Genomic DNA, 55848 nt, shown 5'->3' with positions numbered 1-55848 from the left:
AGCATCGATCAGCACCAGGTAGTCGGTCAATGTGCGCACGCGCAGGTTTGGAAAGCTGGCCTGCAGCAGTTTTATGGCCTGGTCTGGCGCGTCCAGCGGCAGCACTGCGCTGACACGGATGTTCTCGATCTGCGGGCGGTCGTAATAGATGAAACCGCGCCGGTGGCGAGCGAGTTCGTCCAGTATCTCGGTGAGCGGCCGGTCGGCGGCGATGAGCTGGTGACGCCGCCAAGCCTCCTCTACCTGCGTGGGCACAATGGTTTCGGGGGGGCTGACGGCATGCTCTGTAATGCGTACGCGTTGCCCGGCCTGGATCTGGATGGCGGCATCGGCATGGCCTTCGCATTGGGCTGCGGTCTGAACTGCTGTGCGCGATTCGATCATGCTGAGCACGGTAACGTCAGGATCGCGTTCGACGACAAAACGCGTGCCCAGCGCCCGCACGCAACCGTGAGTCGTACTGATGACGAATGGTCGAGAGGTGTCTTTGGCGACGCTTACCAGGACGTTGCCTTGCACGAGCTCAATGGCGCGGCGTTGCGAGTCATAGTGGAAATTGACGGCGCTGGCGCTGTCGAGCGTGATGTGGGTGCCGTCGGGCATGGTGTGGGTTTTCCATTGACCGGTGGAGGTGCGCAGGTCGGCCAATAGGTAGGTGGGTGAGGCGATGTACAGCATCAGCGCGAGGGGGACACACAAGACGAGCAGGAGCAGTAGCGAGACGGTCAGACGCTTGGTGCGCCGCCGGCGGTCGTTACGCGCCTGTACCGCGTCGAGCGCTGCGCGTGCAGGGCGGCCATTACCGGCCGTAGGCGCGCGCAGGCTCTGCATCAAGCCGATCAAGGTTTCCATCACCGCAGCTTCGGCAGCATGGCGCGGGTCTGCGCGTTTCCAGGCTTCGAATTCGTGGCGAGCGCGTTCGCGCTCAGCCGTGTCATCGCTGGTGAGCCGTACGATCCAGTGAGCGGCTTGTTCGGCCAGCGGTCCCAGAGCAGGGTCGCTTGTCTCGGGCTTTGCCATGCCGTCAGGTGCCTGGTTGGGTCATGGCAGGGCAATGGGTACGGCAATGCAGCAATGCCTGCACCAGATATTTTTGCACCATCCGTTTGGAAACTCCCTGGGCGATGGCGATGTCGGTCTGAGACTGTTCTTGCAGATAGTGTCGCAGAAAGGCTTCCCGTACCTTGGCGGGCAGTGTGTCGAGCGCCGTACTGATTTGTTCCAATGCCTGGACGGCCATCAGGATCTGGTCCGGTGATGGGTAGCCGGGCAGCGTTTGAGCCAGCGACGTCAATTCGGCCAGATAAGCCTGTTCGATGAGCTGCCGCCGGGAGCGATCCACCAGCAGGCGCCGGGCCGTTGTGACGAGATAGGCACGGGGCTCTTGAATGCCCAGCAGCGCATCGCGCGATGCCATGATGCGCACAAAGGTATCGTGGGCCATGTCGGCGGCATGGTGCGTATCGCCCAGTTTGCGGCGCAGCCACGCCTGCAGCCAGCCGTGATGGTCGGTGTATAGCGTAGCGACCTGCTGTTGGAGCGAGGATTCGTTGGCGCGCAAGACGTTGGTTCCAGCAGGGTTCTGTCAGTTTGCCGTCACGGCTCCCGGCAACACATACGCTCATCAGGCGCGGCAAGCGGGCGGTACGAGAGTGGAAACTTGATTTGGTGGATGAGAATTATTTTCATTCTATGAGATGGTTCTTGTCGCTGGCAAGTACGCCGCAGGAGCAGGTGTTGGCCGCAGGACACTGCCTCGTCGGCAAAAACCGCTAAAATTCAATACTTTCCCGTATTGGATCCGGCGCCGCCAGGCCGCCGCCTGCTTGCCCGGGTGGCGACACGGCGGTTTTTGATGCGCCGGCGTGCCTGGAATACCCAACGATGCCTATCTATGCTTACAAATGCAGCGCCTGCGGCCATGCCCAGGACGTCCTGCAGAAAATGTCTGATGCGCCGCTGTCGGTTTGCCCCGAATGCGGTCAGTCCACGTACACCAAGCAGGTGACTGCGGCCGGTTTTCAGCTCAAAGGCTCGGGCTGGTACGTGACCGACTTCCGTAACAATGGCGCCAGCGGTGGCGCCGCCACGCCCGACAGCGGTACGTCCGGCACTAGCACCACGGCCACGCCGGCTGCGCCTGCCAAGAGCGACGCCAGTCCCGCGCCAGCCGCCGCCGCATCCCCCCCCGCGCCTGCGGCAGCTTCCTGATCGCTCTGGGGCAGATGGGCATGCGCATCATCAAGAAGTATTTCATCACTGGGTTGCTGATCTGGGTGCCCCTGGCGATTACCGTCTGGGTCCTGGGTTTGCTGGTGGCGACCCTCGAGGGTTTTGTGCCCAGCTTCTTGTCTTCGCAATCCCTGTTCGGCATCAATATTCCTGGTTTCCGGTTTGCGCTGGTCATCGTGGTGGTGCTGCTGACGGGGATATTTGCCGCCAATCTGCTTGGCCGCACGCTGCTCGAACAGTGGGAATCTCTATTGGGCCGCATCCCGCTCGTGCGTTCCATCTACAATTCGGTCAAGCAGGTCAGCGACACGGTGCTGGCACCCAATGGCCAGGCGTTTCGCCAGGCAGTGTTGGTGCAGTATCCGCGAGCCGGGTCCTGGACGATTGCGTTCCTGACGGGCGTGCCTAGTGGCGAGGTGGCGAACCATCTGCCGGGCGAGCACGTCAGTGTCTATGTCCCGACGACGCCGAATCCTACGTCGGGATTCTTTCTGATGATGCCTCGCGACCATGTCATTGAGCTGCAAATGAGCGTGGACGCTGCCCTGAAATACATCGTATCCATGGGCGTGGTGGCGCCGCCGGCCCAACCGGTCGCGGCAGTTACCCCCATTCCGGCGGCTCCGGCCGTCGATTCGTAACTTTTTTACGCTGACACACAGCACCTAGGAGTCATTCCGCAATGCGTACCTGCTACACCGGCGAGGTTTGCCGTGACCATCTCGGCCAGACTGTCACCCTGTACGGCTGGGTGAACCGCCGCCGTGACCACGGTGGGGTCATCTTCATCGACCTGCGCGACCGCGCGGGGCTGGCCCAGATCGTGTTCGATCCGGACAATGCCGCCTTTGCCACCGCCGAACGCCTGCGCAACGAGTTCTGCATCCGCGTCACCGGTCTGGTGCGTCTGCGCCCCGAAGGCACAGCCAATCCCGATCTGGCCTCGGGCGAAGTCGAAGTGCTGTGTAAAGAAGTCGAGATCCTGAACGCGTCGATCACGCCGCCGTTCCAGCTCGAAGACGACAATCTGTCTGAAACCACGCGCCTGACGCATCGTGTGCTGGATCTGCGCCGCCCGCAGATGCAGCGCAATCTGATGCTGCGTTACCGTGTGTCCATCGAAGTGCGCAAGTTCCTGGATCAGTTGGGTTTCATCGACATCGAAACCCCGATGTTGACCAAGAGCACGCCCGAAGGCGCGCGCGACTATCTGGTGCCTTCGCGTGTGAACGCCGGTCACTTCTTTGCCTTGCCTCAGTCGCCGCAGCTGTTCAAGCAGATGCTGATGGTGTCGGGCTTTGATCGTTACTATCAGATCACCAAGTGCTTCCGTGACGAGGACCTGCGCGCAGACCGTCAGCCGGAATTCACCCAGATCGATTGCGAAACCTCGTTCCTGAACGAAGTCGAAATCCGCGAGATCTTTGAAAACATGATCCGTCATGTCTTCAAGGTGGTGCAAGACGTCGAGCTGCCTCAGCAGTTCCCCATGATGAGCTGGACCGACGCCATGCAGCGCTATGGTTCGGACAAGCCCGACCTGCGCGTGAACCTCGAGTTCACCGATGTGGCGGACATCATGGCTGATGTGGATTTCAAGGTATTCGCCAGCGCCGCCACGACACCTGGCAGCCGCGTAGTGGCCTTGCGTGTGCCGAATGGCGGTGAATTGTCGCGTAGCGAGATCGATGCCTACACGCAATTTGTCGCGATTTACGGCGCCAAGGGCCTGGCCTATATCAAGGTCAACGAAACCGCCAAGGGCCGTGATGGCCTGCAGTCGCCCATCGTCAAGAATCTGCACGATGCCGCATTGGCCGAGCTGATCAAGCGCACCGGCGCACAAGACGGCGATATCATTTTCTTTGGCGCCGATCGTGCCAAAGTCGTCAACGATGCGATCGGCGCCTTGCGCGTCAAGATCGGTCACAGCGATTTCGGCAAAAAGCACAACCTCGCGTCCAGCGGCTGGAAACCCCTGTGGGTGGTCGACTTCCCGATGTTCGAATACGACGAGGAAGACGGCCGCTACACTGCTGCGCATCATCCGTTCACCAGCCCCAAAGATGGCCACGAAGACTTCCTGGAATCGGATCCCAGCAAGGCATTCGCCAAAGCCTATGACATGGTGCTCAACGGTTGGGAAATCGGTGGCGGCTCGGTTCGTATTCACCGCGAAGAAGTCCAGAGCAAGGTCTTCCGTGCGCTGAAGATCGGTGCCGAAGAGGCCCGCGAGAAGTTCGGCTTCCTGTTGGATGCGCTGCAATATGGCGCGCCTCCGCACGGCGGGATCGCGTTCGGCCTGGACCGTATCGTGACCATGATGACCGGCGCCGAGTCGATTCGCGATGTTATCGCTTTCCCCAAGACCCAGCGCGCACAGTGCCTGCTGACGCAGGCGCCGTCCGAGGTTGACGAGAAGCAATTGCGCGAGTTGCACATTCGCCTGCGCAATGTTGAAGTGAAATGAAGTAATCTGCGGGCAGAGGGTGGCGCGGGCCTGGGTCAGGCCGGTTTGTCACTCACCCGCTAGCCAGGGTAAGGGCAGCTTAGGCTGCCCTTGTCCGTTGCATAAAAGGCGCCATTCGGTTTATGTCGCTTATTCGCGTTATCAGCTACAACATTCACAAGGGGCGATCGTCCCTCGGGGCTCGCGAGTCGTTGAACGACTTGCGTCTCGGCCTGTATGGGCTGCGCCCCGATCTGGTGTTTCTGCAAGAAGTGCAGGGCCGCAATGAGCAGCGTTCGATGTCGGACGCGCAGCACGAGTCATTGGCGGCAGCGTTGCGCTTGAATGTGGCCTATGGCTGCAATGCCATTCGTGATCGTACCGATCATGGCAATGCATTACTGTCGCGCTATGAGATTCTGGACCACGAGAATCTGGATATCTCCGATCATCGGCTAGAGCAGCGTGGATTGCTGCATGCGCGGGTCCGGGTCGAGGACCGCGACGTACACTGTTTCGTGGTGCACCTCGGGTTGTTCGCGGGCAGCCGCAGTCGACAGGTCCTGGCGTTGTCCGAGCGCATCGCTCGATCGGTGCCCGACGGCGATCCTATTCTGATCGCGGGGGATTTCAACGATTGGGGCGATCGTCTGGCGCCATTGTTCGTGCAGCAGTTGGGCGTCGTCGAGGTCTTTGCCAATGCGCCGCGCAGCCATGGCGGGGAACTGCCTCGCTTGCGGGATTCGGTACGGCGGCTCAGTAATGCCTTGAGAGGCGTACCCAATTCACTGGCCGTTCAAGAGCGCAGCAATCAACTGGGGATGGACGGCGCCTATTGCCCGCTACCGCCGCCGCGCACCTTTCCGGCCGTGTTTCCGTGGTTCAGGCTGGATCGCATTTATCAGCGCGGATTCGCGGTGCGCAGCGCTCGTGTCCTGCGCGGCCGCCAATGGGCGCGCCTGTCGGATCACGCCCCGTTGCTGGCGGAGCTCGAGCTGCCGTGAAGGCCGATATCGTCAGGCTGGACTGGACCGATCACAACGCCGTCGACCTGTTGCAGAATGGCGCCGATTTTTTTCCGGCGTTGTGCCAGGCGATTGATGCGGCACGCGTCAGCGTGCATCTGGAAACGTACATCTTTCTGCCAGATCGCACTGGTGAGCAGGTCCTGCATAGTCTGGAGCAGGCGGCGCGTCGCGGTGTAAAGGTCCGAGTCGTGCTGGACGGTTTTGGCAGTGCCAATACCGCGCAAGCCATGCGTGATCGTATTGTGGAGGCGGGCGGACAATGCCGTATTTATCGCCCAGAGCCTCCGTGGTATGGACGCCTGGTGCCGTCACGCAGCCGATTACGCCGTTTGCATCGCAAGCTGACGGTCGTGGACGGGGAAATAGCCTTTATCGGCGGCATCAATGTGGTGGATGATTACGACGATCTGGATCCTCATGACGGTATCAATGCGCCTCGTTTTGATTTTGCAGTGCGAGTGCGAGGCCCTCTGGTCGCGTATGCGGTGCATGCCCAGGACTTGCTGTGGGTACGGATGAATTGGGCCAGACTGCGCCGCTATCCGCGCGACTGGCCTCGTATCAAACTGGGTTTGCCATCGTGGCCCTCTGCGGTATTGGCGGGCCATCAGCGTGCCGCACTCGTGCTGCGTGACAACTTGCGCTATCGGCAGACATTTGAGCGAGCCTATTTGTATGGCATTCAGCATGCCCAGCGCGATATCCTGATCGGTAACGCCTATTTTTTTCCTGGACGCCAGTTTCGCAAAGCACTGCTGCGTGCGGCTGCACGAGGCGTCAAGGTGCGTTTGCTGCTGCAAGGCAAGATCGAATACCACATGCAGTATTACGCGACGCGATCGCTGTACGATCAGTTGTTGACGGGCGGAATAGAAATCTATGAGTACATGCCCAGCTATTTGCACGCCAAGGTCGCGGTCATTGACGGCATGGCTACAGTGGGCTCGTCAAATCTGGATCCGTTCAGCTTATTGCTGGCACGCGAGGCGAATGTCGTGGTCGATGACCTCGCCTTTGCCCACGACTTGCAACAACGTCTGGAAACAGCGATTGCACAAGGAGGGCGTTTTGTTCGCCCTCTGGACTATCAGCGGCGAGGTTGGTGGAAGCGGTGTGTCGATGCCGTGTCATACACGATGCTACGTATCGGCGTGGCCTTGACAGGGCGTTCCGGGGAATACTGATTGTCTCAAGCGGAACGCGGCGCCTGAATGCTGTGCAAAATGTGGCGAATGACTTCGTTTGCAGCCTGGGCCTGTTGGTCGTCGGAGACTGTGTACAAGATTTCCTCGAGCTTGTTTTCAGCGTCAAACAGGAGAGATCGCAGCCATTTTTCATCGAGCGCTACGACTTCTTGTTCGGACTGGCGTAGCGCCGCTTGCACTTGTTCAATAGTGGCATCTTGCGACAAGAACGAAGCGCAAGCCTGTTCTACGCGTTGGACTGCCTCTGGGTATAGCCAAGTATTCATTTTTATCCTCCTCGACGAAGAATGGTGACGATGACGTTCCCACCATTTTCGGTGACAGCCCCAACATTACCACTCCAGTAAGTGGTGCGGCTCACGCCGTTGACGATCGATGTGGTGGGATCTCCCGTGCGGATGACGTGCTCGACGATATTGGGAGAGATATTGCGGCCTGCTCCCACCGTGCCTGCAGGAGCGCCCAACCCGGACGGCAGCATGCGGTCTACCGCGTGCTGCGAATAAAGACGGTCGCCGATTTGTGCGTAGGTTCGGCCTCCTTGCGTGACTTTGGGATAGTCGTTCCACGACCCCCAAGGTAGGGAATCATGGGTAGCAGGGGCCGATTCTGCCGGCCGGGCTCCGGCTTGGCGTGCGGTTTGCGGGGTTTCAGTGCCGGGTCTGGGCATTGATCCGCTCGCTCGCCGTGGCGCCAGACGGCCGGCTCCCCGGGTCAGCATGGCGATGACCGCACCGACACCCATCGCCATGACGCCTTGCGCGAACTGCTTGGCCGCTTCGTTCAGGTCGTTGTGACTAGACGCGTCGATGGTCAAATTGAAGAATCGCGCCAGATTCTTGATACCGCTGAAAATCGCCCACCCTGCGAAAGCAAAGCCGATGGCAATCAGCGCCGCATCAGCGACAAACCCTACGCCGACGGCGTGCGAGCCTGCCCAGATCACGAGACCGCCGACAATGATTGCCAGATTCGTACCGCTGAGTTGGCCAGCCAGTTCCGTTTTGAGTGCAGCAGGCATGTACTCCAGGCTTTGATTGAGGACGTAGCTGAAGCGATCGGCCAAGGACCACTGAGAGACCGGACCGGAAAGCGTGGCCGACAGTTGTGCGGGCTGAACACTGCCGTTGATATCGTGGCTGGCAGAGTCTGGCAGGGCGACTGCGGAGATCTGGCCGACCCGCATCAGCGCCATCATTTGCTCGACAGTCTGCTGGGCAGAGTAATGTCCAGGGACCGAGCCAGAGCAGATCAACCGCCGATAAAGCGCCGACAGTTTGGCCAGCGACGCATCATTACGCAGGTGGGGATACAGCACCGCACGCAGGCGCGTGGGCTCGTTGATGACCAGCGATCTGGATATTCCCTCGAATACATACCAGGGACCGATGAGCAAAAGTTCGCCGTTATTACGCAGAGCGGCGACTTCGCCGGATCGTTCTAGTGATTTGACGTCCATAGGGCATGTCGTTGTTTTGTAATGGCCACGACTGGGCTCTGGCGAGACGATGCGACACACCGGCTTGCGACAGAGCCGTCAAATGCTAGCAATCTTTGTGTAATAAGCCGCGGAACGACAATATTTTTCGCGCTTGTTTCAAATTGACATAGACGTACGACGTGGGCGGCCTGTTCGCTGCAGATCAGGCCTCTGCCCGGCAACTGAATGCCTGGCCGTATGGAAAGCGCAGGGTCGCTTCTGGTCAGGTGCGCCGTGCGGGCCAGCGAATCAGTCCCAATGAAAGCGCTGTCCCAATCAAAATGATGGCCGCGCCAATCAAGATACGCGCGGTCAACATTTCGTCCAGGAACCAGACGCCCCACAGGACGCCGAAGACCGGCACCAGAAAGGTGACACTCACCGCACCCGTCGGCCCGACGCTGGCGATCAGGCGAAAGAACATGATGTAGGCGAATCCGGTGCAGAGAATCGCGAGTGCAACGGTGGCAGACCATGCTTGCCAAGAGACGGGCTCCGCCGGCCAGGTAGCAATGGCCAGGGGCGCCAGTATGAGCGAAGCCCCTATCATGCTGCCGGTTGCACTGGACAACGCGTCGACGTCGCTGAGAAAACGTTTGGTCCAGTTGGCGGCGATGCCATAGAACAGCGGGGCGGAAACGGCGGCCAGTACCGCGGGCCCGTCGCCGCCGGCGCCGAAATTCAGCTTGTCCCAGACGAGCACAACAATCCCCAATACGGCCACAGCCAAGCCAAACGCGCGACTCCAGGCCAGCCGGTCTTTCAGCCATAGCCAGCCGATGACGGCACCCCAGACGGGTGTGACCGCGTTGGCGACAGACATGAAGCCGGCGCCCAGAGACTGTGCGGCATAGGCATACAGGAGGAAGGGAATGGCGGAATTGAACGCGCCCACGACCAGAATGGCTTTCCAGCGCTGTGCGATCAGGGGAAATTTGCCACGCAGGGCGGCCAGAGGCAGTAGTGTCAGCGCCGCCAGACCGACGCGCAGTTCCATGAGCGGACCAGGTCCAAACTCAGGCACGGCGATACGCATGAACAGAAATGATCCGCCCCACACTGCCGCCAACAGCAGCAGGTCCAGCAAGTCGCGACGGCGCATGGCGCAAATTTCCAGTTTAGGCTTTGCGCCGTTGAGCGGCGCGGGTGAGGACGTTTTTCATTTTGACGCGATGCGCCAGATAGGCACAAGCCAAGGCCAGCAGTACGCAGATGACCAGGCCAATACGCACGCCTTGCAGGACCGAACTGCGGGCAATGGCAATGCCGACCAATGCCGTTCCTGCGGCGCTGCCGATGGCGCGAGTAGTCTGTACCAATGCGGAGGCGATGCCGACGTCGCGGCGCTCGCTGAGCATCTGCATGAACAGAGTCAGATTGGGCAGCAGAAAGCCCAAGGCACAGCCATTGACGAAGAAGGCGGCTAGGATCCAGATCGTCGAGGTGTCTTTGCCAAACGCCAGCACCATCAGCGAGCCTACCGCCAACAGACAGCCGCCAAATACCATCAGGCGCTGTGGCTCGCTCTGTTTGGGAAAGAGCTGTCCATTGATGATGCTGCCTATGGGAATGGCTGCCACCAGCGGTGTCAACAACAGGCCAGCCTCGCTCGGTGTGTAGCCCATTTCCGTTTGCAGCAGCAGGGGGCTGTAAAAAATCAGGACGAACATCACTGCACCGACGGCGAGGCCGGCAACGTTCAGCAATTGCGGCTCGGGTTGAGCAATGACGCGCAACGGGAAAATTGGCGAGGACACCCGCCGCTCGTAGGGAATCAACAGCGCAATGGCAGCCACGCCTGCCAACGCCAAAGCCAGTGCGATCATAGGGTGGGCATGCTCGCCGGGTGCAAAGGCCAGTTCCATTGCGGCTAACGGCGCACTGACGGCGATGACCAGCAAGAGGCTGCCCACCCAATCTATGCGCTGGCCGCCCGTCTGCGCCGCAAGCGGCCGGATACGTGGAAAATAGCGCGCCAGCAGGAACAGGGCGATCACTGCGGCGATCGGGGATATGAAGAACGCAGCACGCCAGCCCAACGCCTGTGTGGCAGCACCGCCGAGCAGCGGTCCGATGCCGCTGGCCATGGCAAAGGCCGCCGACACCAGCGCCAGCCAACGTACGCGTTCTTTGGCATCGGGAAATAGATCTGCTGGCGCGGCAAAGGCCGTGGCGATCATCATGCCGCCGCCTATGCCTTGCAACGTACGGAAGACGATCAACTGAGGCATGGACTGCGCCAAGCCGCAGGCGATGGAGCCCAGGGCAATAATCGCCACAGACAGCAGCATCAGCGGCTTGCGCCCGAATAAGTCTCCCAGGCGTCCGAAAATCAGAATGGACGCCGCGGTAGCGAGCAGATATCCGGTCCCCACCCAGGCGTACAACGCCATGCCATTGAGGGCCTGTGCGACGCGCGGCAGCGTCGTGCTGACAATGGTGGAGTCAAAGGCGGCCAACACGACAGTGGCCGACACGCCCATCATCGCCATCAGCAAATCGCGCTTGGAGCGGGTAGGCTCAGCAGCGGTTTCAGCAGAGGGCGTCGCAGGTGTGGTCATGCCGCCAAGGATATCATTGACAGGTCAGCGATTTAATCGTGAACCACAGATGATTCGACGAAAACGCGACAGTACATATTGGCCGGAGTGCGAGTTCGAGCCATTGGTATGCCCTACCAATGGCCAGACAGGAGTATGGCGGCCCGCATGGGGCGGGCCCGTCCTATTTGAACAACGCGTGATACCCGACAATCACGACTACCACTGCTGCCACGGCCAGCCACGACCAGCGTGAGGAGGCCAGGCCACGTTCGGGTTCTTGTACTGGTGGTGGGGGCGCGATACGCGGGACCCTGGACATGTGATCGATGAAAGCGGCAAAGAATTTTTCTACAAGCTTGCCGCCGGCTTTCATGAGTATGGGATCGCCGACCTTGCCCAGCGATCCGCCCGCCATGGCGGCCACCGTATAGGCCAGGCGCGTGCCGTCGTCTTTCTCCGATAAATTGATCTGCGCCGTCCCGATTGCCAGGCAAGCGGTCGGGCTTTTGCCTTCGAAAGCGAGCGCGCAACTGTGCGGCGGCTTCAGTTCGGAAAGCAAAACTTCTCCTTCGTAACTGGCTTCTACGCCGCCCACATTGGCATGCAAAGACAAGGCATACTCTGTCGGGGACCGGCGTTCGATTTTGACGCACCCCGGCAGGCATTTCTGCAGCACAGCAGGATCCATGAGTGCGTCCCAGGTCTGGTGCTGGGTGGACGGAATCCATTGAGCATCGGCTATGCGCATGGCGGTCTCCTTGGTCTGCTTTTGAATTCATTGTGGACCTGACTGCCGTCGTTGTCATCTATCTCGCGTTAAGTATCCGCCGCGAGGCAGAGGCACCGTCATAGCGAAAATTAATGAAATGTAGCGAAATAGTACGTTTGGATACGAGTAAATTAGGACAAAACCCAATATAAACAGCGGCTAGCATTAGGCATGGCCTGCATGCATGAAGTTTCCTGGGTGTTTTTACGCATGAGTTGTGCCACGCCGTATGTCGTCTTCTTTGTATTTCCCTGAATATCGTCCCGATATAGATGGTTTGCGCGCGCTGGCCGTGCTGTCAGTGGTGCTGTGCCACGCCGGTGTGGCTGGCTTTGGCGGAGGCTACGTCGGCATCGATGTTTTCTTTGTGATTTCCGGCTATCTGATCACTGGGCAAATCTTGTCCGGCTTGTATCAGCGCGAATTCTCCTTCTGCGATTTTTATGCACGGCGCATCAAGCGCATTGTGCCGGCCTTGTTGGCGGTGGTTGCGTTCACCTTGGCCGCGAGTTTTTATCTGTTGATGCCAGACGAGTTGGCCGAGGCCGGCAGAGCGGCCTGGCAGACGGCGTATTTTTTCTCGAATCACTATTTCTGGGGCTTGGGCAACAATCACTGGGACCAGATTGCACAGGGCACGCAACCGCTATGGCATGTCTGGTCCTTGGCCGTGGGAGTGCAGTTCATCATCGTGCTGCCAGGCTTGCTGGTGTTGCTTTTTCGTGCAGGCAGGCGCGTTGATCCGGCGGGGCCGCATCTTTTCGCCCCACCGCCAATATGGGTGGTACGCAGCGTATTGACCGGGCTGGCCTTGGTGTCGTTCGCTGTGAGCGGCGCTCTCTTGCAGGCCGACCCGTCGGCGGCGTTTTATCTGCTGCCGTCCCGCGCCTGGGAGCTGCTGTTCGGGGGCATCATTGCATCGCTGGCAGGGTCGCGCCTGAGCCGGCCGCCACTGTGGTTGGCCGAAATCTGCTCGATCATCGGCTTGGTCTGCCTGCTGTGGGGCGTGTTGACCTATACCCAGGCGACTCCGTTTCCTGCCGCGCACGCCTTAGTGCCGGTGGCGGGCGCGGGGTTGATTCTTTATGCGGGCCATTCGAGCACGCCGGCCTGGATGACACGGTTGTTGTCTTTGCGGGCGCTGGTGTTTGTGGGGCTGATGTCCTATTCGCTGTATTTGTGGCATTGGCCGTTGTGGGTCTTGTCGCGCTCGACAGTGTGGTCGGTCCACGGCTGGCCACAAATCCCGGTGGCAGGGTATCTCGCGCTTACATTCCTGGTCTCATGGGTCTCGTGGCGTGGGATCGAGCGTCCTTTCCGGACGGGGTGGTTCTCGACAGCAGGATCCAGGACGATACTCGCCGTGGCATTGGGCGTGTGTATCGCGGGCGTTGGGGCGGGATGGTGGACCATACACGCCAGCCGTACCGATCAGCAGAGTTTGCCGCCAGTGCTGACCCAATTGGATCGTGACACCAGCGTAGCGCCAGGTATCGAATGCGAAGGCAAGCCCGAGCTCGACGCGATCCGTATGGGACAGTCGGGATGTGAGCTGGGAGATCCCGCGACGGCTGCATCCCAGCCTGACTTCATTTTGCTGGGGGACTCGCATGCGCGGATGTGGGTCAGTGCATTCGATGCGTCGGCACGTGAATTGCAATTGCATGGTGTCGCCATGGCGTATGCCAATTGCGCGCCGTTGCGTGGGGCGGTTTCCCCCGCCCGCACAGATTGTGCGCAGATCACCGATACGGCGCTGGAATATGTCGCGCGCTCTCCCGTCCAGCAGGTAATTTTGGCTGGTTTTTGGACTGAGGCTGAGGCAACGGCGTTTGCGAGACCAGCGGCGGTGGCGAATGGTTCGCCGATGCCTGCACCGACGTTCAGTACCTCATTGCGTGACACCATTCGATATTTGCAGCAGGCCGGCAAGGCGGTAACGCTGATTCTGGATGTGCCGCGGCTGGCCAATGACGATGTCCCTCGCGATTCGGCGTTGCTCAGTGTCAACCAGAAAGGGGTCGATGTGTACGGGCCCAGTCTGGCCGATCATATGGCGCGCCAGGCGGCAATCGTGAGGAGCATCGAGGAGGTCTGGCCGACCGTGAAGCCCTTTGGAATTGTGGATCCGGCCGTTGAGCTGTGCGCGACAGGGCAATGCCTGGTGGCAAGTGAGGGGCGTACCTGGTATCGCAACGCGCACCAGGTGACCGATGACGCCGCCCGCGAATTGCGCGCTGTCTTCTTGCCGTTATTGCGATCCGTGTCCGCTCCGCGCTGAGGCCTCCCGCAGGGCGGGCACCATAAAGTTTACGTTTGTTGTAAATTGCCAGGATTCTGTTTTGCGGCCTGACCCGTATCCCGAGGGTTCCCGCTAGTCATTGATGACAACCCGTATTCTTATTGTTCGTACTTCGTCGCTGGGCGATCTCGTGCACATGCTGCCCGCGATCTCCGACATCGCGCGCCATGTTCCCGATGCTGTCATCGACTGGATCGCGGAGGAGGCATTTGCGGAGATACCGAGCTGGCATCCTGCCGTGCATGACGTGATCAAAGTGGCGCATCGGCGTTGGCGCAAGGCCTGGTGGTCCGAGCCGGTGAAGGCCGAGCGGCGTGCGCTGGCCCAGCGGCTGCGGTCGGTGAAGTACGACGTCGTGCTGGATATGCAGGCGCTGATGAAGTCGGCCTGGCTGGTACGCCAGACCCGTGGCGTGCGTCACGGGCTGGACTGGCGCTCGGCCCGTGAGCCTTTGGCGTCGTTGTTTTATCAGGTCCGTCACCGCGTTGAGTTCTGGCAGCCGGCTGTGACGCGGCAACGATTGTTGGCGTCTCTGGCATTTGGCTATACCTACAGTGGCCCGCCGGATTTCGGATTGCAGACGTTCGCGCAGCAGGCGCGGGCGCAGGCGCAGGCCTGCAAGGGCCAGGGTGATTGCGCCCGTCCGCATCATCATCTGAATACGGATCGTGGCTACGCCGTGATCATGCCGTCCGCCAGCCGTGACGACAAACTGTGGCCCGAGGAGGACTGGCGCGCCGTATTCACTCGCGTGCGCGAGGCGGGGTGCACATTGCGGTTGCTGGCAGGCAATCCGCAAGAGGCCGAGCGCGCCCAGGCTTTGGTGGCCGGCTTCGACGGCGTCGAGGTACTGCCCCGGATGGATTTGACGGCGATTGCCCGGCAGTTGGCCGGTGCTCGCATCATGGTGGGGCTGGACAGCGGTTTGACGCATTTATCGGCAGCGTTGGGGCGTCCCACGGTGGGGATCTATCGGGCCTCCACGCCGGTACGGACGCCTTTGATCGGCTCGAATTTCACTGCCAGTCTAGGGGACCGAGGCGCTCCGCCGTCGCGAGAGGCGGTCTTGGCCTCTGTCGATCAGGCATTGGCGGCTAGCTGATCACGATGGCACAGGGCTGACATGCGACGCGGCACCTACACTCTGGCGTTGTATGTTCTGGCTCCCTTGGTGTGGCTCTGGATGGGACGGCGTGCCCGCCGGGCCGGGGGCGACTGGGGCATTTTTTCAGGCGCAAGGTTTGGCCGGGCTGACGACCGCAGCCCGGCGCCATTTGCCCGTCCGCCCGTCTGGGTACATGCCGTCAGCCTGGGAGAGACGCGCGCGGCGCAACCGTTGGTACAGGCTCTGCTGGAGCGCGGATTGCCCATCTTGTTGACACATACGACGGCGACAGGCCGAGCCGAAGGCGCTCGTCTGTTTGCCGAGGCGATTGCCTCCGGTCAGTTGCGTCAGACATGGCTGCCCTATGATTTTCCTGGCGCTGTGCGCGGGTTTTTGCAGCGTTATGGGCCTCGTTGCGGGCTTTTGATCGAGCGTGAGGTATGGCCTAACCTGTTGGCGCAGGCGCGTCGGCAAGGGATACGCATGGCATTGATCAGTGCGCGATTTTCCGCCTCTTCGCTGCGCCAGGCGGGATGGATGGGACGGGCGTTGCGCGATGCGCTGGCAGGCCTGGATGCCGTGCTGGCACAAACCCCCGAAGACGCCCAGCGGCTGGAGCAGGCGGGCGCGCACCGGGTCAGCGTGACAGGCAATCTGAAGTTCGATCTGAGCCTGCCCGCCGCGCAGGTCGAGGAGGGCCGGGCCTGGCGTCACGCCGTGGGAAGGCCGATCGTGGCCGTGGCGAGTACGCGTGAAGGGGAAGACGCGTTGTTCGTGCAAGCGATAAAGACGCTGCGCGACGCGCGGACGAACGGCGCAGTAGCGATAGCGGACTCTGGAAAGACGGCGCCCGATACAGCGGCAACGGCACAGACGGGCGGCCTGCAGTCAGTGTTGTATCTGATAATTCCTCGGCATCCGCAACGCTTTGAAGACGTTGCACAGCAGTTGAATGCCGCTGGATTGACGTATATGCGGCGTACTCAAGCCCGAAAATACGCGCCGGAGAGCCTTGCGCCTCGAACGGTGCCGCAACAGGGGCAACTGCCGCTGACGCAGGCAGAAAGCTTGCCGCTGACCGATCTCGATGTCGATGTCATGTTGGGAGACACGCTGGGCGAGATGCCGTTTTATTTCGCCGCCTCGGATGTGGCCATCGTTGCGGGGAGCTTCGTGCCGTTGGGGGGGCACAATTTGATCGAGGCCTGCGCCGTCGGCGTGCCTGTTATCGTCGGGCCGCACACGTTCAATTTCAAACAGGCGGCAACTGATGCGATTGCCGCAGGCGCTGCGTTGCGGGCCTCCGACGTCCTTGAAGCATTGGACACGGCATCGGCGCTCTTGGGTGACGAAAACCGCCGTCTGGTCATGGGACGTGCCGCGCGCGGCTGGGCCGCTGCGCATGCCGGAGCCACGGCGCGGACCCTGCAGGCGCTGCAGACGTGGCTGTCGTCGTAGCAGCTTGCCCGAGCTATCTGGGTGTTGAGGCTGTCGTCTGCTCGCGGCCTGGTGCCGACAGTGCAGTAAACAGTGCAATGAGTGTCACGTACAGACTCACCGTGCGCATGCCCCGGAACATGAGTTCGGTGACGCCAAAGACGGCAAAACCCAGGCATACCGCGAGCCCCATGGCTGCCGCTACACGTTGAGCCTGTGGCACGTTGCGGCGCAAGCGGCACGCGAGCAGCCCTGCGGGTGCGAAATACAGAATTAGCAGAGCGATGCCGCCCGGCACGCCGTTGGTGGCCAGCGCCAGCAAGAAGTCATTATGCGGTTCGCCGAAATCCCTCGCGACAAAGGATGAGACTTGGCCCGTGGCAGCGAGTTGCCGCAGCTTGTCTGAGAAAGTGGATTCACCGTCGATCCCCGACCAAGGGGATTGTTTGATCGTATGCCACGCTGCGCCCCATAGCTGCAGACGTATACACATGGACGTATCGGCAGTCGGAGCCACGGTGACGCATTCGTGAATTTCCTGAACGCCTTGCGCCACGCGCTCACGCAATGCCGGGCTGGACGCACCGATGGCCAACGCGACCAGGCCAATGCCCAGCAGTGCTGCCAATGCCCGCATTGGGCGGTGGAGCCAGCCGGCCAATGCGATGCCGATCGCCGCGAATACGGGGATGGCCATCCAGCCGGTGCGAGTTTGTGTCAGGACGAAGCCCAGGCAGGTGATCGCCGCGACGGCGAGTTTGAGCGCGCGTTCGGCTCGCGGGTGACGAGTGAGCTGCCAACCCAGGCTATAGAGCGTCAGCACGGTCATCAGCAGCATGAGGTTGCCGTAGCCGACGGCATTGAATTGGGGCGTTGGTGGGCGCTCTAACGTCGGTCCTGCCAAATAGCACACGATAGCGGTGGAGCCAATGCCCGCAGCGAGCACACCCCAGACGAAATGGCGCAGCCGATCACGGTCGATCAATAGAAAACCAGCCAGCAGGCAAGGAAAACCCAAGGCGACTCGCAGGCCACGCTCGATGCCGGGACCTTCCAAATGACCGTTGAGCGCCTGGCTGAGCAGTACGGCCGCCAGTGGCAGGCACAAGGCGAGCATCAGCCAGCGGTAGGGATGCAACTGCTGCAGCCAGTGCGGGGCAGGCGCGGTCAAGATAAGGCAGAGGCAGACGAAAGCCAGCAGGTAGAAGAGACCGCTGCCCCAGCCCACAGTGAGTGTCAGCATAGGCAGGAGCGCTACCAAGACAGTAATCAGTAGCGAGGCACGGGGTAAAGATGAAGGCGTCATGAAAAGAAAGCGGCAGACTGGTACGGCTAGGGCAGTCTATGATTGCCCTTGGGTATGCAACGAAAGCGTGACAAAATTGTTACATAAATTGTGTAAAATATTCTAAACTTAAACTAACCCGATGGAATCTTTTTGTGGTTTTTGCCACAGAGTGTGAAGGTTGGGGGATTCGTTGTGCGGCTTAGATCTCCAAGAACGCCGAATCCGAGGCTTTGCAGTAGCCAAGAGGAGACATCTAATCCAGCGAGTATAGCTGCGACGACTGAAATGAACCGATAGATACGCATGCATTGGTGTCCGGCGCGAAGGTTCGCGAATACCAGCGGATCAATCCAGAAACACTATGTATGGGTGCCTACCTATAGAATCCGCTCGGAACCCGGCAGTTTGGGGTTTCTAACACTGCTTTGCTATGCAATATTTGTTGACGGCATTTCTTACCTCGTTGGTATTCACTGCATTACTCGTTAGGTGCCGATTCTGGCGCAATGGGTGGACTTTGGATTCCGAACTCGGCAGCGTACAAAAATTCCACGCCAAGCCTGTGCCGCGAGTGGGTGGCCTCTCGTTGGTGATCGCTATGGCTGCCACCTGTATGGTCGCCGGCTTTCGCGAGCCGGAGGTCCTGTGGGGCATGCTGTTGCTGGGCCTGTCGGCCGCGCCCGCCTTTTTGGGCGGATTCGTTGAGGACCTGACCAAGCGCGTACGGGTCTTGACCCGTTTGGCGTTGGCGATGGCATCGGGGGCGTTGGCGTATTTTCTGCTCGATGCCGCGGTGACGCGGGTGGATATCATCGGCCTGGACTGGTTGCTGCAGTTCAGCGCCATCTCGTTCGTGTTTACCATTGTGGCGATCGGCGGTGCGGCCAATGCCTTGAATATCATCGATGGGTACAACGGTTTGGCGGCGGTGGTGTCGGCGATGATTTTCGCGGGTTTCGCCTATGTCTGTTTCTATTTGGGCGATCGCATGCTGCTGATCGTGGCCCTGGGGATGTTGGGCGGCGTGATCGGATTCCTTTTCTGGAATTATCCGCGTGGTCATATCTTCTTGGGTGATGGCGGCGCCTATTTCCTGGGCTTCATGATTGGCGAGTTGTCGGTGTTGCTGCTGGCGCGCCATCCAGAGGTGTCTGCCTGGTTCCCGTTGCTGCTGTGTATCTATCCCGTATTCGAGACGCTATTTTCTATTTATCGGAAACGGTGGCTGCGCGGTAATTCACCGGGCGCGCCCGACGGCGTGCATCTGCACATGCTGATCTACAAGCGTGTCGTACGATGGGTGGTGGGGTCGCGTGAAGCGCATCATCTGACTTGGCGCAATTCGCTGACATCGCCGTATTTGTGGCTGCTGTCGTCGCTAGGAGTGATTCCTGCCGTGCTGTTCTGGCAAATGCCCGTTGTATTGATGGTGTGCGTGCTCGCATTCGCCACGGGGTACGTCATGCTGTATCGAAAATTAGTGCTTTTCCGTATTCCCAAATGGATGATTGTGAGGAAGAAAAAGCATGGACGTTGATCGGTAATCCGTACGTTGGGCAGCCGTTTTTCTGCCCTTGCGGATTGCCAAATGGAGCAAAATAGCTCCAGGCTACTATTATTCATCATTCTGTCATCGGGAATCCTGCCTTTCTTCAGAAGAAGTCGCCATTCCCTTTAAACGCTAAGGCATCTTCATGCTGATCTCTGTTGTCCTGTCTGGTGGGGCGGGTACCCGCCTCTGGCCCGTCTCTCGCGAGGGCTATCCGAAGCCATTCATGAAGCTGGCGGATGGCGAAAGTCTGCTGCTTAAAACTTATCGGCGTGCGGCGGCCGTGGGCGCCAAAGACATTCTCACGGTCACTAATCGTGATTACTACTTCATGAGCAAGGATGAGATGGCGCAGGCGCAGCTTGATGTGTCTACCCAATTCCTGCTTGAGCCCGCCGGCCGTAATACGGCACCAGCCGTGGCGATGGCCGCGCATCTGGTGGCAGAGCGTTATGGTCCCGATGCCCTCATGCTGGTGTTGCCTGCCGATCATCTCGTGCAGGATCAAGACAGTTTTGCAGATGCAGTATCTCGTGCTCAGACGTTGGCCGAACAAGGCAAACTGGTCACGTTCGGCATCATTCCTACCGGGCCGGAAACCGGTTTCGGATATATCGAAACCGGTGCCGACGTAGGTGATGGCAAGCAGGTAGTGCGTTTTGTTGAAAAGCCCTCGCTGGACAAGGCTCGAGAATATGTCGACTCGGGCCGTTTTGTCTGGAATTCAGGGATGTTCTGCTTTAAGGCCGGCGTCATCCTGCAAGAACTCGCCGCGCACGCGAGCGATGTGGACGCTGCCACGCGCGCCTGCTGGGAAGCCACGCTTGCGTCGTCCGGTGACAACCTTGCCATGGCCGAGATTCCCGCTGCGGCGTTTGCCGAGGTGCCGGATATTTCTATCGATTATGCCGTGATGGAGCGTTCGTCCAACGTGGCCGTGGTGCCCGGCGATTTCGGCTGGAGCGATATAGGTTCCTGGGTCGCCGTGCGCGATTTGACTGCCGCCGATGATGTCGGCAATCGCGCCACGGGCAATGCGGTGTTCGTCGATAGCCATAACGTGTACGTGCAAGGCGATGACCGCCTGGTGGCCACCGTAGGGGTACAGGATCTGCTGGTCATCGATACGCCCGACGCTGTGCTGGTGGCTCATCCGGACAAGGTGCAAGAGGTCAAGCAGGTCGTCAAGCAGCTCAAAACTCAAGGCCATGAAGCTTATCGGCTGCATCGCACTGTGACGCGGCCATGGGGCACCTACACGGTGCTCGAGGAGGGGCCACGTTTCAAGATCAAGCGCATCGAAGTCAAGCCCGGTGCCAGCCTGAGCCTGCAGATGCATCATCATCGCAGCGAGCATTGGATCGTGGTGTGCGGTATGGCCCGGGTTGTCAACGGCGACAAAGAACTGTTAGTCGGCGCCAACGAGTCCACCTACATCCCTGCCGGCCACAAGCATCGCCTGGAAAATCCGGGCGTGCTGGATCTGGTCATGATCGAGGTGCAAAGCGGAGAATATCTGGGCGAGGATGATATCGTGCGTTTTGCGGATATCTACGGACGCACTTGACTCCAGATATGCGCGAGGACTCTTGCAATATGAGCGGTTCCTGGTGGCTGCAGTCTTTCGCGTCCTTTCGATACGCAACCATAGTGGGAGTCAAGCGTCTGCTGTATGTTGGGTTGCGAGTGATGGGGCGCGCCATGAAGGCCGTGCCTGGTCTGTCGCGCCTGACGTCGCCCCAGGCGCAACCGCTCAATCCGACACTTCGGACCCTGCATCGTGTGATGTTCAATCCGCAAGGAACAGACATCAAGGATGCCAGTTTTTCGCGAATCGACTGCGGTGACTTCGATGTGCTGTTTTCCAATGGGCCATTGTTGGATCGTCGCGGTATAGGCAGAGTCTGCCGCGAACAAATAGGGCAGTTGTCGACGCTATCGGCAAAGTCTGTCGAAAACCCCGGATACGCGCAAGCGGGACGACGCACCGTACGTTTCTACACTTCCGTGCACTGGTGTCCCGGCACGTTGCCGCCCAATACCGTGGTGATGGTCCACGATGTGATACCTCTGCTTTTTCCCGAGGAGTTTTCAAGATCGTTGGTCAGCGAATGGCGATATCGCTTCCGGCATATCTTGCGGCAGGCCGTGCATATCGTGGCGATCAGTCGAGCTACCGCACAGGCCTGCGAGCGCGTGTTCGATATTCCACGAGAAAAGATCAGCGTCGTTTATAACGGTACGACGGTATTGCCAGTGGCTCAACGCATGGATATGTCCATGCCGGACCTGCCCTATTTCGTATTCCTTGCTTCGGACGACAAGCACAAAAACGTAGACGTAGTGCTCGAGGCCATGTCCGACCCTGCCATGCGTGGCGTGGCGCTGGCCATGATAGGAGACAACAGGACCCAGGGTTGCGTGCGGAAGGTTAAGTCACTAGGCCTGTCAGACCGAGTGTGGTTCATGGGGAAACTCAGCGATGAGAGCCTGGGTCGCGTACTGGTTGACAGCGCCGGACTGGTGTTTCCCAGTTTGTACGAGGGCTTTGGTCTGCCTCCGCTCGAAGCGGCCTGGTTAGGCGTTCCCTCTATTTGTAGCGCGCGTCCCGCCATGGATGAAACGCTGGGGAACGCCGCAGTTTTCTGCGAGCCGGATGATGCCCAGGCCTGGGCCCGCGCCATGCATAGGCTTGCATTCGACAAGCAGTACCGAGATGACGTCGGGGCCAGAGCACGGCAGCGTGTGAGCGAGTTCAATTGGTCTAATTCGGCACGTCAACTACTGAACGTACTGGGAGCGTACGCGAAGTGAGAGTGGGATACGGTACGACGAATTTGGCCCGGGGGTTGGCGGGAAGCGGGGTGGATGGCATTGGCATCTACACTCGGGAATTGGGTCGAGCGCTGTTGGATGTCGGCGATGTGGGCTTGGTGCCCGTTGGATTCGGGCACAACATAAATACCGACGTGTTTCCGCAGGCACAAAGGCCCGTGTCGATGGGGCGTTATCCTGCGCTGGCAGGCTTGGGAGTGAGCACACCGTTTGCTTTTCGGGGCGAGTCCGCATTGGCGAATCAGATCGATTTATTTCATGCGACGGATAACCTGATTCCGAAGCTTTCGCGCATTCCTGTCGTAGCGACATTGGCCGACGCCTTTCCGTTATCCCATCCTGAGTGGATTCGTATGAAAAACGCCCACTTGAAATGCTGGTTATGGAAACGCGCCGCACGCTGGGCTGACCATATCGTCACCGTGTCGGAGTATTCGAAAGGGCAGATCGTCGAGTACTTCGGGATTGCTGCGCGCCGCATTACTGTCATTCCAGAGGGTGTTGGAGAGCGATTTTTCCAGCTGATCGCGTCAGCGGACCGGAAAACGGTGTTGTCGCGATACGGCCTGCCCGAGCAGTTTTTTCTGTCTATTGGTACGCTGCAACCACGTAAGAACATTGGTAATCTGCTGGACGCGCATGCTGCCTTGCCGGCAGCTGTGCGCACCGAATTTCCCTTGGTCGTAGTAGGCAGGGAAGGTTGGGGCAGCGAAACGTTGGTGAGGCGCCTGCAGGCATCACAGGCTGTGGGGACGGTGTACTGGTTACAGTACTTGCCAGACGAGGACTTGCGCGCCTTGATGCAAAGTGCTTCGGCCATGATCTTCCCGTCTCTGGGAGAAGGTTTCGGCTTGCCCGTACTGGAGGCATTTGCTTCCCGGTTGCCCGTTGTGACATCCGACACCACCTCACTGCCTGAAGTAGCGGGTCAGGCTGCGGTGTTGGTCGACCCGCGTGATCCACACTCTATTGCTGACGGCATGCGTCGAATTGTGGACGATTCTGCGCTAGCCAATCGACTCATAACTGCCGGGCTGGCGCGTGCCCGCTTGTTTACCTGGCAAGCATGCGCCATCCGCACGCAAGCTGTCTACCGATCTGTACTGACGTGAAAATGTTCAACGATTACTCTGCTGCTATGCCTGCATCGCTGCTCGCACTATCGATTTGGTCAGGCTGTCCCTTGGAGCGAGGGCGTTCAATGGCTGTTCCGAGAGAAGGGTTCAAATGAAAACGATATTGATAACGGGTGGCGCAGGCTATCTCGGCTCGCACATGGCTGTGCGGCTACTTGAAGCGCAGCGAGATATTGTCATTTTCGACAATTTGAGCAATAGCAAGGAACAGGTCCTCGATCGTATCGAGGCCATCACCGGCAAACGCCCTGCTTTCGTCAAGGGTGATATTCGTGATCGACAAGCGTTGCGGGAACTGTTCGCCACTCACGAAATAGACTCAGTCATCCATTTTGCCGGCCTGAAGGCGGTGGGCGAGGGCGAAGCCGAGCCGCTACGTTATTACGACAATAATGTACTAGGCAGTGCCGCCCTGTTCATGGAAATGGCCAGCGCCGGGGTCAGGAAAATCATTTTCTCGTCTTCTGCCACCGTTTATGGTGACCCGGGTTACCCTGACTACCGCGAAGATACGCCTGTGGCACCGGTCAGTGTTTACGGCCGTACCAAATTGATGGTAGAGCAGATTTTGTGCGATGCGCTCAAGGCTGATCCTGCCTGGCGTGTAGCCATTTTGCGTTATTTCAATCCCGTCGGGGCGCATGAATCTGGGTTGATCGGAGAGGATCCCAGAGGCATACCCAACAACTTGATGCCATTCATGTCACAGGTGGCATCAGGTCAGCGGGAATATCTGTCGGTATTCGGAGGTGATTATCCGACCGTCGACGGCACCGGCAGGCGAGATTACATCCACGTGGAGGATCTGGTCTCAGGCCACTTGGCGGCGCTGAATGCTTTGGAAGGGCAGGCCAATCCCATTGTGGTCAATTTGGGGACTGGACAGTCGACCAGCGTATTGGAGATGGTGGCTGCGTTTGGCAAGGCGGCGGATAGGCCTATCCCTCACCGAATAGTGGCCCGTCGCCCGGGCGATTTGGCAGAGTATTATGCCAATCCAGCGAAGGCCAGGGAATTGTTGGGGTGGCAGGCCAAGCATGATATCGAGCGTATGTGCAGAGATACGTGGCGTTGGCAAACGAAAAACCCAAATGGTTATTGAATAGAGGTAGCAAACGTGAAGCCGTTCATTAAAAGAGTAGTTCGTCGGATGGCGAAGATGCCTGTCATAGGGCGTTTCGTGAACATCGGCATCGCGGTGGTTCGACTGCCGCATTTCCAGGAAGAGCAGATGCCCACTCTGCTGCAGGCGATTTCCGACGTCAATCATCGTCGGCTGGAGCACGACAATTTCATTCAATCCGTGCCTATCGCGTTGCGTCAGAATACGTTGGACTTGAATAAATTAAAAAAGACGGTGTCGGATGTTGAAAACCTGGTTGCCGAGCTAAAAGAGTCGCAAAGCGCGGCCGCCGACAAGAAGCAGACGATAGAAGAAATCAAGGAATCCGTTGGCTATCTTTTGGGCCGGATGGAGTTTGTCCGCCGTGAACTGATGTTTGAAATGCGCTATGGCGCCTCGGGTGGAGCCGCAGAAGGGGATGACCAGATCACGGCCAACACCAAGGTGCTGAATCAGGAAAAGCTCGAACAGGCGCGTGCCAGCGCTTTACGGCTGAATTTGGGTTGTGGTCATGTGCCGCTAGATGGCTATTTGAATGTCGATCGGCGGGGCTTGCCCGGTGTGGATATCGTGGCCGAGATCGATCAATTGCCTTTCGGCGATGACGAGATCGACGAGCTGTTCTCGGCGCATGTGCTGGAACATTTCCCTCAGGAACAGCTGCGACGTGAGCTATTGCCCTATTTCCACAGGCTGCTCAAGAGCGGCGGCGAGTTTCGTGCGGTGGTGCCCGATGCACAAGCCATGATTCGCGAGTACGGCAACGGCAATTATCCCTACGACGATATGCGAGAGGTTCTATACGGCGGGCAGGACTATGACGGTGATTTTCACTTCAACATGTTTACCCCTGATTCGCTGAGCGGATTGCTTGTGGAAGCAGGGTTTGGCGATGTGACTGTCATCGAGGCCGGGCGCAAGAACGGTAAATGCTACGAGTTTGAGATTTCAGCAAAAAAGTAAACCGTATTGCGTTTGTCGCAACCTTACCGAAATTACATAACATGCGGGTGAGCATGGATCAGTCCTATCCTTCTTTCACAATCGTCATCAACACGCTGAATCGGGGCGCCGTGCTCCAGAAAACACTGGAGAGCTTCCAGTGGCTGAAATACGATGGCGAGTTCGAGGTCGTTGTCGTCAACGGGCCTTCTACCGATAATTCCGAAGAGGTCATTGCGTCGTGGCTTCCGAGAATTCGGGCGGGCAAGTGCGATGTCGCCAATTTGTCCGTGTCGCGCAATGTGGGCATTTGCATGGCTCGCGGTGACATCATCGCATTCATCGATGACGACGCAGTACCGGAACCGGAATGGCTGCAGCAACTGGCCGAGGCCTACCGCCGCGACCCTCAGGTGGGTGCCGTTGGCGGATTTGTGTTCAATCACACGGGCTACCATTTCCAGTACAAGTATGGCTTGGTGGATCGTTTCGGCAATGCCGATCTTACGCCTTCCAGGGCTCACCCTCAGCTCTCGTTTCCCAAAAGCAGCAGCTTCCCCCATCTGCTCGGGTGTAACTCATCATTCCTGCGTTCAGCGTTATTGGAAATTGGTGGGTTCGATGAGGAGTTCGAGTATTTTCTTGATGAAACCGATGTCTGTCTGCGTATCGTCGATGCAGGCTATCTGATCGGTCAGCTGCCCAACGCCTTTGTCCATCACAAATATGCGCCAAGCAATATTCGTGGCGAGAACAAAGCAGTGCGCTACCGCTATCCCATCATCAAGAACAAAATTTATTTCATGCTCAAGCATGCCCGCGAATATTATTCGTTGGATCGTGTCATGCAGGAGCAGGATTCTTTTCTGCAGTCGCAACGCAATGATGTGAATTGGTGTCACGGTGAGCGGCTGTTGTCCGACGAGGACGTAAAACGCTTTAATGTGGATATGGAGCGCGCCGTCGAGGTGGGCCTGCAACGCGGTTTTGAGGGGACGCTGCCGGACGGTCTGATCACTCCGGCCAAACAGCAGAAGTATGCGGGCGAATTCCTGCCCTTCGAGCCAATTCACAATCCGAACGCCAAATGTCTGGTGTTGGTATCCAAGGATTTTCCGCCCGGACACGGCGGTGGTATCGCTGTTTTCAGCCAGAACCTGGCCGAGGCGCTTGCGCAAGAAGGGCATATCGTTCATGTCATCACGCATAGCCCCGACATTGATCGTGTCGATCTTGAACATGGCGTATGGGTACACCGGATCGTCCTGAAAGATCGAGAGAGAACGCCGGAGGCTGTTTCCCGGCAGGTCCCGCAACATATCTGGAACTGGTCGGCCAGCGCCTTGGCCGAAGCCCGGCGTATTGCAGAGCATCGAAATATCGATGTCATCGAGGCTCCCATCTGGGATTGCGAGGGCATTGCTTTCTTGCTGGATGGGGCGTGGCCTTTGGTAACCAGCCTGCATACGACGCTGCATTTCTGGATCGCTTCGCATCCGGAAAAATCCGCAGACTCGAAATGGATGGAAAGCTTCGGCACGCCCATGCTCTCATTGGAGCGCGAATTGATGCTCAAGGCCGACGCGGTACGGGCCAATAGCAAGGCCATCGTCGAAGAAATTCAAAAAGCTTATGGATTCGATTTCCCGGTCCAATCAACTCGCGTCGTACCGCATGGCATGGCGGATGTAGCAGTGTCTGCCGTTGAAGACAGCGACCATCGCGGCGACGCCGTCAATGTCCTGTATGTGGGTCGTTTAGAGCCGCGCAAAGGCATCGATGTCTTGCTTGAGGCCATCCCCGTGGTCATGGAAGCTTGTCCTTCTGTGCGTTTTACGCTGGTCGGCGATGATACGTTGCCAGGCCCCGACGGCAGCACCTACAAGAAAGCGTTTCTGAAGCGGCATTCCCGGCAGGCTTGGTTATCGAGCATCACTTTTGCTGGACGCCTCGAGCAGGAAGCGCTGTTGCAAGCCTACGCACAAGCCGACGTTTTCGTCGCGCCTAGCCGCTTCGAGTCATTTGGCCTGGTGTTTCTGGAAGCAATGAGAGTGGGCAAGCCGGTGATTGGTTGCCGCGCGGGCGGGATGCCCGAGGTCGTGGAGGACGGCAGCAATGGCTTGCTGGCTGAACCTGGCGATGTGCAGTCCCTGGCTCAGGCCATTATCAAGTTGGTTGACAGTGCGGACCTGCGCGACCAGATGGGACGGGCCGGTTTGCAGCGCTTTCAGGAACACTTCACCGCTCGGCGGATGTCGGAGAAAAGCGGTGAACTGTACGAGATCGCGACGGCAGCACATCGCGAACGGGCAAACTCACTGTGAACCTATCATGAGAGTCGCCTATTTGGCTGGAGTCTGCGTAGCGCACGACGCCATTTCCAATGCTATTCATAGCGAAGTTCGATGGCTGAAAGAGGCCGGGCACGAGGTCCGGCTATTTACCTATCGATGCGATTATGGGGATATTCCCCATAAGCAGGTCAGTAGCCTATGGCAGGTGATGTCCGATCCGGGATTTCAGTCCGCCGATATCGTGGTTTTTCACTTTGGTGTGTATTCCGGTCTGTTTGACTTGCTGATGGTAACGCCCCGGCATGCCAAAAGGATCGTCGTTTTTCATAACATTACGCCCAAGCAATTCCTGCCTCCGTCCGCGGCACCGCTGATCGAGCGCTCGTTCAGACAAATGAGCAATATTGTCTTTGCGGATCATGTTGTATGCGTCAGCGATACCAATCATGACGTCTTGCTCTCGGCAGGAATCACCGTTCCCTGGACCAAGCTGCCATTGGCAATACGGGATGATTTGGTGATGCCTGCCAGCAAACCGAGTTTTGTTGATGGTTTGCCGCGCATCGTGTTCCTGGGCCGTTTCGTCCAGTCCAAGGGGCCGGGCGAATTGTTGGAGGCAGTACGGCGTGTTCTGGACGGCAATCCTGACAGGCGCCTGCAGCTGGATCTGATTGGCAACCTGGATTTTTCGGATCAGGCCATCATTGCCCAGGTGAGGCTGCAAATTGACGCTTTGCATCGGATGTTTCCAGAGCGTGTGCGCGTGGCGCTCAAGGGGAGCGTGGCGGACAGCGAGAAACAAGCGCTCCTGGCAGAGGCGGACATCTTCGCGCTGCCTACTTATCACGAGGGGTTCTGCGTTCCGATCTTAGAGGCGCTCGCTTGTGGTTGTCGGGTCGTTTCCTACGAGAACAGCAATGTGCCGGCGGTGTCGGGCGGCTTGGCCTCGCTGGTGCCCACGGGCGATGTCGAGGCTCTGTCCCGCGCGCTCGACGACGCGTTGCGGGACATCGATAGCAAGGATTGGGCGAGCACCGGCTATCATGCGTATGCAGAGCGGGCCAAGGCTCATGTCGCACAGTTTCATCCTGATGCGGTGCGTCGCAGTTTTCTGAGATTTATAGAACGCATGTCAGGCGCATGGCGCCAGACCGCTGCGTAACGTTCAAGATAACGCTATATGAACAATGCGGGTTTTTTCAAAGGCCTATCGCTGGCCTGGATGCTGTCCAAACGCGATCTGAAAAACAGGTACGCGGGGTCGTATGCGGGGATCGCATGGCACATCGGTGTGCCACTGCTCTACGCTTCTATCAACGTGGCGGTGTTTTCAATTCTGGTCGGCGGCAGAATGGGTGGGGGTTATGAGAACATCCCCTTTGCACTGTTCTACTTTGTGCCGTTCTCGATCTGGATTTTCTTTCAGGAGACGGTCAATCGCAGCACCGGAATCCTCAAGGAATATAGCTATCTCATTAATAAGATCTCCTTTCCGTTCTGGGTATTGCCTCTGGTGCCATTGGCTTCAGCCTTCGTGAACCAAGTGGTGATTTTGTCCATTGTGGCCGTGCTGATGGCGTTTTACGGCATTGCACCCGGAGCCGACGCATGGGGCTATCTCTTTGTGTGGATGGCTTGCCTGGTTTTCTCCCTCGGTGTGGCGTATGCCGTGTCGGCTTTGACCGTGTACGTTCCGGACTTGTCCCAGATCGTGCCGGTGATTGTCAATATTCTGTATTGGCTTACGCCCATCTTGTATCCCGCGTCTCTCGTGGAGAGCCACGGCGGACGGTGGGCCAAGGCGTTCATTCTTGAATACAACCCTTTTTATTACTGGGCGGAGTTGTCCCGGCGTTCAATGTTCGATATGGGAGTGACCTTCTCGGCGGACAAAGCGGGTTTTCTCATTGTGATATCGCTCGTGGCACTTGGGGTGGGGGCATTGGTATTCAAGAAACTCAAGTCCGGCTTCGCCGACGTGCTCTGACGGGATGGCTTCGAACATGGACAATCGCCAAGACGTAGCTATCGAGCTGTCGAATATCAATAAGATCTACCATACCTATCAGTCTCCCAAGCATCGGCTGCTGGAAATCCTGACAAATGGGAAAAGGCGCTACGCCAAAGAAACCCGGGCGCTGGATTCAGTTTCTTTCATGCTGCCCAAGGGCGGACGATTGGGTATCGTGGGAGAGAACGGGAGCGGCAAAAGCACGCTGCTGAAAGTGCTGGCAGGGGTGCTCACGCCGAGCTCGGGATCCATTACCGTCAACGGCCGTGTTTCGGCGTTGCTGGAGCTGGGGGCCGGTTTTAACCCTGCGTTGCCAGGCAGGGAAAACATCAAGCAGTTCTGCATGCTGCATGGTATGTCCTCCGAAGAGATAGAGGCCGCCACGCCAGACATCATCCAGTTCAGCGAACTGCGCGATGCGGTTGAGCAGCCGGTCAAAACCTACAGCAGTGGCATGGCCATTCGGCTGGGCTTTGCCTGCGCCGTCTATGTCCAACCCGAGATTCTCATTGTGGACGAGGCGCTCAGTGTAGGGGATGCTTATTTTCAGAATAAGTGCCTCCACAAGATCAAGTCCTTGCTGGACGATGGCGTGACGTTTATCTACGTGACGCACGTGGCGGATTCTATTCGCGCTTTGTGTGATCGCGGCGTCTGGATGGATCACGGCAAAGTCCGCATGGCGGGGTCCTCAAGCGAGGTGGGAGCGGCTTATCAGGCCGAGGTTTTCCGGCGCATGGTCCATGCGGGTCTGAGCGACGAAGTAAGCACCGGCAATGATGGCGCGACGCAGGAACAGCAGAGTGCAGTCGCGCAGAGCGTGGACCATGCGCGACACAGGGCTTTTGAAGAGCGCATCGCCGCGTTGCGCACAGGTAGCGGGGAAGCGAGAATCCTGGATATTGCCGTCATTGGACACGATGGTGTCGATACGGATACCGTGCCGTTCAATGAGAAGACCCGCATACGAGTTTTCTATCAGATCGACAAGAAGCTACCTGCGGAGTGTGGCATAACGCTGGGTATTTCTGATAACAGCGGACGGGAAGTGGTTCACTTCAATTCATGTTCGATGGGGGTGTCCCTGGACACGGAAAGCATGCATAGGCCTTGCATGATGGAGTTTGAGTTTGACAACTCATTGTGCCCAGGAGAGTACGGTCTCTCTGCGGGGATCGGGTCGTTCCGGAAAAATCCCAACAATTTTGGCCAGATGCTGACGAACCATATCGTCGATTACGCGGCCGGCGGCGCGCGTTTCAACGTCCGGTTTCCCGATAGTGACAGCGCACTGGATCTGTGGGGAGTCACCTACGTGCCGTTTTCAGTAGAAAATCTGGCGCTCGATTGATGTCAGCACTGCGCATTCTGCACATCTATCGTACGTACTATCCCGACCCGCCGGGCGGAGTTGCGCAGGCGGTGCGTCAAATATGTTTGGCGACTGCATCACATGGGGTACAGAGCACGATTTTTACCCTGTCTCCAACACCCCATCCGTCTGTGTTACCCATGCAGGAAGGCCAGGTAGTTCGAGCCCGCTCGTGGATGGCGCCGGCTTCGTGCGATGTGGGTGGGCCCGGCGCTCTATTGCGTTTCGGGGCGCAGGCGCGGCAGGCGGATGTGATTTGCTACCACTTCCCGTGGCCATTCGCCGATCTGATGGATCTGCTGGTGCGTCCGAAGGCTCCGACCGTGTTGGTGTATCACTCGGATATCGTGCGGCAGCGTTCGCTTGGCCAGGTTTATGCTCCGTTGATGCGGCGCACGTTGTCCTCTGTGTCCGCCATTGTTGCGACATCGCCGACGTACGCGGCCTCCAGCCCTGTACTGTCGGATCCGCGTTGGAAAGACAAGGTTCGTGCCATTCCCTTGGGCATTATTGAATCTCAGGAACCCGAGGACACAGGCGTACTAGCCCGTCTGGGGTTGAGCGACAGGCAGCCCTTTTTCCTGTTTTTGGGCGCTTTACGCTATTACAAGGGCCTGCACACGCTCGTGGCTGCCGCGAAAGCGGTCAATGCACCGATAGTCATCGCAGGCGCGGGCACAGAAGACGCGGCGCTGCGCGCGCAGCGTACGAGTGTGGGTGCCGATAATGTCTTGTTCGCGGGGCTGGTATCCGATGCGGAGAAAATGGCGCTGATGAAACGCTGCCTCGCATTTGTATTGCCATCGCATTTACGATCCGAAGCCTATGGCATGGTGCTGGTCGAGGCCGCGATGCAAGGTCGGCCGTTGATCTGCTGCGATATCGGATCAGGGATGTCGTTTGTTAATGCACACGATGAGAGCGGGTTACTAGTGCCGCCGGAGGACGAACAGGCGCTGGCCAGGGCGATGAATCGGTTGTTGAATGACCGTCCGTATGCAGCGCGCCTGGGGCAGGGGGCGCGGAATCGTTACGAGCGTCTGTTTTCGGGCGGGCCGCTGGGCAGGGAATACACGGCGTTGTTTCGTGAGCTGGCAGAGCGGCGCGGTTAGGCGTCAGGCACAGCTGCACTGCATCCTCCGTTATTCCGCAAACAAATCCGCTTGTCGCGGATCCGCGGGTTGCAGCTCGTAGCCGATGTCCGCCGCAACCTCACGCAGGATATTCTGCGCCAAATTAAACGCCGTATTCGCAGCCGGCACGCCTGCATAGATCGCATTTTGCAGCAGCACTTCCTTGAGCTCGTCCGGGCTGAGGCGCGAGTCGTCGGTAGCGGTCAGTGCCGCGCGCACATGGAGTTCGAACTCCTCCCAGCGGCCTAGCGACAACGTGACGGCCAATACCATCATGCGGCGCGATTTGTGCGGCAGGCCGGGGCGGCTCCAGATGTCATGCCATGCGTAGCGGGTGATGAGGTTCTGGTAGTCGGCGGTAAAGGAGGTGGCGCGGGACAGCGAGCGCTCGACCCATGCGTCGCCCAGGACGGCGCGTCGGTTTTTCAGGCCTTGTTCGAAATCGTCTTGGCGGCTCATGGGTATCCTCCTTTGCGTATCGCAGATTTAATTGACCGTGATGTTATTGGCCTTGATCACCTCGGCCCAGCGCGCTTGTTCTGCGTCGATGAAACGGGTGAACTCCTCCGCATTGGAGCCGACCGGGGTCAGGCCCAGTTTGGCCAGCTTGTCGCGCGTTTCGGGACGGGCGAGGGCTTTTTGCACGAGATCCTGCAGTTTGGCCACGACGTCGGGTGCCGCGCCTGCAGGCAGGAAAAAGCCGTTCCACTCGTAGACATTGAAGTCCTTGAGACTGGGGTCGGACTCTGCCACGGTGGCGACATTGGGCAATTCAGGCATGCGCTTGTCGGAGGACACCGCCAGCGCTTTGAGTTTGCCGCTGGTGACATAGTTCAGGCTGGAGGCGGCGTTGGCGAAGTACACGTCGACCTGACCGCCCATGACGTCGACGATGGCCGGCGCGCCGCCCTTGTAGGGAATGTGTACGGCGTCGATGCCGGTGTCTTTTTTCAATAGCTCAGCGGCCATCTGCGCCAGGCTGCCAGGCCCATAGGACGCATAGGTGTAGTGGCCAGGTTTCGCTTTGGCAGCAGCGATGAAATCGGACAGATTGTTAAAGCTCGACTTTTCCGCGGCGACCAGGATGTTGGGGACGGAGACGGCCTGCGATACCGGGATGAAGTCTTTCTTGGCGTCGTAGGGCAGCTTGCGCAATCCCGGGTTGATGGTGAATGCCGAGGAATCGTACAGCACGGTGTAGCCATCGGGTTTGGCACGGGCAACGTAAGAAGCGCCGATCGAGCCGCTGGCGCCGCCCTTGTTTTCGATGACGATGCTTTGTCCGGAAACCGCGCCCATGCCTTCGGCAATGATACGTGCGGCGTTATCGGCACCACCACCGGCGGAATACGGCACGACGAGGGTGATGGGCTGGTCGGGGTAGCCGGTGGCCTGGGCGGCTGTGGCGGCTACGGTAAAGGTGCTGGCGATGGCGGCCAAGGCCAGCCAGCGCTGCGTATGGGCGCTTTTCATAGTGTCTACACTCCTGTTTCTGAACGAGGCCTTGTTGCGTCGGGAATTCTCAACGCCAAAAGACGAAGGGGCTCGTTCCGCGTGGCCGCCATCGTAGCGTGAGTGAGGGCAGGGCCTGTGTGGCGCCAGGATGAGTGTCCGGTTGATGGACGTTTTGAAACAGGTGTTCGTCGTGTGGCCGTTTTAGGCGGAGGATCGAGGTTGCCGGCTGGACGCGGGCCGCGTCGACTCGGCGCAACCGAGCAAGGTTGTGCAGGGCTAGGGGCCGACGCGAATGCGTTCCACATTCAGTTCCTGGGCGAATCTGGACCGATCGCGGCCAGCATCGTCGGGCCGCGCGCCGATCCAGCCCTGTCCCAGCGCATAGGCCCAGACGTTGGCGGCGACGATCAGCAGAAAAAGCACACGCATGGGGGCTCGCTCACAGGGATTGAGGGTCGGGTTGGGACGCGATCAGCGCCAGCCCATCGAGGACGGGGCGGTCCAGATAGCAGGGGGTAGGCACCGCGCCCATCGTACTACCGGCCTGCGCCAGCAGGCGCTGCGTTTCGTGTTCCATCTCGGGCCAACCGCCGCCTGCGACATAGAGCGCCGCTGGTTGGCCATAGTGTTGGCAGGCAGCTAACCATTGCCGCACGACCGCGCCGGCCTGGGCGGCGGCGATGCCCGAGGCAATGGCCTGGTGCGTATCGGTCGGAAAATCGGTGATGGATCCGTCGGCCAAAGGCAGGTTGGCGGTGCCGCGCGCGAGCGAGCTGCGCATCAACGCCGGGCCAGGGAGAATCAAGCCGCCAATAAAGGTGTCATCGGGGCCCACGGTGTCGATGGTGGTGGCCGTACCGAATGAGGCGAGCACGAATGGTGGATGTCCAGGCGCCAGTCGGCTGCGAACCCCGAGCAGCGATACGAGGCGGTCGGCACCGAGCTGCGTAGGCTGGGTGTAGCTATTTTTCAAATTTAGCAATTGCGCGCGCGAGGTGATCCAGTGCACAGGGCAGTTGTGGCGTGCCAGCGCATCGCGAATGCCGGCTCCTCGTTCGTCGCCTGCGACATTGACGCCCAAGGCCGAGATTGGCTTGTGCGTCAGCGTGCCGAGCCAGTCTCCCAGGGCGTGCGGATCGAGATTATCAAAGGCGATGGCGGCGGGCTCGCGAGCGCCCGGGGCGCCAGTCGAGCCGTTGGTGGTCGATTCACTGTCCAGGGGCGCTGTACTGCCATTCGGGGGCGCGGATTGAGCATTGTCTGATGTTCCAGTCCCTGCGGATGGATGCAGCCAGCCGACCTTCAGACGGCTGTTGCCTGAGTCGATCAGCAGGATCATCGCGTTTGCTCCGCGGTGCGTGGGCGAATCGAGATTTCGCCAACGGATACGGGAACAAGCCCCTGAGACGTCTGCACCAGGAGCCGGCCCTGTTCGTCCAGGCCTTGCGCCGTGCCGCTGAACAGGACTACGCCCTGGTCTATGACATTGATGTCGCGGCCTGCCAGGGCGTCAATGGCGCTGAATCGTTGGCGAAAGGCGTCGAATCCGTCGGTTTCCAGGCCTTGAACAGCCTGGCGCCAGGCGTTTGCCGAGGCGCATACGATATCGGCCACGCTGACGGCGGGGGTACCCGTTTGCTGCATGATGGTCGTCCAGTCAGCCACGGAACGGCCAAGGCTCTGTGATAGCCGATCAGCGTCCGTCAGGTTTACACCCATGCCAATCACAATCGTGTAGGTGTCCGGCAGGGCCAGATTGCGGGTCGATTCGACCAGGACGCCCGCTAATTTGGCATCGTGCCATTGCACATCGTTGGGCCATTTGACGCGCAGCGGGCCGGCATCGCGCACCAGCAGGCTGCGTAGCGCTTCGCCCGCGGCCAGCCCGGCCAGAGGCGACAGGGCGGGCAGCCGGTGAGGCGGCATGCGGACGGGAAAGGCGCACGAAAACATCAGCGTGGCACCGATACGATTTTGCCAGGGCCGTCCGGCGCGTCCGCGGCCCGCAGCCTGCTGGTGAGTGCCCAGCAGCCAGGGGCCTGAACAGTGGCGCGCACGCGCCAGCAAGTCGGCATTGGTCGAGCCGGTGCTGGCAGGCCAGGCAATGTCCTGAAAGCCGTCCAGTCGCGCAGACAGCTCGCGTACCAACGCCTCGGGCGTTGGCAGATCAATAGGGCGGGCATCAGTAAGCATGGCGGCGATTGTAGGGCACGAGGGCGGGACGGGTCACGGCGGCCGTGACAAAACGGTCCACGGACAGGATGCCAGAGACAGCGGTAGCCTGCGGGCAAGCGGAAATGGTTGTCGGTCGCCTCACGCAAAAGCGGCCGATCCAGCCGGACAGAGCGCAGGCGAGGTTGGTAACATGCAGGCTGCTTTTTTAATTTGCGCTCAAGTCATGTCTGCTCGTACCGAAATCCAGGCTTTTACCGGCGAGGCCGGCCGTATTGATTGCGCCATTGATTGGCCCGCTGGTACGCCACGGGGCTGGGCGTTGGTCCTGCATCCGCATTCTCTGCAAGGCGGGGCTCGGGATAACAAGGTGGTGACCACGATTTCCCGCGCATGCGTGCAGCATGGCCTGGTTGCCGTGCGTCCGGATTTCCGCGGAGTGGGCCAATCCGAGGGCGAATTCGACAAGGCGCGCGGCGAGACGCAGGACATGCTGGCGTTGGTGGCACAAGTCCGGGAACGCTACCCCGAATGGGCGTCGGCCCCCTGGGTGTTGGCGGGGTTTTCGTTTGGGACGGCAGTCGCGGCGCAGACCTATGCAGGTCTGGCCGATGCGGGCGATACGGCGTTGCCTGTGGCATTGATGCTGATGGGGGCCGCGGTCCAGCGGTTTCAAGAGCAAGAGGTCACCGTACCGGCGGACACGTTGATGGTGCACGGCGAGCAGGACGACGTGGTGCCTTTATCTGAAACGCTGAACTGGGCGCGTCCGAGGGATGTGCCGATTGTGGTCGTGCCAGGGGCTTCGCATTTTTTCCACGGCAAGCTGCTCGTGTTGAGGGCGTTGGTGCAGGCCCGGCTCAAGGTCGCCCTGGACTGATGCCCGCCCGTTCGCAGGCCCGCATGATGTTTACGCATCGAGCCTGCCGGGCCGTGTTCCAGCGTGCCTTTACTGTTGTTGAACGTTATCGCTGCCGCGCGGTCTGATGGGCCTGCCTATAATGATGCTGCTTTTCATGAGGCCGGTTGTTGATGATGCGGCCTTTGCCCGCCATGCAGGCTTGTTAACCCAATGTGTTGTCACCCGCCTGGGCTGCTTTTGATCGTGGACCCTTTTTGCCGATGAAACTCACTCGTTCCTTTCCGTCTTCTGTTGCGTTTTCCCGCCGTGTCCTGGCTAGCGCGGTATTGTCGGCGCTGATGGCGTCAACATCTGCCGCCTGGGCGCAACAACAGCAGCCGGCGGCGCCAACGCCAGCCGTAGCGTCTGCTCCGGCTCCGGCCGGCGTCACGCAGTTGGCGGAGCTATCGGCCGTGCCTGCGCCGACCATCGCTGCACGTGCCTGGATCACCATTGATGTCACCAGCGGGCAGGTATTGGCGTCGTCGAATCCGGACATGCAAATCGAACCGGCCTCGCTGACCAAGATCATGACGGCTTACGTGGTGTTCAATGCGTTGGGCGAAAAGCGGATCACGTTGGAGCAACAGGTACCGATTTCCGAGCATGCCTGGCGCACTGGCGGCTCGCGCATGTTTGTCGAGCCGCGCAAGCCTGTCACGGTCAACGAGCTGATTCAGGGCGTGATCGTGCAGTCGGGTAATGACGCATCTGTGGCATTGGCCGAGGCGGTGGGCGGCACCGAGGCGTCGTTTGCGACGCTGATGAACCAAGAGGCCGAGCGTCTGGGCATGGCTCACACGCATTTCATGAATGCCACGGGCTTGCCCGACCCGCAGCACATCACCACGGTGTCGGACCTGGCCAAACTGGCTGTGGCGCTGATCAAAGACCACCCCGAAGAATTCCACTACTACAAGCAAAAAGAGTTCACCTATAACAAGATTACGCAGCCCAACCGTAATCGCCTGTTATGGGCGGACCCCTCGGTCGACGGCATGAAAACCGGCCACACCGATGCGGCGGGCTATTGCCTGGTGTCGACTGCGTTGCGCGGCGACCGCCGTGTGTTGACCGTGCTGGCCGGCGCAGACAGCGAAGCCACACGTGCCGAAGAAAGCCTGAAGCTCTTGAACTGGGGTTTCCAGAATTTTGACTCGGTCAAACTGTACGATCAAAATCAGCCCGGCCTGGACGCCCGCGTCTGGGAAGGCACGGTCGAGACTGTCAAGCTGGGCCCGTCTGCGCCTCCGATCTGGGTGACGGTACCGCGCGGTAAATCCGGCGATCTCAAACCTGTGGCGCAACGCACGGATCCGCTGGTAGCCCCGCTGACCAAGGGCCAGCAAGTCGGCACGTTGCAATTGACGTTGGATGGCAAGGTTCTGCGTACTGAGCCGTTGGTGGTTCAGGATGCCGTCGAGCGAGCCGGCTTTTTCGGCCGTATGGTCGACTTGGTCAAACGTCAGTTCGAGTAGGTTTTTTTAGTGAACTAATACGCACTGCCGAGCTGGGAGCGCGCGGGTCTATCCGCTGGCCCCCAGTGAAAACACCATCGGGGCGAGCAATCGCTGGGGCAGTGCGGTACTTTTCCTTTTTTGCGATTCATATCCATGAACAGGCACAGCAAAGGTTCGGCGTGTAACGGCGATCCAGATCTGTGCCTGTTCATTTTTTTAGCTATCTTAGATTTTTAGGGGCCATTCATGATTCCGGGCATGCCAGGCGATAGCCAGGTGTATCTCAACGGTGAGTTCACGCGCGTCGACGAGGCCAAAATCTCGGTGCTGGACCGGGGGTTCATTTTCGGTGATGGGATTTACGAGGTCGTGCCGGTCTATCACGGCAAGCCGTTCCGCATGACCGAGCATATGAATCGCCTGGACCGCAGCTTGCAGGCCTTGCGCATTCCGTCGCCGAAGTCGCGCGAGCAATGGCTGGACCTGGTGAATGAGCTGATCCGCCGTTCGGCTACGCCGAGTTGCGTGGTCTATCTGCAGGTCACCCGCGGCGTCTACAAGCGTGAGCATGCCTTTCCCACCGCGGAAATCACACCCACGGTGTTCGGCATGACGACGGAATTCACGCCGCCCACGGTCGAGCAACGCGAACGAGGCATCAACGTGATCAGCATTCCTGACGAGCGCTGGCTGCACTGCGAAATCAAGTCCGTGTCATTGCTGGGTAACGTATTGGCGCGTCAGCAGGCAGCCGAGGCGGGGGTGGACGAGGTGATCCAGTTCCGGGATGGGTTCCTCACCGAGGGCTCATCCAGCAATTTCTGGGTTGTGTCGGCGGGCAAGCTGTTGGCGCCGCCGAAGGACAACTTGATTCTCGAAGGGATACGCTATGGCTTCATGGCCGAGTTGGCAGAGGAAACCGGCGTTCCGTTCGAAGCTCGTCGGATTACCCAGGACGAAGTCGTCTCGGCGGATGAAATTCTGGTGACGTCGGCGACCAAGGAGGTACTGCCGGTGTTGCAGCTCGATGGCAAACCGGTCGGCAACGGCCGATCCGGCCCGGTTTATGCGAAGCTGCGGGCAGCGTATGATGCCCGTATTGCTGCTTTGTAAACCGACATTGCCCCTACGCGCATTGCGGTAATTGTTATGACTACCATTCCTCCCGAAGAATCGCTGATCGAGTATCCCTCGGACTTTCCTATCAAGGTCATGGGCAAGCAGCATCCTGAGTTTGCCCAGACGCTGACCGAGGTGGTGCTGCGGTTCGACCCGGAATTCGATCCGGCCAAGGTTGAAATGCGGCCCAGCAAGGGCGGCAACTACATGGGCCTGACCTTTACCGTGCGCGCGACCTCGCGCGAGCAGCTCGATAATCTGTATCGCGCCCTGCATGGACATCCCATGGTGTCCATCGTCCTGTAAGGCTGGCCATTTGGCATTGTCATGATCAAATGGTTGACCCGCCCGGCCGAGTACGAGCCGGTATGGCAGGACATGCGGGCTTTTACGGCTGCCCGCGACGCCTGTACGCCCGACGAGGTCTGGCTGTGTGAGCATGCCCCGGTGTACACCCTGGGGCAGGCTGGCAAGCCCGAGCATCTGCTGAACCCCGGGGCGATTCCTATCGTGATGTCGGATCGCGGGGGCCAGGTGACCTATCACGGACCCGGTCAGGTAGTGGCCTATTCTCTATTTGATTTGCGCCGCGCCGGCCTGTTTGTGCGCGACTATGTCCGTCTGCTGGAGGACGCGGCCATCGGCACATTGAGCGATTTTGGCGTTGCCGATGCCTGTCGCCAGCCCGGCGCACCGGGCGTGTATGTGCCGTATGGCGCTGGCGGCCATGTGGCCAAGATTGCTGCATTAGGTATCAAAATACGTAACGGCTACGCCTATCATGGCGTTGCGTTGAACGTGAACATGGATTTGTCGCCGTTTTTGGGCATCAACCCCTGTGGTTACGAGGGATTGGTGACCGTCGATATGGCGACTTGCGGGGCTCGGCAGGATTTGATGACTGTCGGAGAACGCCTCGCCGAACGCTTGTTGACCGCCTTGCCGCCGCCTGTGCGCAGGGATGCTGCAGGTTGACGCGCTAAAATGCCCTTTTCTTCCCCCCGTCCAGCGCCGTGTCATCGACGTGCGCCGGTCATGACGAAGGTGATGTATGTCTACTCTTGAGCCCACTGCTGCTGCGACCGAAGTGCAAGCGACCGCCACGACGTCGGCCGCCTACGACGCTACGCAAAAGCAAAAGTCGCAGGCCAAGACCGCACGGATTCCGATCAAGATCGTGCCGGCCGAGCGCCTGAAAAAGCCAGAGTGGATCCGCGTCAAGGCCGCTGCCCCGGGATCGCGCTTTTACGACATCAAGCGCATCCTGCGCGAGCACAATCTGCACACCGTGTGCGAGGAGGCCTCCTGCCCGAACATCGGCGAATGTTTCGGCAAAGGCACGGCCACCTTCATGATCATGGGCGACAAATGCACGCGGCGTTGCCCGTTCTGTGATGTGGGACACGGCCGTCCCGATCCGCTGGATACCAACGAGCCCGAGAATCTGGCGCGCACTATCGCCGCCATGAAGCTCTCGTACGTGGTGATCACCTCGGTCGATCGCGACGATTTGCGTGATGGCGGGGCGGCTCACTTTGTGGATTGCATCTCGCGCATCCGCGCCTTGTCGCCCACGACGCGCATTGAGATTCTGGTGCCCGATTTCCGTGGCCGTCTGGAACGCGCGCTGGCGATTTTGAATGCCGGCCCGCCCGATGTGATGAACCACAATCTGGAAACCGTGCCCCGTTTGTACAAGCAGGCGCGTCCGGGTTCCGACTATGCGCACTCGCTGAAACTGCTGGCCGAGTTCAAGCAACTGCATCCCGAGGTGCCGACCAAGTCCGGTCTGATGCTGGGCCTGGGCGAGACTGACGAGGAAATCCTGCAAGTCATGCGCGACATGCGCGCCCATGGTGTCGACATGCTGACCATAGGCCAGTATCTGCAGCCCTCGGAACACCATCTGCCGGTGTTGCGCTATGTGCACCCCGATACATTTGCGATGTTCGAGCGCGAGGCCTACGAGATGGGCTTTACCCATGCCGCTGTGGGCGCGATGGTCCGCTCGTCGTATCACGCCGACGAGCAGGCGCATGCCGCTGGCGTGAATTGAGGCTTTTATTCCGCCTGGACCCGCGAATGTGCGCTGGTCCAGAACACATCGCCCGTTCCTTGGACCCCGTTCAGGTGGCGGGCGAGTACAAACATCAGGTCTGACAACCGGTTCAGATATTGGCGCACCGAAGCATTCAGGGTGTCGTGCCGTTCGAGGGTGATAACCGAACGCTCCGCCCGGCGCGATACGGTGCGGGCCAGATGAGCCAGGGCTGCTGGCCGGGACCCGCCGGGCAAGATGAATTCGCGCAATGGCGGCAGGGCGCCGTTATAGTGGGCCAGGCGCTGATCCAAAAACGCCACCTGGGCATCGGTCAGGGTAGTGTGACCCGGGATGCAGAGTTCTGCGCCGAGGTCGAACAAATCATGCTGGATCGTGTTCAGGTCCGCCTGTACTGGATCGGGCAGGGATTCCGTGCGCAGCAGGCCGATGACGCTGTTGAGCTCGTCCACGTCGCCCAACGCCGCCACACGCGGTTCGTCTTTGCGCAGGCGGCTGCCATCACCCAGGCCGGTCGTGCCATCGTCTCCGGTTCGTGTGGCGATGGCGGAAAGTCGGTTGCCCATGTAGAAAATCTCTCTGCGTGGTGGTTATGTGTGGAAACAGATTGGTAGTGTAGTGCCGAGGGGAATGCCTGCGGACGCGTTATCCTGTATTCCAGTGCAGCGTCGGCAATAGTCGGCGTTCTGGGCCGCAGGTTCGGCCGAAGGAGAGGTAATGCAAAAGATGCGTCTAGCAGCGGCACGAGTATCAATGGCTTTGGCGATGGCCCTGGCCGGCATGGCCGTCTGGCAGCCCCTGCCAGTTCTGGCTGCCGACCAGAAGCCGTCAGCGAAACAGGACGCCACCGCGACGGCGAGTGGCGAGGTGCGGCGGGTCGACGCTGCGGCAGGCAAAGTCGCGATCAAGCATGACGCGATATCGGACTTGGAATTGCCTGCAATGACACTCGTGTATCAGGCCAGCCCGGCTCTACTCGCCAATATCAAGCCTGGCGACCGCGTGAGGTTCACGGCTGCCCGCCAAAATGGCAAATATGTCGTGACGGCGATCAGTAATTAGATCGCCGCCAGCTTGCAAGGTGCGCTACAGCATCTGATCCAGTTCTTTTACCAGACGTTCATGGAATCGCTGGGGATCCTGGATTTGCGGTGAGTGCCCTAATTCCGGGAAAGCCACCAGCCGGGCACCCGGTATTGCCTGTGCAGTGGCGGGCCCCAAGGCTGCGTAATTGCCCAGCGTCGCAGCGACTTCTGGCACGGCCGCATCCTTGCCCGGCGCCGTGTTGTCTTGTTCGCCGATCAACAGCAAGGTCGGCACGCGCACTTGGCCGAACTCATGTACCACCGGCTGGGTGTACACCATGTCATAAGTCAGGGCCTGGCTCCAGGCGACCTGCTCGCGCCCTTCGCCCTGATACATGCCTGCGGCCATCGCGACCCAGCGGTCGTATTCGGGTTTCCAGGTGCCGGCGTAATACGTGTTCTGCTGGTACTTCTTGATACCGGCAAAGTTCGTTTTCAATTCGCGTTCATACCATTCGTCCACGGTGCGATAGGGCACGCCCTTGGCTTTCCAGTCTTCCAGCCCGATGGGGTTCACCATCACCAGTGCATCGACCTGATCCGGGTACATCAGGGCATAGCGCGTAGCCACCATGCCGCCCATGGAATGGCCCATGATCACCGCGCGCTCGATATCCAGGCTCTGCAGCAAGGCGTGGGTATTGGCGGCCAGTTGATGGAAGCTGTATTGATAGGCGGCTGGTTTGCTCGATTTGCAGAAGCCGATCTGGTCGGGTGCCACTACCCGGTAGCCAGCGTTTGTCAGGGCGCTGATGGTGCCTTCCCAGGTAGCGCCGCAGAAATTCTTGCCATGCAACAGCACGGCAGTGCGGCCATTGGAGCGTTCGGGCCGGATGTCCATATAGGCCATGGACAATGACTGACCTTGCGAGGTCAGCTTGAATTCACTGACCTGGTAGGGATAATTGAAACGTTCGAGCTGGGGCCCATAGTCGGGCACGGCTGGCTGGGCGTGAACACCGGCGGCAACGAAAAGCGCTGTAGCGGCAATGGTGGGTTTGAACATGCGAGCCTTCATTGAAGATGAACGAACTCATGCGACATCCTCACGCTGCGATAGTTCAGCTTGTTGTCAGTGCGTGCCCGTACCCACGCACCGCGCGCCAGCATTGGCCGGCGCGCGGAGGCGTTCAGGCGTTACAACACGTAGCGCGCCAGATCCTGGCTGGCGGCAGCTTCGGACAGCTGTGCCTCCACGTAGGCTGCGTCGATCTTGACGGTTTTGCCGCCGCTGGCCGTCGCGTCGAACGACAGTTCCTCGAGCAGTTTTTCCATGACGGTGTATAGACGGCGTGCACCGATGTTTTCGGTGCGTTCGTTGACCGAAAACGCCAGCTCGGCCAGGCGCTCGATGCCGTCCGAGGTGAAATCCAGATGCACGTCTTCGGTGGCCAGCAATGCCGAGTATTGCTTGGTCAGCGAGGCGTCGGTATCGGACAGGATGCGCACGAAGTCTTGTGCCGACAGCGATTCCAGCTCGACACGGATCGGGAACCGCCCTTGCAACTCGGGAATCAGGTCGGACGGTCGCGAGAGGTGGAACGCACCCGAGGCAATGAACAGGATGTGGTCGGTGCGCACCATGCCGTAGCGGGTGTTGACCGTGGTGCCTTCTACCAGCGGCAGCAGGTCACGCTGCACGCCCTGACGCGAGACGTCAGCGCCACCGCTTTCCTGGCGGGCGGCGATCTTGTCGATTTCGTCCAGAAAGACAATGCCGTTTTGCTCGACATTGGCGATCGCGACCGTACGTAGATCATCCTCGTTGACGCGTTTGGCGGCTTCTTCTTCGACGATGAGCTTGAAGGCCTCTTTGACCTTCATTTTCTTGGGTTTTTTCTTGTCGCGAGCGAGGCCTGCGAACATGCCGCGCAATTGCTCGGCCATGTCTTCCATGCCCGGAGGCGTCATGACGTCCATTTGGGGGACGGCTTGAGCGACGTCGATTTCGATTTCGAGATCGTCGATCTTGCCTTCGCGCAGACGTTTGCGGAAGGTCTGGCGGGCGCTGCTGTCATCGTTGCGCTCGGGCTCGCCGGAGGCGTTGCGCGCGGGCGGCACCAGGGCATCCAGAATGCGGTCTTCGGCTGCGTCTTCGGCCTGGGTGCGCACGCGGCGCATTTCCAGTTCGCGCGTTTGCTTGATCGAGTACTCGGTCAGGTCGCGGATGATGGTGTCGACATCGCGGCCGACATAGCCGACTTCGGTGAACTTGGTGGCTTCGATTTTGATGAAGGGCGCATTGGCCAGCTTGGCCAGGCGACGGGCGATTTCGGTCTTGCCCACGCCGGTGGGGCCGATCATCAAGATGTTCTTGGGGTGGATCTCATGGCGCAAGGGCTCGTCGACTTGCTGACGGCGCCAGCGATTGCGCAGCGCCACAGCCACCGCGCGCTTGGCACGGTTCTGGCCGATGATGAACTTGTCGAGCTCGGAGACGATTTCCCCGGGGGTCATGGTGGATGCGGACATAAACGGAATCCTTGCTACAGCCGGCCGAAGCGGACGCTTATTCGCCCAGCGTTTCGACGACGTGATTCTGGTTGGTGTAAATGCACAGGTCGCCGGCGATTTCCAGCGACTGTTTGACGATGTCTTGGGGTGCCAATTCGGTGTTGCGCAACAGCGCCAGTGCGGCCGATTGGGCGTAGGCGCCACCCGAGCCGATGGCGGCCAGGCCATGTTCGGGTTCGAGCACGTCGCCGTTACCAGTCAACACCAGGGTGTGCTCGGCGTCGGCCACGATGAGCATGGCTTCCAGACGGCGCAGCACGCGGTCGGTACGCCAGTCGCGCGTCAACTCGACGGCCGCGCGCATCAGGTGTCCTTGGTGTTTTTCGAGTTTGGCTTCGAAGCGCTCTTGCAGCGTAAAGGCATCTGCCGTCGCGCCGGCAAAGCCCGCCAGGATCCTGTCATGGTACAGGCGGCGGATTTTGCGGGCTGTACCCTTGATGACGATATTGCCCAGGGTGACTTGACCGTCGCCGCCCAGTGCGACACGGTTGCCGCGGCGCACGCAGATGATGGTGGTGGCGTGAAATTGTTCCATGCTTTCCTTCCTATGAAGGTTTGATCTGGGGGCGATGCGACCGATTTCAAGGCGCCGCCCAAGCTTTAAGTGTATGCCGCCTGCCGGTGCGAAGGCGTCAGTATTTCAGTATGTTTCTGTGCTGATCGTGGGCGCGTCGCGTGATCATCCAGAACAGCAGGGCCGACAGACTGACTGCAGCCCCCAGCACGCACACGCCTTGCCAGCCGGCATAGGCGTAGGTCGCCGTCGTACTGATGGCCCCGAGCCCGCTGCCGGCCGCGTAAAACAGCATGTACAGACCGACCAGTCGGCTATGCGCTTCGGGCTGGGTGCGAAAGATCATGCTTTGGTTAGTGACGTGCAATGCCTGTCCTCCGAGGTCCAGCAGCATGATGCCTACGATCAGCGCCCAGAGTGAGGTGTCCATCAGGGACAGGGGCCACCATGCCAACAGCAGCGCGGCCAGCGCCAGGGCACTGGTGCGCTGACCGTGCCCTTGGTCGGCCCATAGGCCAGCCCGGGTGGCCGCGAGCGCGCCCACTGCGCCGACCAAGCCGAAAGCGCCAATAAGCGTATGGGAAAAGCCATAGGGCGGTGCGCTTAATGGCAGTACGAGCGCGCTCCAGAAAATGTTGAACGCGGCGAACATCAGGAGTGCCAGCATGCCTCGTATCTGGAGGACCTTTTCCTGGCGCAGCAGCGTCAGCATGGACCCAATCAGGCGCGGATAGCTCATCGCGTTCGACACGGTTTTCAAGGCCGGTAGGCGTCGCCACAGCGGTAGTGCCAGCATCAGCATCAGGGCAGCCGCACTGAGATAGACACCACGCCAGCCGGTCAGATCGCTGACGCCGCCCGCAAGGACGCGGGCGAGCAGCAGGCCGATGAATACGCCGCTTTGAGCGGTGCCAACGACGCTGCCTCGCTCATGAGGGGCCGACACACTGGCGGCGTAGGCGATCAGTCCCTGCGTCATGGCAGTGCCTAGCAAGCCGACGCCAAGCATCCCCGCGAGCAGCACAGTGGCGGACTGCGCTGTACCCACGACGATCAGCGCGACTACGAGCGCCAGCAGTTGGATTGCCATCAGACGGCGGCGATCCATCCGGTCTCCCAGCGGCACCAGCAACAGCAGCGCCAACGCGCAACCCAACTGAGTGGCGGTAACCACACCGCCGATCGCTGCCTGGCTGATGCCAAATGTCTGCGCCAGCGCGTCGAGCAGTGGCTGGGCGTAATAGACATTCGCCACGCTCAAGCCGCTGGCGGTGGCAAACAGCCACACCAGGCCACGAGGCATAGCGACGCTCCTGCTCGGTGCATAGCGATGACCGTTTGATGAGGGACAGGCGAGGGAGGTTTTCATGATCCGAGTATGTTCAAAGTAGTTTTGAAATAAAACTGGTTTGAATGCTAGGCGATGTGGTTTTAAAATGCAACTTGTTGGTGTGTTCACATCGGATTTCCTGGAGACCTCATGGCTAGCCGCAAGACCATGAACGATGAGCCGTGCCCAGTTGCACGTTGCGTCGATGTAGTTGGAGATCGTTGGTCGTTGCTCATCGTGCGCGACGCCTTCGATGGTGTGAGTCGCTTCGGTGACCTGCAGCGCAGCCTGGGGGTGGCGCGCAATATCCTTTCTGATCGGCTGCGCAAGCTCGTCGATGCCGGGATCTTGCAAATGCAGGCGGCATCGGACGGTACGGTCTATCAGGAATACGTACTGACCAACAAGGGGAAGAGCTTGTTTCCCATTGTGGTGGCGCTACGGCAATGGGGCGAACAGCACTTGTTTGAGCGGGGCGAGCGTCATTCCATGCTGATTGATAAATGCACAGGCAAACCCATTGCGCGGATGGTCCCGACTGATAAAGCGGGGAACGTGCTGCCACCCGATGCGACAGAAGTGCGAAAAATCAGCTAGGCGGCCGTGCGGTGGGGCCGGATCGACGGCCCAGTTTGATACTGTGCGCGGCCTGTCAGGCGACTGAGTACACGCCGCGCAATGACGGCAGTTACCTGCCTAGCGCCTGAGTGCCGCGCAGCGTCATGACCGCGCTTTCCACACTGGCGACGAGTTTGCCGTCGTCGCGCTGGATCTCGCAGCGATAGTGGCTGATGGTGCGTCCTCGATGAGACGCCCAGGCGTGGGCGCGCAGCGTCGATTGCCATACGGGACGCAAGAAAGTCGCTTTCAGATCGATGCTGGTGAAACTTTCCTCGTCTTGCATCAGTGTGGAATGAGCTGTGCCGATTGCCGCATCGGCCAATTCGCACAATAGCCCGCCATGGACGGTACCCTGCTGATTACCATGGATCGCCGCGTTTGCGTCGAACTCGAGTACGGCGACGGCTTCGCTGATCTCCACGATGCGAAATCCCAGCAGTTGTGAGATCGCGGTGGGGTAGTGCATGTGCGTGGCATCGCCTTTGGCCAGTGTGCCGTTCAATTGGCGCTGCAAGTAGGTCAATACCGGTAGAACGGTTGATATCGGCGCTGGACAGGAAGACATGGTGGCAGGAGGTTGTATGGGTAAGCCAGAGTTTGAGGCCTTAAAATAGAACAATCAAAAAATTGTCCTAGGGACATTTCCGATGCCGGTTTCTCCTGTCATGTCTATCGTCAACACGTTGGCGGCCGAGATTCAGAGCGGCAAGCTCCCGCCAGGCGCGGCCTTGCCTACGCATCGCCAACTTGCCGCGCAATATGGGGTGGCTGTTGCATCGGCGAGCAAGGTATATGCCCATCTCGGTGCCTTGGGATGGGTCGTTGGCGAGACGGGGCGGGGTACGTTTGTGCGGGACCGGCCAGGGCAGCGCGAATGGGACAGCGCTGATGAGGCCCGCTTGAGCGCCGATACCCTGGATCTTTCATTCAATCACCCCACGTGGCCCGGCCAGGCGGAGTTGTTACGGAATACCTTGCGCGAGCTGGCAGCGTCCGGCGATCTGGCTGCACTGATGCATCAGCAACCCCCTGGCGGCCGGCGCCACGAAAGGCAGGTCGTGGCGGATTTTCTGCTTGCTGAGCGCGGCGTTCATGTGGACGCAGAGCAGGTTTTTCTGGTCAACGGCAGTCAGCAGGGGCTCGATATGACTGTGCGCGCTTTATTGCGTCCGCACGATACGGTTGCCGTCGATGCCCTGACGTATCCGGGTTTCAAGATGGTGGCTGGTGTTCAGGGGTTGACGATGAAACCCGTGCCGTATTCAGACGATGGCCCGGATTTAGGGGCGTTGGATGCACTATGTGGCCGTGAACGCGTTCGAGCCATTTACGCCATGCCTGCAATGCATAATCCGCTGGGTTGGGTGCTGACCGCCAGGCAGCGGCAGCGAATGGTCAGTATTGCCAGGTGCCACGATTGTTTGCTGATCGAAGATGCTTCGTACGCATTTCTGGCTGGCCGCACTGCACCTGCTTTGATCACGCTTGCGCCCGAACGCACGATCTACGTTTCAAGCCTCTCCAAAAGCGTGGCCAGCGGCCTGCGTTTCGGGTTCGCCGTTGTGCCCAAGACTCATGCTGGGCGGATCAAGTCTGTGATCCGGGCCAGCTATTGGAGCCTGCCCAGTGTGATGACTGCTATGGCAACCCGATGGGTAGCCGCCGGTGTGGTCGCTGAGAGGGAAAAGGCGCAGCGTGCCGATGCGCGTCGCCGACAGAAGATCGCACAGGACGTCCTGGCGGGCATGGAATTCATGGCTCATCCGAACTCCCTGTTCCTGTGGCTGCCATTGCCGCAGGACTTGCGCATGGACAGGATTGCAACGGCGCTGGCCGAACATGGTATCGCGGTCTCGAAGGCCGAAGCCTACGCTACCACCCGGCACGCGCCGCATGCATTACGCCTGGGTTTGAGTTCAGTACCCGCAGATCTGTTGGCAACCGCGTTGCTGCGCGTCAGACACACCGTCGAGCAGTTTCCGATCTGATGCCCGGGCAATTTCAACAATGAAAAAGGGCCGCATTCGTTGAAGAATGCGGCCCCGAAAGACGAGAGCGAAAACGCAAAGGAGAGGATTAATCTCCGTAGAGCTTTTGACGCATTTCGCGCCGTTCTTGCGCTTCGAGAGAGAGCGTGGCCGTCGGGCGGGCCAACAGGCGCGGGATGCCGATGGGTTCGCCGGTCTCTTCGCACCAGCCATATTCGCCGCTATCGATGCGGGCAATGGACTGTTGCACTTTCTTCAGAAGTTTGCGCTCGCGATCGCGAGTACGCAGCTCGAGAGCGTGCTCTTCTTCGATGGTGGCGCGGTCGGCGGGGTCGGGCACGAATTGCGTTTCACGCAGGTGCTCGGTGGTCTCGCCGGCGTTAGCCAGGATGTCTTGTTCGAGTTGCTTGAGTCGCTCTTTGAAGAACGCCAGTTGGCGGTCGTTCATATATTCCGACTCGGGCATGGCCAGCAATTCTTCTTCGCTGGGCAGATCAATCGCCGTATCGCTAGTCGACTTGTTTGATTTTTTGGTTGCTGCCTTGGTAGCCATGAAAACACTCCACTATGAATCGATCCTGGCGCGATTGCGCGCGTCCGGATTGCGGCGTTAGCCCGCCAGGCACTGCTCCAAGCCCCGGGTGAAAATTTCCTGGGGCAGCTTGCGGCCGATAAAGACCATCTTGGTAGACGGCTTTTCGGCTGCGGTCCACGGCTTGCCGGGTTCGGCACCCATCATCATATGCACACCCTGGAACAACATGCGGCGGTTGATGCCTTTCATGTACAGGATGCCTTTATAGCGCATGAGGTCGGGACCATAGACCTGCACCACACCGCCGAGGAATTCTTCCAGCCGTGCGGGATCGAACGGCTTGTTTGAGCGGAAGACGAATGCACCGATTTCGTCGTCGTGATGGTGATGTTCGTGATGGCAATGCGCCCCGCATTCGCCTTCGTGGTCATGATCGTGATCATGATCATGGTCGTGGTCATGACCGTGGGCGTGGCTGTGCGCCGCGTCGGGGTGCTCATCGGCCAGGAAATCCGGGTCGATGTCGAGAATGGAATTCAGATTAAAGCCGCTGATGTCGATGATGGACTTCAGATCGACTTCGCCAAAATTGACCGGCGTGATGGGTGCGCGCGGATTGATGCGCACCAGACGGGCACGCAACGCCTCGTAGTCGGCCTCGTTGACCAGGTCCTTTTTGGAGACCAGGATACGGTCGGCAAAACCGACTTGTTTTTGAGCCTCGGACTGGGCATCCAGCGTCGCCATGCCATGCTTGGCGTCGACCACCGTGACAACGGCGTCCAGACGATAGTATTCGGCGATATCGTCATCCATGAAGAACGTCTGGCACACGGGGCCGGGGTTGGCCATGCCAGTGGTCTCGAGGATGACGCGTTCGAAAGTGAGCTCGCCCGCCACGCGCTTGGCGCGCAGTTCGGCCAGCGTGCGCATCAGGTCACCACGTACCGTGCAGCAGACGCAGCCGTTGCTGAGCTCGATGATTTCTTCCTCGCTATCCTGCACGAGCAAGTCGTTGTCGATGCTCTCCGGCCCGAATTCGTTTTCGATGACGGCAACGCGGCGGCCGTGGAATTCGGTCAGAATGCGCTTGAGCAGGGTGGTCTTGCCTGCACCGAGAAAGCCGGTGAGGATGGTGACGGGAACCATTTTGTCCAAACTGCGCTGGGTATTCATGGCAAGGCGGTAATCTGAGAGCCTCAGGCACACGAGTGCGTCCAAGGCATAAAACAACAGGCGGCCGCGGTTGCGACCGGACGCAGGATTACAGCACAGTAAGGGCAGGTGGGCAAACCCCGGGACAACCCCCGGCACCGCACTGCTGTTACAGGCATAAAGCGGCGCTGTAATCCATTCGATGCAGTTATATGGGGATGTATGGCTGCATTTCAAGGGGGAGCGTCCATCTACCGTGCATAGAGGACGGATTGCCCGCCAATTCCCCCATATGCTGCGCCGCAGCAACAGGCAGACTAACAGATGGTTCCATCATGCCGGCAAATGACACCCGACTCGCCCGGCCGGGCAAGCCGTTTCAATGCGTATGGCCGTGATGATGGCGATGGCCGGCATCGGCCGGCTGTTTTTGCTGGCATTGGGGGCAGAGCGCCCGGATTTCGGTTTCGTGCGTGGCCAGGGCAAAGCCCGTCAAGGCCACTCGATCGGCCAATTGTTGGCTCATGGCAGGGTCGCTGACCTCGGCCACGGCTCCGCAGCCGGTACAGACCACCAGCAAATCATGCGGCGCACCCGCCGCGTCGTGACAGGCGGTCCAGGCATTGACCGCGTCCAGACGGTGAATCAGGCCCTCGTCCATCAGAAAGTCCAGCGCCCGGTAGACCGTAGGGGGCGCTGCTCCCGGGTGCTCGGCGCGCATGGCGTCCAGGAGTTCGTAGGCTTTGAGGCTGCGGCCGTGGCGCAGGAGCAATTCCAGCACTTTACGGCGAATAGGCGTCAGCCGGCGGCCGCGCTGGGCGCAGAGCGATTCGGCGATATTGAGTTGTTCGCCAATAGAGTCAGGGCGAGCGGAGCGGGGCGGGGTGGGCATTGATCGTGGCAGCCGGATAGCGCCGGACAGGCAATCCCGCGAAGGTATCAGAAAACGGGCCGTACGGGGAGCGCCAAGCCGGTCTTACTCATATTTGTTATGATATAACATATCTAATTGAATGAATAAACAGCCCTGCCCCCGAGAGCGGGCTGTACGCGTGGATATGTCTCATATTGTTTCCCCTGCGGCGGCTCGTTCTCGTGGATCAGCGCTGCGGGCCTCTGTTTTTTCCCGGTTGAGTATCGCGGCAGCGGCCGCAATGGTCTTGTGGGCGTTGACCGGATGGGCCATGGGCTGGTGGGCTGCTGCGTGAGCGGGATGGCGATGTCTATTCTCGAGGCGGCGGTGGATACAAGCGTGTCCGGCGATCCCGTGATCGCGTTGCGTGAAGCGGCCTTCGGTTGGCGCGGCCGGGCGGCTGTGCAAGCCGTGTCCGGGCATTTTGATCGCGGCTCCATGACTGCCATTGCGGGGCCCAATGGCGCGGGAAAGTCCACTTTACTCAAAGGCATCGTCGGATTGATGCGTCCTTTGGCCGGCCGTCTGGATATCGACCCACAGGAACGTCGCCGTCTGGCATGGTTGCCGCAGGCGGTGGAGATGGACCGTTCCTTTCCTATTACCGTGCTGGACATGGTAGCGATGGGCGCATGGCGCCGTGTGGGCGCCTGGCGTGGTTTTGGTCATACGGAAACGCAGCGGGCCTGGCAGGCGCTTGAGACTGTCGGACTGGCCGATGAGGCGGGCCGCATGGTCGGTGCATTGTCAGGCGGGCAGATGCAACGGGCTTTGTTTGCCCGTCTGATGTTGCAGGACGCTCAAGTGCTGTTGCTGGATGAGCCTTTTGCGGCTGTCGACAGCCACACCGCCGATGTATTGATGCAATTGCTATGCGAGTGGAATCGGGAAGGTCGCACCGTCGTGGCCGTTCTGCATGATCTGGCCATGGTGCGTGCGCATTTTTCGCAGACTTTATTGCTCGCAGGGCGGCAGATCGTTTGGGGACCGACAGCCCAGGTACTGACGGCCCGCAATTTGGCGGCAGCGCGCGGCGCGCTTCAGGAATGGTTGTGAGGCGCGGCATGGAGAGGGGATTCCGATGACGCTGTTGGACTGGACCGTGGCGCCGTTCGTCGACTATGCCTTTATGCGGCGGGCGCTGGCGGGTACGTCGGCGGCTGCATTGGGTGCGGCGCCGCTTGGCGTCTTTTTGGTGTTGCGTCGGATGAGTCTGATGGGCGACGCCATGTCGCACGCGATTTTGCCGGGTGTGGCAGCGGGCTTCTTGCTGTCGGGCCTGTCGTTGTGGGCGATGCTGCTGGGCGGCTTGATCACCGGTTTGCTGGTCGCGGTACTGGCGGGCGTTGTTGCCCGGCTGACCCCTTTGCGCGAAGACGCCAGTTTCGCGGCGTTTTATTTGATATCGCTGGGGCTGGGCGTATTGCTGGTGTCGATGCGCGGCTCGAATATGGATCTGCTGCACGTGTTGTTTGGCACCGTGCTCGGTCTGGACGATGCATCCCTGCTGCTGGTGACCAGCGTCGCGAGTGTGACATTGCTGGCGATGGCGGTGCTGTATCGGTTGCTGGTGGCCGAATGCCTGGACGCGGGTTTTCTACGCGCCTGCGCAGGCCGAGGCACGTTGGCGCATATGGCCTTTCTTTTCCTGGTCGTCGTGAATCTGGTGGCCGGGTTTCAGGTGATGGGGACGTTGATGGTGGTGGGCATGATGATGTTGCCTGCTGCTGCCGCGCGTTTCTGGCTGCCGACCGTGGCGGGACAAATCGTCTTGTCGGCGATCCTGGGAGTCGTCGCAGGCCTCTCTGGCCTGCTGTTCTCCTATCACTACAACTTGCCTGCATCGCCCGCCATCATTCTGGCGGCCGGACTGGCGTATCTGGTTTCTGTGGCTTGCGGGCCGCAGGGTGGGTTATTGCATGGCCTGATGGCTCATGGCCGCACCCGTTTTCGCTAAAGGAAGAACGATGCACAACTATTCTGCCGCGCAGGCACGGCGCCGTATATTGATGATGTTGACGTTGGGGGCGGCCAGTGTGTGTGCGCCCATCATGGCGCATAGCGCCGAACCCTTGCGAGTGGTCGCCAGCTTTTCGGTGTTGGGCGATATGGTGCGTGAAATCGGCGGCGACGATGTGTCGGTGACAACATTGGTCGGTCCCGATGGTGATGCCCATTCGTATGAACCCACGCCGGCGGCCGCACGCGAATTGAAGGCGGCCAGCGTCCTGGTAGAGAACGGACTGGATTTCGAAACGTGGCTGCCTCGCCTCGCGAAAGCCGCGGACTTTTCCGGTGCCACCATTGTCGCTACGAAAGGAATCACGCCGCGCAAGATGACCGAGCAGGAAGCAGATGGTCATGACCATGGTGATGGCGACGCGCATGACCACGGCGACGACAAGAAGCCGACTCAGAGCGATAACGGCGCGCACGGTCACGATCATGATCATGACGACCACGACCACGACCACGACCACGACCACGACCACGACCACGACCACGACCACGACCACGACCACGACAATGATCATGATGCCTCGCACGACCATGCGGCAGGAGGTCACCATCATCACCATGGCGATCATGATCCGCACGCCTGGCAAAGCCTGAAGAACGGTGTCGTCTACGCCCGCAACATCGCAGAGGGCCTGGCTGCCGCCGACCCAGCGCACGCAGCGGCCTATCGCCAACGTGCACAAACCTATATCGCACGCATCGAGGCCTTGGACGCACAGATTCGCAAGACCTTTGCCTCCATCCCGGCCGAACGTCGCCAAGTGGTCAGTTCGCACGACGCCTTTGGCTATTTCGGTGACGCCTATGGTGTGCGATTCATTCCGGTGGCCGGCTTGTCCACCGACGCCGAGCCCTCGGCGGCCGATATGGCGCGCATCATCGAACAGGTCAAACGGGAGCACGTGCCTGCCGTGTTTGTCGAAAATGTCAGCAGCCCGGTTTTAGTCCAACAGATCGCGCGCGAAACGGGGGCACGTACCGGTGGTACGCTCTACTCCGATGCGCTGGCTCCGTCCGGACAGCCGGCGGCGACTTATCTGGGGATGTTTGAATGGAACGCGCGTCAGCTTTCCGAGGCCTTGCAGCCGTGATGATCATGGCTTGTGCCACACCGGTGGCGCAGGCTCATCCACATATGTGGATAGACGCTCGCGCACGTATCGCCTTTGACGCAGAAGGCCGAATGACGGCGATCCAACAAGATTGGCTGTTCGACGAAATGTTCGGCGCTTACACGACTCAAGGCCTGGAAAAAGGTCCCGATGGCAGCCTGCCCGCCAAAACCCTGCAGGGTATGGCGAAAGATTGGATGCAGGCTTTGGGTGAACCGATTTCACACTATTTCACGCAGGCGAGCGTGAACGGAAAGCCCGTGGCGTTCGCCGAACCACGTGACGCCGTAGTGAGCTGGGATACCAAATCGCAGCGATTGACACTGTCCTTCACGCTGCCTCTCGCTCAACCCATGGTTCCGGATAAACAGGGCGTGCAGTTCGATATCTACGATCCGACGTATTTCGTCGCCTATGACTTTGGTGCGCCGGGTGCGGTGTCATTGATCGAGGCGCCGAAATCCTGTCAGCAATCCTATCGGCCGCCCGGTGAACTCGATTGGCAAACCATGCAGAAATTGGCGGCGATCCCTGCCGAGGCGGAAACCGTACCCGATGAGTTGCTGGCCATCACGAAAGGACTGACACATCGAATCGACGTGAGTTGCTGATGAGGAAGGTAAATGCGGCGGTGTTGGCATGGGCATTGTTGCTCTGGCTGCC

General features: G+C 59.6%; 55 protein-coding genes (2 of these 55 cut by a window edge). 33 read left to right on the top strand and 22 right to left on the bottom strand.

Annotated features, from left to right (window positions below; all coding sequences use genetic code 11):
- Both ACYVI2_RS10440 and ACYVI2_RS10435 read right to left on the bottom strand, forming a co-directional pair.
- On the bottom strand, window positions 1–1020 hold the 5' portion of the coding sequence (locus tag ACYVI2_RS10440; protein WP_415820730.1) for a FecR family protein. Its footprint begins 18 nt before the window's first position; 1020 of the gene's 1038 nt are visible here — the first part of the coding sequence; the start codon lies at window positions 1018–1020; its stop codon lies beyond the left edge, outside the window.
- A gap of 4 nt (window positions 1021–1024) precedes the next feature.
- Window positions 1025–1561: a sigma-70 family RNA polymerase sigma factor gene (locus tag ACYVI2_RS10435; protein WP_415820731.1), complete on the bottom strand. Its 537-nt coding sequence runs from the start codon at window positions 1559–1561 to the stop codon at window positions 1025–1027.
- 323 nt (window positions 1562–1884) lie between these two features.
- Between ACYVI2_RS10435 and ACYVI2_RS10430 the strand changes: the two genes are divergently transcribed.
- The 5 genes from ACYVI2_RS10430 to clsB all read left to right on the top strand — a co-directional run bounded on the left by ACYVI2_RS10430 (window position 1885) and on the right by clsB (window position 6893).
- Entirely contained in the window at window positions 1885–2211 is a 327-nt protein-coding gene (locus ACYVI2_RS10430) for an FmdB family zinc ribbon protein (protein ID WP_415820732.1), read from the top strand.
- A 20-nt stretch (window positions 2212–2231) separates the two neighbouring features.
- Window positions 2232–2873 carry a DUF502 domain-containing protein gene (locus ACYVI2_RS10425; RefSeq protein ID WP_415820733.1) on the top strand — a complete coding sequence of 214 codons (642 nt, stop codon included), beginning with the start codon at window positions 2232–2234 and terminating at the stop codon, window positions 2871–2873.
- 41 nt (window positions 2874–2914) lie between these two features.
- Window positions 2915–4702 (top strand): aspartate--tRNA ligase, encoded by a 1788-nt coding sequence (gene aspS / locus ACYVI2_RS10420; protein ID WP_415820734.1) that lies wholly within the window; start codon window positions 2915–2917, stop codon window positions 4700–4702.
- A 122-nt stretch (window positions 4703–4824) separates the two neighbouring features.
- Complete coding sequence (locus tag ACYVI2_RS10415) at window positions 4825–5685, top strand: endonuclease/exonuclease/phosphatase family protein (protein WP_415820735.1); 861 nt, start codon at window positions 4825–4827, stop codon at window positions 5683–5685.
- Window positions 5682–6893 (top strand): cardiolipin synthase ClsB, encoded by a 1212-nt coding sequence (clsB, locus tag ACYVI2_RS10410; RefSeq protein WP_415820736.1) that lies wholly within the window; start codon window positions 5682–5684, stop codon window positions 6891–6893. Before ACYVI2_RS10415 ends, clsB begins: the two co-directional genes overlap by 4 nt.
- Window positions 6894–6898: 5 nt before the next feature.
- Here the strand turns inward: clsB and ACYVI2_RS10405 are convergent, their stop codons facing one another.
- The 5 genes from ACYVI2_RS10405 to ACYVI2_RS10385 form a co-directional block, all read right to left on the bottom strand.
- Window positions 6899–7180 (bottom strand): hypothetical protein, encoded by a 282-nt coding sequence (locus tag ACYVI2_RS10405; protein WP_415820737.1) that lies wholly within the window; start codon window positions 7178–7180, stop codon window positions 6899–6901.
- 2 nt (window positions 7181–7182) lie between these two features.
- Window positions 7183–8373 carry a hypothetical protein gene (locus tag ACYVI2_RS10400; protein ID WP_415820738.1) on the bottom strand — a complete coding sequence of 397 codons (1191 nt, stop codon included), beginning with the start codon at window positions 8371–8373 and terminating at the stop codon, window positions 7183–7185.
- 244 nt (window positions 8374–8617) lie between these two features.
- Window positions 8618–9496, bottom strand: coding sequence for a DMT family transporter (locus tag ACYVI2_RS10395; RefSeq protein ID WP_415820739.1), 879 nt, complete (start codon window positions 9494–9496; stop codon window positions 8618–8620).
- Window positions 9497–9512: 16 nt separating this feature from the next.
- Complete coding sequence (locus ACYVI2_RS10390; protein ID WP_415820740.1) at window positions 9513–10955, bottom strand: MFS transporter; 1443 nt, start codon at window positions 10953–10955, stop codon at window positions 9513–9515.
- Between the two features lie 163 nt (window positions 10956–11118).
- The gene (locus ACYVI2_RS10385; protein ID WP_415820741.1) at window positions 11119–11685 is read right to left on the bottom strand and encodes a CoxG family protein; all 567 of its coding nucleotides are present in this window, start codon (window positions 11683–11685) and stop codon (window positions 11119–11121) included.
- Between the two features lie 250 nt (window positions 11686–11935).
- Here ACYVI2_RS10385 and ACYVI2_RS10380 point away from each other — a divergent pair, with 250 nt between their 5' ends.
- From ACYVI2_RS10380 to ACYVI2_RS10370, 3 genes are all read left to right on the top strand, one after another.
- Window positions 11936–13987, top strand: a complete 2052-nt coding sequence (locus ACYVI2_RS10380; protein WP_415820742.1) for an acyltransferase family protein — start codon at window positions 11936–11938, stop codon at window positions 13985–13987.
- 103 nt (window positions 13988–14090) lie between these two features.
- Complete coding sequence (waaC, locus tag ACYVI2_RS10375) at window positions 14091–15110, top strand: lipopolysaccharide heptosyltransferase I (RefSeq protein ID WP_415820743.1); 1020 nt, start codon at window positions 14091–14093, stop codon at window positions 15108–15110.
- A 21-nt stretch (window positions 15111–15131) separates the two neighbouring features.
- Complete coding sequence (locus ACYVI2_RS10370) at window positions 15132–16571, top strand: 3-deoxy-D-manno-octulosonic acid transferase (protein WP_415820744.1); 1440 nt, start codon at window positions 15132–15134, stop codon at window positions 16569–16571.
- A gap of 13 nt (window positions 16572–16584) precedes the next feature.
- Here ACYVI2_RS10370 and ACYVI2_RS10365 read toward each other — a convergent pair whose 3' ends face one another.
- The gene (locus ACYVI2_RS10365) at window positions 16585–17793 is read right to left on the bottom strand and encodes an O-antigen ligase family protein (RefSeq protein ID WP_415820745.1); all 1209 of its coding nucleotides are present in this window, start codon (window positions 17791–17793) and stop codon (window positions 16585–16587) included.
- A gap of 475 nt (window positions 17794–18268) precedes the next feature.
- On the opposite strand from ACYVI2_RS10365, the gene ACYVI2_RS10360 reads away from it, so the two are divergent.
- The 11 genes from ACYVI2_RS10360 to ACYVI2_RS10310 all read left to right on the top strand — a co-directional run bounded on the left by ACYVI2_RS10360 (window position 18269) and on the right by ACYVI2_RS10310 (window position 32212).
- Window positions 18269–19375 (top strand): MraY family glycosyltransferase, encoded by a 1107-nt coding sequence (locus ACYVI2_RS10360; RefSeq protein ID WP_415820746.1) that lies wholly within the window; start codon window positions 18269–18271, stop codon window positions 19373–19375.
- 157 nt (window positions 19376–19532) lie between these two features.
- Window positions 19533–20954, top strand: a complete 1422-nt coding sequence (locus ACYVI2_RS10355; protein WP_415820747.1) for a mannose-1-phosphate guanylyltransferase/mannose-6-phosphate isomerase — start codon at window positions 19533–19535, stop codon at window positions 20952–20954.
- Window positions 20955–20983: 29 nt separating this feature from the next.
- Window positions 20984–22201, top strand: coding sequence for a glycosyltransferase family 4 protein (locus tag ACYVI2_RS10350; protein ID WP_415820748.1), 1218 nt, complete (start codon window positions 20984–20986; stop codon window positions 22199–22201).
- The gene (locus ACYVI2_RS10345; protein WP_415820750.1) at window positions 22198–23334 is read left to right on the top strand and encodes a glycosyltransferase family 4 protein; all 1137 of its coding nucleotides are present in this window, start codon (window positions 22198–22200) and stop codon (window positions 23332–23334) included. The genes ACYVI2_RS10350 and ACYVI2_RS10345 overlap by 4 nt, the downstream gene beginning before the upstream one ends.
- Window positions 23335–23449: 115 nt before the next feature.
- Complete coding sequence (gene galE / locus ACYVI2_RS10340; RefSeq protein WP_415820751.1) at window positions 23450–24460, top strand: UDP-glucose 4-epimerase GalE; 1011 nt, start codon at window positions 23450–23452, stop codon at window positions 24458–24460.
- A gap of 48 nt (window positions 24461–24508) precedes the next feature.
- Window positions 24509–25444: a class I SAM-dependent methyltransferase gene (locus ACYVI2_RS10335; RefSeq protein WP_415820752.1), complete on the top strand. Its 936-nt coding sequence runs from the start codon at window positions 24509–24511 to the stop codon at window positions 25442–25444.
- A 53-nt stretch (window positions 25445–25497) separates the two neighbouring features.
- Entirely contained in the window at window positions 25498–27747 is a 2250-nt protein-coding gene (locus ACYVI2_RS10330; protein ID WP_415820753.1) for a glycosyltransferase, read from the top strand.
- 7 nt (window positions 27748–27754) lie between these two features.
- Window positions 27755–28879 carry a glycosyltransferase family 4 protein gene (locus ACYVI2_RS10325; protein ID WP_415820754.1) on the top strand — a complete coding sequence of 375 codons (1125 nt, stop codon included), beginning with the start codon at window positions 27755–27757 and terminating at the stop codon, window positions 28877–28879.
- 18 nt (window positions 28880–28897) lie between these two features.
- Window positions 28898–29704 (top strand): ABC transporter permease, encoded by an 807-nt coding sequence (locus ACYVI2_RS10320; RefSeq protein WP_415820755.1) that lies wholly within the window; start codon window positions 28898–28900, stop codon window positions 29702–29704.
- Window positions 29705–29720: 16 nt separating this feature from the next.
- Complete coding sequence (locus ACYVI2_RS10315) at window positions 29721–31079, top strand: ABC transporter ATP-binding protein (protein WP_415820756.1); 1359 nt, start codon at window positions 29721–29723, stop codon at window positions 31077–31079.
- Window positions 31079–32212: a glycosyltransferase gene (locus tag ACYVI2_RS10310; RefSeq protein ID WP_415820757.1), complete on the top strand. Its 1134-nt coding sequence runs from the start codon at window positions 31079–31081 to the stop codon at window positions 32210–32212. The genes ACYVI2_RS10315 and ACYVI2_RS10310 overlap by 1 nt, the downstream gene beginning before the upstream one ends.
- A 30-nt stretch (window positions 32213–32242) precedes the next feature.
- Here ACYVI2_RS10310 and ACYVI2_RS10305 read toward each other — a convergent pair whose 3' ends face one another.
- The 5 genes from ACYVI2_RS10305 to ACYVI2_RS10285 form a co-directional block, all read right to left on the bottom strand.
- A complete protein-coding gene (locus ACYVI2_RS10305) occupies window positions 32243–32692 on the bottom strand; it encodes a carboxymuconolactone decarboxylase family protein (RefSeq protein ID WP_415820758.1) in 450 nt (149 codons plus the stop codon).
- 27 nt (window positions 32693–32719) lie between these two features.
- The gene (locus tag ACYVI2_RS10300; protein WP_415820759.1) at window positions 32720–33706 is read right to left on the bottom strand and encodes a tripartite tricarboxylate transporter substrate binding protein; all 987 of its coding nucleotides are present in this window, start codon (window positions 33704–33706) and stop codon (window positions 32720–32722) included.
- Window positions 33707–33964: 258 nt separating this feature from the next.
- Window positions 33965–34117 carry a hypothetical protein gene (locus ACYVI2_RS10295; RefSeq protein WP_415820760.1) on the bottom strand — a complete coding sequence of 51 codons (153 nt, stop codon included), beginning with the start codon at window positions 34115–34117 and terminating at the stop codon, window positions 33965–33967.
- Between the two features lie 10 nt (window positions 34118–34127).
- Window positions 34128–35027 carry a type III pantothenate kinase gene (locus tag ACYVI2_RS10290; RefSeq protein ID WP_415820761.1) on the bottom strand — a complete coding sequence of 300 codons (900 nt, stop codon included), beginning with the start codon at window positions 35025–35027 and terminating at the stop codon, window positions 34128–34130.
- Entirely contained in the window at window positions 35024–35881 is an 858-nt protein-coding gene (locus ACYVI2_RS10285; protein WP_415820762.1) for a biotin--[acetyl-CoA-carboxylase] ligase, read from the bottom strand. The genes ACYVI2_RS10290 and ACYVI2_RS10285 overlap by 4 nt, the downstream gene beginning before the upstream one ends.
- Window positions 35882–36086: 205 nt before the next feature.
- On the opposite strand from ACYVI2_RS10285, the gene ACYVI2_RS10280 reads away from it, so the two are divergent.
- The 6 genes from ACYVI2_RS10280 (at window position 36087) to lipA (ending at window position 41396) form a co-directional block, all read left to right on the top strand.
- Window positions 36087–36740 carry an alpha/beta hydrolase gene (locus ACYVI2_RS10280; RefSeq protein WP_415820763.1) on the top strand — a complete coding sequence of 218 codons (654 nt, stop codon included), beginning with the start codon at window positions 36087–36089 and terminating at the stop codon, window positions 36738–36740.
- Window positions 36741–36982: 242 nt separating this feature from the next.
- The gene (locus ACYVI2_RS10275; protein WP_415820764.1) at window positions 36983–38239 is read left to right on the top strand and encodes a D-alanyl-D-alanine carboxypeptidase family protein; all 1257 of its coding nucleotides are present in this window, start codon (window positions 36983–36985) and stop codon (window positions 38237–38239) included.
- A gap of 228 nt (window positions 38240–38467) precedes the next feature.
- A complete protein-coding gene (locus ACYVI2_RS10270) occupies window positions 38468–39334 on the top strand; it encodes a D-amino acid aminotransferase (RefSeq protein WP_415820765.1) in 867 nt (288 codons plus the stop codon).
- Window positions 39335–39370: 36 nt separating this feature from the next.
- A complete protein-coding gene (locus tag ACYVI2_RS10265) occupies window positions 39371–39646 on the top strand; it encodes a YbeD family protein (RefSeq protein WP_415820766.1) in 276 nt (91 codons plus the stop codon).
- 21 nt (window positions 39647–39667) lie between these two features.
- Window positions 39668–40315, top strand: a complete 648-nt coding sequence (gene lipB, locus ACYVI2_RS10260; protein ID WP_415820767.1) for a lipoyl(octanoyl) transferase LipB — start codon at window positions 39668–39670, stop codon at window positions 40313–40315.
- Window positions 40316–40391: 76 nt separating this feature from the next.
- A complete protein-coding gene (gene lipA / locus ACYVI2_RS10255; RefSeq protein ID WP_415820769.1) occupies window positions 40392–41396 on the top strand; it encodes a lipoyl synthase in 1005 nt (334 codons plus the stop codon).
- A 5-nt stretch (window positions 41397–41401) separates the two neighbouring features.
- Here the strand turns inward: lipA and ACYVI2_RS10250 are convergent, their stop codons facing one another.
- Complete coding sequence (locus tag ACYVI2_RS10250) at window positions 41402–41965, bottom strand: cob(I)yrinic acid a,c-diamide adenosyltransferase (RefSeq protein ID WP_415820770.1); 564 nt, start codon at window positions 41963–41965, stop codon at window positions 41402–41404.
- Between the two features lie 151 nt (window positions 41966–42116).
- On the opposite strand from ACYVI2_RS10250, the gene ACYVI2_RS10245 reads away from it, so the two are divergent.
- A complete protein-coding gene (locus ACYVI2_RS10245) occupies window positions 42117–42461 on the top strand; it encodes a copper-binding protein (RefSeq protein ID WP_415820771.1) in 345 nt (114 codons plus the stop codon).
- Window positions 42462–42485: 24 nt separating this feature from the next.
- Here ACYVI2_RS10245 and ACYVI2_RS10240 read toward each other — a convergent pair whose 3' ends face one another.
- The 4 genes from ACYVI2_RS10240 to ACYVI2_RS10225 form a co-directional block, all read right to left on the bottom strand.
- Entirely contained in the window at window positions 42486–43490 is a 1005-nt protein-coding gene (locus ACYVI2_RS10240) for an alpha/beta fold hydrolase (RefSeq protein ID WP_415820772.1), read from the bottom strand.
- A 131-nt stretch (window positions 43491–43621) separates the two neighbouring features.
- On the bottom strand, window positions 43622–44956 hold the full coding sequence (hslU, locus tag ACYVI2_RS10235; protein ID WP_415820773.1) for an ATP-dependent protease ATPase subunit HslU: 1335 nt from the start codon (window positions 44954–44956) through the stop codon (window positions 43622–43624).
- Window positions 44957–44993: 37 nt separating this feature from the next.
- On the bottom strand, window positions 44994–45533 hold the full coding sequence (hslV, locus tag ACYVI2_RS10230) for an ATP-dependent protease subunit HslV (RefSeq protein WP_415820774.1): 540 nt from the start codon (window positions 45531–45533) through the stop codon (window positions 44994–44996).
- A gap of 97 nt (window positions 45534–45630) precedes the next feature.
- The gene (locus ACYVI2_RS10225) at window positions 45631–46881 is read right to left on the bottom strand and encodes an MFS transporter (RefSeq protein ID WP_415820775.1); all 1251 of its coding nucleotides are present in this window, start codon (window positions 46879–46881) and stop codon (window positions 45631–45633) included.
- A 111-nt stretch (window positions 46882–46992) separates the two neighbouring features.
- Between ACYVI2_RS10225 and ACYVI2_RS10220 the strand changes: the two genes are divergently transcribed.
- Entirely contained in the window at window positions 46993–47439 is a 447-nt protein-coding gene (locus ACYVI2_RS10220) for a winged helix-turn-helix transcriptional regulator (protein WP_415820776.1), read from the top strand.
- Between the two features lie 91 nt (window positions 47440–47530).
- Here the strand turns inward: ACYVI2_RS10220 and ACYVI2_RS10215 are convergent, their stop codons facing one another.
- Window positions 47531–48028 carry a PaaI family thioesterase gene (locus ACYVI2_RS10215; protein ID WP_415820777.1) on the bottom strand — a complete coding sequence of 166 codons (498 nt, stop codon included), beginning with the start codon at window positions 48026–48028 and terminating at the stop codon, window positions 47531–47533.
- An 82-nt stretch (window positions 48029–48110) separates the two neighbouring features.
- Between ACYVI2_RS10215 and ACYVI2_RS10210 the strand changes: the two genes are divergently transcribed.
- Window positions 48111–49451 (top strand): aminotransferase-like domain-containing protein, encoded by a 1341-nt coding sequence (locus tag ACYVI2_RS10210; protein ID WP_415820778.1) that lies wholly within the window; start codon window positions 48111–48113, stop codon window positions 49449–49451.
- Window positions 49452–49539: 88 nt separating this feature from the next.
- Here ACYVI2_RS10210 and dksA read toward each other — a convergent pair whose 3' ends face one another.
- The 3 genes from dksA to ACYVI2_RS10195 form a co-directional block, all read right to left on the bottom strand.
- The gene (gene dksA, locus ACYVI2_RS10205) at window positions 49540–50004 is read right to left on the bottom strand and encodes an RNA polymerase-binding protein DksA (RefSeq protein WP_094824165.1); all 465 of its coding nucleotides are present in this window, start codon (window positions 50002–50004) and stop codon (window positions 49540–49542) included.
- A gap of 57 nt (window positions 50005–50061) precedes the next feature.
- A complete protein-coding gene (locus tag ACYVI2_RS10200) occupies window positions 50062–51162 on the bottom strand; it encodes a CobW family GTP-binding protein (protein WP_415820779.1) in 1101 nt (366 codons plus the stop codon).
- Between the two features lie 358 nt (window positions 51163–51520).
- The gene (locus ACYVI2_RS10195; RefSeq protein ID WP_415820780.1) at window positions 51521–52033 is read right to left on the bottom strand and encodes a Fur family transcriptional regulator; all 513 of its coding nucleotides are present in this window, start codon (window positions 52031–52033) and stop codon (window positions 51521–51523) included.
- 327 nt (window positions 52034–52360) lie between these two features.
- On the opposite strand from ACYVI2_RS10195, the gene ACYVI2_RS10190 reads away from it, so the two are divergent.
- The 5 genes in view from ACYVI2_RS10190 to ACYVI2_RS10170 are tightly spaced (at most 25 nt apart) and all read left to right on the top strand, a layout consistent with a single transcriptional unit that may run on beyond the window.
- Window positions 52361–53110 carry a metal ABC transporter ATP-binding protein gene (locus tag ACYVI2_RS10190; protein WP_415820781.1) on the top strand — a complete coding sequence of 250 codons (750 nt, stop codon included), beginning with the start codon at window positions 52361–52363 and terminating at the stop codon, window positions 53108–53110.
- 25 nt (window positions 53111–53135) lie between these two features.
- Window positions 53136–54011, top strand: a complete 876-nt coding sequence (locus tag ACYVI2_RS10185; protein ID WP_415820782.1) for a metal ABC transporter permease — start codon at window positions 53136–53138, stop codon at window positions 54009–54011.
- Between the two features lie 10 nt (window positions 54012–54021).
- Window positions 54022–55164: a TroA family protein gene (locus tag ACYVI2_RS10180; RefSeq protein ID WP_460490302.1), complete on the top strand. Its 1143-nt coding sequence runs from the start codon at window positions 54022–54024 to the stop codon at window positions 55162–55164.
- Window positions 55165–55169: 5 nt separating this feature from the next.
- Complete coding sequence (locus ACYVI2_RS10175) at window positions 55170–55796, top strand: DUF1007 family protein (protein ID WP_415820789.1); 627 nt, start codon at window positions 55170–55172, stop codon at window positions 55794–55796.
- Window positions 55796–55848, top strand: partial view of a nickel/cobalt transporter gene (locus ACYVI2_RS10170; protein ID WP_460490301.1) — the beginning only. It continues 964 nt past the right edge of the window; the window shows 53 of its 1017 coding nt (coding positions 1–53); it begins with the start codon at window positions 55796–55798; the stop codon falls past the right edge of the window. Before ACYVI2_RS10175 ends, ACYVI2_RS10170 begins: the two co-directional genes overlap by 1 nt.

The organism is Bordetella tumbae (assembly GCF_054780995.1).
The sequence above is the reverse complement of the archived record's forward strand: the minus strand, read 5'-3'. Positions and strand labels throughout refer to the sequence as shown.

What these genes read in the sequence shown, in the direction of transcription:
- ACYVI2_RS10210 (WP_415820778.1), top strand. Translation starts at nt 48,111, where the DNA reads ATGCCGGTTTCTCCTGTCATGTCTATCGTCAACACGTTGGCGGCCGAG.
- ACYVI2_RS10180 (WP_460490302.1), top strand. Translation starts at nt 54,022, where the DNA reads ATGCACAACTATTCTGCCGCGCAGGCACGGCGCCGTATATTGATGATG.
- hslV (WP_415820774.1), bottom strand. Translation starts at nt 45,533, where the DNA reads ATGGAACAATTTCACGCCACCACCATCATCTGCGTGCGCCGCGGCAAC.
- ACYVI2_RS10195 (WP_415820780.1), bottom strand. Translation starts at nt 52,033, where the DNA reads ATGCCCACCCCGCCCCGCTCCGCTCGCCCTGACTCTATTGGCGAACAA.
- galE (WP_415820751.1), top strand. Translation starts at nt 23,450, where the DNA reads ATGAAAACGATATTGATAACGGGTGGCGCAGGCTATCTCGGCTCGCAC.
- ACYVI2_RS10360 (WP_415820746.1), top strand. Translation starts at nt 18,269, where the DNA reads ATGCAATATTTGTTGACGGCATTTCTTACCTCGTTGGTATTCACTGCA.
- ACYVI2_RS10330 (WP_415820753.1), top strand. Translation starts at nt 25,498, where the DNA reads ATGGATCAGTCCTATCCTTCTTTCACAATCGTCATCAACACGCTGAAT.
- ACYVI2_RS10415 (WP_415820735.1), top strand. Translation starts at nt 4,825, where the DNA reads ATGTCGCTTATTCGCGTTATCAGCTACAACATTCACAAGGGGCGATCG.
- ACYVI2_RS10405 (WP_415820737.1), bottom strand. Translation starts at nt 7,180, where the DNA reads ATGAATACTTGGCTATACCCAGAGGCAGTCCAACGCGTAGAACAGGCT.
- ACYVI2_RS10390 (WP_415820740.1), bottom strand. Translation starts at nt 10,955, where the DNA reads ATGACCACACCTGCGACGCCCTCTGCTGAAACCGCTGCTGAGCCTACC.
- ACYVI2_RS10430 (WP_415820732.1), top strand. Translation starts at nt 1,885, where the DNA reads ATGCCTATCTATGCTTACAAATGCAGCGCCTGCGGCCATGCCCAGGAC.
- ACYVI2_RS10240 (WP_415820772.1), bottom strand. Translation starts at nt 43,490, where the DNA reads ATGTTCAAACCCACCATTGCCGCTACAGCGCTTTTCGTTGCCGCCGGT.
- ACYVI2_RS10275 (WP_415820764.1), top strand. Translation starts at nt 36,983, where the DNA reads ATGAAACTCACTCGTTCCTTTCCGTCTTCTGTTGCGTTTTCCCGCCGT.
- ACYVI2_RS10305 (WP_415820758.1), bottom strand. Translation starts at nt 32,692, where the DNA reads ATGAGCCGCCAAGACGATTTCGAACAAGGCCTGAAAAACCGACGCGCC.
- ACYVI2_RS10245 (WP_415820771.1), top strand. Translation starts at nt 42,117, where the DNA reads ATGCAAAAGATGCGTCTAGCAGCGGCACGAGTATCAATGGCTTTGGCG.
- ACYVI2_RS10350 (WP_415820748.1), top strand. Translation starts at nt 20,984, where the DNA reads ATGAGCGGTTCCTGGTGGCTGCAGTCTTTCGCGTCCTTTCGATACGCA.
- ACYVI2_RS10290 (WP_415820761.1), bottom strand. Translation starts at nt 35,027, where the DNA reads ATGATCCTGCTGATCGACTCAGGCAACAGCCGTCTGAAGGTCGGCTGG.
- ACYVI2_RS10280 (WP_415820763.1), top strand. Translation starts at nt 36,087, where the DNA reads ATGTCTGCTCGTACCGAAATCCAGGCTTTTACCGGCGAGGCCGGCCGT.
- ACYVI2_RS10300 (WP_415820759.1), bottom strand. Translation starts at nt 33,706, where the DNA reads ATGAAAAGCGCCCATACGCAGCGCTGGCTGGCCTTGGCCGCCATCGCC.
- ACYVI2_RS10285 (WP_415820762.1), bottom strand. Translation starts at nt 35,881, where the DNA reads ATGCTTACTGATGCCCGCCCTATTGATCTGCCAACGCCCGAGGCGTTG.
- ACYVI2_RS10385 (WP_415820741.1), bottom strand. Translation starts at nt 11,685, where the DNA reads ATGCGCATAGCCGATGCTCAATGGATTCCGTCCACCCAGCACCAGACC.
- ACYVI2_RS10310 (WP_415820757.1), top strand. Translation starts at nt 31,079, where the DNA reads ATGTCAGCACTGCGCATTCTGCACATCTATCGTACGTACTATCCCGAC.
- ACYVI2_RS10220 (WP_415820776.1), top strand. Translation starts at nt 46,993, where the DNA reads ATGGCTAGCCGCAAGACCATGAACGATGAGCCGTGCCCAGTTGCACGT.
- ACYVI2_RS10370 (WP_415820744.1), top strand. Translation starts at nt 15,132, where the DNA reads ATGCGACGCGGCACCTACACTCTGGCGTTGTATGTTCTGGCTCCCTTG.
- ACYVI2_RS10320 (WP_415820755.1), top strand. Translation starts at nt 28,898, where the DNA reads ATGAACAATGCGGGTTTTTTCAAAGGCCTATCGCTGGCCTGGATGCTG.
- ACYVI2_RS10395 (WP_415820739.1), bottom strand. Translation starts at nt 9,496, where the DNA reads ATGCGCCGTCGCGACTTGCTGGACCTGCTGCTGTTGGCGGCAGTGTGG.
- ACYVI2_RS10315 (WP_415820756.1), top strand. Translation starts at nt 29,721, where the DNA reads ATGGACAATCGCCAAGACGTAGCTATCGAGCTGTCGAATATCAATAAG.
- ACYVI2_RS10190 (WP_415820781.1), top strand. Translation starts at nt 52,361, where the DNA reads ATGTCTATTCTCGAGGCGGCGGTGGATACAAGCGTGTCCGGCGATCCC.
- ACYVI2_RS10400 (WP_415820738.1), bottom strand. Translation starts at nt 8,373, where the DNA reads ATGGACGTCAAATCACTAGAACGATCCGGCGAAGTCGCCGCTCTGCGT.
- ACYVI2_RS10325 (WP_415820754.1), top strand. Translation starts at nt 27,755, where the DNA reads ATGAGAGTCGCCTATTTGGCTGGAGTCTGCGTAGCGCACGACGCCATT.
- ACYVI2_RS10365 (WP_415820745.1), bottom strand. Translation starts at nt 17,793, where the DNA reads ATGCTGACACTCACTGTGGGCTGGGGCAGCGGTCTCTTCTACCTGCTG.
- aspS (WP_415820734.1), top strand. Translation starts at nt 2,915, where the DNA reads ATGCGTACCTGCTACACCGGCGAGGTTTGCCGTGACCATCTCGGCCAG.
- waaC (WP_415820743.1), top strand. Translation starts at nt 14,091, where the DNA reads ATGACAACCCGTATTCTTATTGTTCGTACTTCGTCGCTGGGCGATCTC.
- lipB (WP_415820767.1), top strand. Translation starts at nt 39,668, where the DNA reads ATGATCAAATGGTTGACCCGCCCGGCCGAGTACGAGCCGGTATGGCAG.
- ACYVI2_RS10250 (WP_415820770.1), bottom strand. Translation starts at nt 41,965, where the DNA reads ATGGGCAACCGACTTTCCGCCATCGCCACACGAACCGGAGACGATGGC.
- ACYVI2_RS10225 (WP_415820775.1), bottom strand. Translation starts at nt 46,881, where the DNA reads ATGAAAACCTCCCTCGCCTGTCCCTCATCAAACGGTCATCGCTATGCA.
- ACYVI2_RS10380 (WP_415820742.1), top strand. Translation starts at nt 11,936, where the DNA reads ATGTCGTCTTCTTTGTATTTCCCTGAATATCGTCCCGATATAGATGGT.
- lipA (WP_415820769.1), top strand. Translation starts at nt 40,392, where the DNA reads ATGTCTACTCTTGAGCCCACTGCTGCTGCGACCGAAGTGCAAGCGACC.
- ACYVI2_RS10295 (WP_415820760.1), bottom strand. Translation starts at nt 34,117, where the DNA reads ATGCGTGTGCTTTTTCTGCTGATCGTCGCCGCCAACGTCTGGGCCTAT.
- ACYVI2_RS10265 (WP_415820766.1), top strand. Translation starts at nt 39,371, where the DNA reads ATGACTACCATTCCTCCCGAAGAATCGCTGATCGAGTATCCCTCGGAC.
- ACYVI2_RS10200 (WP_415820779.1), bottom strand. Translation starts at nt 51,162, where the DNA reads ATGAATACCCAGCGCAGTTTGGACAAAATGGTTCCCGTCACCATCCTC.
- ACYVI2_RS10355 (WP_415820747.1), top strand. Translation starts at nt 19,533, where the DNA reads ATGCTGATCTCTGTTGTCCTGTCTGGTGGGGCGGGTACCCGCCTCTGG.
- ACYVI2_RS10215 (WP_415820777.1), bottom strand. Translation starts at nt 48,028, where the DNA reads ATGTCTTCCTGTCCAGCGCCGATATCAACCGTTCTACCGGTATTGACC.
- ACYVI2_RS10425 (WP_415820733.1), top strand. Translation starts at nt 2,232, where the DNA reads ATGCGCATCATCAAGAAGTATTTCATCACTGGGTTGCTGATCTGGGTG.
- ACYVI2_RS10270 (WP_415820765.1), top strand. Translation starts at nt 38,468, where the DNA reads ATGATTCCGGGCATGCCAGGCGATAGCCAGGTGTATCTCAACGGTGAG.
- ACYVI2_RS10185 (WP_415820782.1), top strand. Translation starts at nt 53,136, where the DNA reads ATGACGCTGTTGGACTGGACCGTGGCGCCGTTCGTCGACTATGCCTTT.
- hslU (WP_415820773.1), bottom strand. Translation starts at nt 44,956, where the DNA reads ATGTCCGCATCCACCATGACCCCCGGGGAAATCGTCTCCGAGCTCGAC.
- dksA (WP_094824165.1), bottom strand. Translation starts at nt 50,004, where the DNA reads ATGGCTACCAAGGCAGCAACCAAAAAATCAAACAAGTCGACTAGCGAT.
- ACYVI2_RS10175 (WP_415820789.1), top strand. Translation starts at nt 55,170, where the DNA reads ATGGCTTGTGCCACACCGGTGGCGCAGGCTCATCCACATATGTGGATA.
- ACYVI2_RS10335 (WP_415820752.1), top strand. Translation starts at nt 24,509, where the DNA reads ATGGCGAAGATGCCTGTCATAGGGCGTTTCGTGAACATCGGCATCGCG.